This is a genomic window from Parabacteroides johnsonii DSM 18315, assembly GCF_025151045.1.
Classification (GTDB): domain Bacteria; phylum Bacteroidota; class Bacteroidia; order Bacteroidales; family Tannerellaceae; genus Parabacteroides; species Parabacteroides johnsonii.
Genome location: NZ_CP102285.1, coordinates 865,072 through 922,742, shown reverse-complemented (window position 1 = coordinate 922,742; position 57,671 = coordinate 865,072). Strand labels below are relative to the sequence as shown.

Genomic DNA, 57,671 nt, shown 5'->3' with positions numbered 1-57,671 from the left:
GCATACACTGGTGGCGAACCACTCGAATACTTCGGCGATGCCACCTTCATGACAACGACTATGGATGGAGATAATCAAGAGGTTACGCTCTACGACAAAGAGAGTAAGAGCTATCTGTTTGGAAAGCCGGTCTTCCACAAAGCAAGCTACATCTTCCGTGTTTCCAGCCACGAGGATTACTATTATAATAAGAAAAGCATTGGCGATAACATCGTGGTAGATCAAGTGCCGACACAAGGTGGCGACCTGAAGATCACAAACGAGATGAACCAGGAAACGGCAGGCAGTGCCACCCTCGATGATACCGGAGTGGCCGAAGTGAAAATCGAGGTGAACAGCCCAGACATTAGCGGAGCCAATGGTGGCTTGAAGAAACTGGACTTCGCAGTTGGCAGCACTACTGCAGAGCAGTTGGTAGCCTACGTTCTCGGTTCACGTTCGCGCGGTAGCAGTTTCGTCTCGGCTGGTCCGATCCGCTTGATGAACATCCTTCGCGATCCTCCCGGAAGCCACAGTTATTCCTATTGTGAAAAGGGGCAGACCTATACCTACCACTCTTCGTACGCGACCGGCAAGGCACATAAAGGAAGCGAACGGGTCAACAGCTATTTTGGCGGTGAGTTTGAGACTGGTGTCGGCTTCATCACCAAGAACGAAGCGATCAACACAGTCGGTATCGTAGCAGAACAGGAGGCCTCTAGCAGCAATGCCAATGGAGAAACTTTCTCCGTCACGACCACCAACCGCTACCAGACAAGCGATGACCCGTTGTATGTCGGTGCCGACGGCGACCTGTTCCTCGGCACAACCAGCAATATCGTCTATGGCCCAGCTGATAACATCACAGTCATGACCAAAACGGAGTACAAACGTTTGGAGGAGGCCGGAAGCGATAGTGGTATCTATGGTGAAGAGCACCAGATATTGGCAACAGCCGGCGATTTTGTTCTGGCAAAACGTATTGCATTAAGCCTTGGTTTATATCACGATACCTTCTTTGCCTACCCGCAAATTTACATCAAGAACACGCTGTTGAATAATATCCGTGCCCTGCGTAACAGCATGTTCGCACCTTTCGGCACAACGGAGTCACAAGCCAAAGCGATGGCAAATGCCCAGAATCAACCGGTCTACATTACCTACCGGAAAGCCGATGAAAAAGGGTATGGTGAAGACAACAAAATCAATAAGAATGAAAACAACGTCGAACTGGATGAGGGTGGATATGCTTCCAATGGTGATAGCTATATGGTTGTATGGCCCGACGGTGCTTACTCCGGAACTTCCGATACCATCTATGTCCTGAACCAAAGTATCCGACAGTGGGAAAACTTGTTGGCACAAAACGAAAGGGAAAAAGCCGAGGCAACAGACTTAGTTAAAAACTATTCATTCCACGCCGGTGGTATGCTTGAAGAGGCTGAACAACTATCTCACGTGACGGAACATACCTATACCTACAACCTGATTGCCGGCGGAGGTGCCACAGGTGATGTAGGCTTCCGCGTAGCCGGTGTTGGTTTAATTGCCTCCATCGAAGAGTTGGGCTACAGCACGAAAGACACAGAAGAGAGCAGTTCGTCCGAAGAATCTCGCACAGCAGGCTTCGTTCTGGCTGACGAGGGCGATGACGACTATCTGAGCGTGGATGTATTCCGTGTGAAAGCCCCAGAAGAAAACGACGATTTTAATAACAAATGGAACGGCGATTTGGGAGAATATGTCAAAGGAAAGCAGTATGGCAGCTTCGTGTTCCGCACAACAGCTGGCGCCACCAGTTGTCCGTATGAAGGCGAACTGAGAACGGAATACTACAATCCGGGTACCCTACTCAACACAGCAACCTTGAAAATCGAGAACCCGAAGATCTCGGCTGAAAAACCGGTAGTTAGCAACGTTCCGTCCGATCAGGCAGCCAAGTTCGTGCTAAACCTCTACAACGAGTCAGAAGCAGCCGAAGGTTGCTATTTCAACCTCTCGATCGTGGATGCTGCCAACCAGAAAGGTGCCAAATTTTCGATTGACGGTGTACCATTGGCAGACAAGCGTGGTATCCTGGTCAATTATGGCGAAGTATTGCAAAAGACATTGGAAATCCGTCGAGGTACAGAGTATGACTACGAAGACCTGGCCATTGTGCTCAGTTCGCAGTGTCAGGCAGACCCGACCGGCTTCCAGGAAATCATCGCCGACACGGTTTACATCTCCGCCCACTTCATCCCGTCGTCTTCGGACATCAACATCAAAAGCCCGACAGACAAGTGGACGCTGAATACCAACTCGTCGAAAGATTCGACTGGCAAGTACTATATGCCGTTGACCATCGACGGGTTCGACGTGAACTTCCAGGGATTCCACCACATCGAAGTGCAGTATAAGGCCTCTTCGGAAGCCGACACGCGCTGGACGAACATCTGTAGCTTCTTCACCGACACAGCCTACTACAAAGAGGCATCCGGCACGAAAGCGTTTATCGAAGGTCCGACCATCACCACCCGCTTCTTCGGAGCCGAGGACCAGAACTACGACATCCGCGCCGTGACCTTCTCAAAGGTAGGTAACGAGTTCGTGACGAAGGAATCACCCGTTATCACCGGAGTGAAGGATACGAAACGGCCTGTCGTCTTCGGCAATATCGAACCGGCAGACGGTGTGTTGGGAGTAGAGGACGAAATCCGCCTGACCTTCAACGAGACCATCGCCGAAGGGTATATGACAGAAGTAAAGAACTTCCGCGTGACCGGAACCCGCAATGGCTCGAACGGTGACCACTCGACGGCACTGACATTCGACGGACGCAACTCGTACCTCGAAACGCAGGTGACACGCAACCTCGAAGCCAAAGACGTGACCGTAGAAATGTGGATCAACCCATCTGCCTCCGGACAAGATATGACCCTCTTCAGTCATGGTGACGCGACCAACGCACTGGAACTGACTTTGGCAAAAGACAACACGCTGAAAGTCCGTATCGGCGAACTGGAATACTCATCCAGAGGATTAAACGTAAAACTGGACGAATGGCAACACATAGCCATGACCTACCAAGCTGCCAACCAGCAGTTATCCGTCTACTTCAGTGGACAGGAGGTAGTGACAGGCGTACAGACCGTCCCCTACAGCGGTATCGGCCCGATGAGATTCGGACGGAGCCTCAAGGGCGGAAACTACTTCGCCGGACAGATGCACGAAGCACGCGTCTGGACCAAAGTAGTCGAAATGACAGACCTGATCGCCAACTCGTTGCGTATCTACACCGGACGCGAAGCCGGATTACTGGCCTACTACCGGATGAACGAAGGCAAGGGTGACATGGCGATGGATAAATCGCAAGGTGCGACAGCCTATATGTACGGTGCAACCTGGAGTACGCAGGACGGCAAATCGCTTTCTTTCAACGGTAAGGATGCAATCGCAGTGGTCAATTCTTCACGTGTGGCAATTACCGGATCAAGTGATTACACGCTGGAATTCTGGTTCAAGGCAGCGGCCGATCAGAAAGAAGATGCCGCCTTGGTGGCCAACGGAAAGGGCGTCGGCGAAGAAAGTAACGGAAATACAAACAAGGTATTCGTCGGTTTCGTAGATAACGAACTCTTATTCCGCAATAACGGGTATGAACAAAAGGTTGCAGGTAACTTCCGTGACGGCGCATGGCACCATTTCGTACTGGCCGTGAACCGGACGGCAGGTAATGCCCAAATCTTCATGGACGGTGTGTTGAACAGCTATTTCGACGCTTCTAATGTCGGTGGTTTCAGTGCAACACAACTCTATGCCGGTGCACGCCGCTGGACGGAAGCAGAGCAGATAGTCAACCATACGGATATGCATTTGGACGGAGCGATCGACGAATTGCGCATCTGGAACATGGCCCTGCCGGCTTCGACAGTTTCCAACAACTACAATATATCACCGGAAGGAACAGAGATGGGATTGATGATGTACCTGCCGTTCAGCAAGTATATCACGAACAGTGCCAATATACAGGAACTGGTTTACAGCGGAGACGACCTGGTAACCGACTCGACTTTGGTTACGCTGGAGAAAGCAGTGGCGACCAGCGAAGTACCTCCTGTTTGCAAGAAAGCCCCCGAAACATCCATTCCGTTTACATTCGTCGTAAACAAGGATGCGTTGGTGATCAATCTGATGGACACACCCGAAGCGATCGAAAAGACAACTGTCAATTTCACGGTGAAGGATGTGAGCGACTTGAACGGCAACTTGATGGAAAGCCCGGTTACATGGAGCGCATACATCGACCGTAACCAGCTGAAGTGGAGCGAAAAGTCCGTGACGAAAGAGAAAAAGCTAAACGCGACCATGACATTCGCCGTGGATGTGGAGAACCACGGAGGAACGGTGAAGAACTTCACGATCGAAGGCTTACCCGCCTGGTTGGATGCCATGCCTGAATCCGGCTCTATTGATCCGCAGGGACGGGAGACAATCCTCTTTACCGTGGACGAAGGGACGAATGTAGGCCGATATGACGAAGTGATCTATGTCAAAGGTGACAACAATGTGGCCGAATCCCTGCCTGTAACATTGAAAGTGTTTGATGAACAACCAGACTGGACAGTCAATCCGGGAGATTTCGCCTATAACATGAACGTGTACGGACGGATCCGTTTCAACAAACTGTTTTCTGCAGATGCTGAAGACATGTTGGCGGCCTTCGATGCAGGCGGACGTTGCATAGGTGTAGCGAACAGCCAATATCTGAAGGATAATGATATGTGGTACGTCTTCCTGACAGTCTACAGCAACACGAACCGCTTGGCGGCAAACCAGATCGAGTTCCGTTCATGGGATGCCAGCACAGGACTTGTCTATACGGCTTATCCTTCGGAAGAGATTTCATTCGAAAGTGATAAGGTTTGGGGTACGGCCTCCGCTCCGATCATCTTCGACGGAGAAGAACGTGTGGTACAGAATATAGACCTGATCAAGGGCTGGAACTGGATATCCTACAACGTAGCAAGCGAGCTGTTCTCCGACCCGGCAAGCGTCTTGAGCAAAGCGATCTTTGCAGGCGACGAACAGGTGAAAGACGAGACAAACGGTATCTACATGACGTATGACGGCGTACGGAAGCAATGGGTCAACAACGATCCGGCCCAAGCATTGAAATTCGACAACCGCCATATGTTCCTGCTTCAGTCTCCGATGGTACAGAAATTAAGCGTTTCAGGTTTGGCGATCCACGAAAAGGAAAACCTGAAGTTGGATATCCTCCCGAACTGGAACTACATCAGTTATCTGAGCACCGTCAACCTACCGATCTCAGAGGCTTTGGCCGGATTCGAGGCCATGGAAGGCGATATCATCAAATCGCAAGACCGCTTCTCGATGTATGGAGAAACAACCGGTTGGTTAGGCAGTCTGACATATCTGGAACCGGGCAAAGGATATATGTTGTTCAGCAAGAACAAAACGACATTGACCTACCCGGATGTAACGGCAGGAACCACTACACGCAGTACGATCAGTACCCGTTCAGCCGGTATGCCGGTCGAAACCATGGCCGAACAGGCCGGACAGTATGCAGCCAATATGTCTGTAGTCGCAACAGTCGCCGACAATATGCCACTTTATTCCGGAGACCGCTTGCTGGCTTATGCTAATGGAGAGCTAAGAGCAGAAGCGATGGTGACAGAACGTCCGTCCGATGGCGAATCGCTCTTCTTCCTCAGTGTAGGAGGTGATCGTAACGAAGGCATTTCGTTTGCTCTCGAGCGTGGCGGGGAAATCATCGCAGAGACATCTCCGATGTTGGACTATGCAGCCAATACCGTAAGAGGTGACATCGAACAGCCGATGATCATCGACTTTATCAACGACCTCGAAATATCGGTTTATCCGAATCCGTTCGAACACGAGCTGAACTTCATGCTCAATGCCAAGTCGGGCGATAAAGTGGAAATCATGCTTTACACGATGGCTGGACAAATGTTCCACCGCTACCAGACTACGGCAGCTGCCGACGGCTACATACATCACCGCTACCATGCAGCAGCCGATATGTCGAAAGGTATCTACATGGCGACAGTCATCATAAACGGTGAAAGACATGTCTATAAAATCAGTAAAAGGTAATACAAAAACAAGATGAAACAATACATTTATCAAATGATGATCTTGGCAGTCTCCACATGTTTGTGGAGCTGTCAGGACGATGATCCTAAACCGACGGTCGTTGAAGAACCGGATTGGAAATTGGAGTTGGTGGAAAACGATCCCGAACCGGAATGGGAAATGCCGGAAAGCGGAATCTATCAGTTCAGTATGACCGGCATAATGAAACTGTCCGATTTCCTCGAAGGATATGCAGACGAGACAGACGAAGTCTCTGCATTTATCGGCAATGAATGCCGGGGTGTAGTCAAAGCACAAGAATATAACGGGGAAAAGTTATTTTTCCTCTATATCCGGGGAAACTCGGCTGAGACACAAAAAGTGACTCTCAAATATTACAGTGCCAAGAACAAAAAATTATATGTCTGCAACGAGCTGTTCGACTTCGTACAAAACGGCACATATGGCAAGATTTCCGACCCGGCCATTCCTCCATTCGAAGAATCCGGAAAGTACCCGGAAGTGATGAGTGCCACTGTGGCTTTAGCCGAGTCACAGCCTTTCGAACGACGGGACAAAGATATTCTGGCAGCCTTCGTAGGAGAAGAATGCCGGGGTGTAGGGACGTTGACCGAAACAGATGGGCGTAAAGTGTACCAGTTTGAAATACGAGGTAAAAAAGGAGAAAACGCACCTGTCTACTTCATGTATTACAGCCTGCAGACCAGTGGTATCTATAAGGCTTCCGAATCTTTCCCCTTCGCCGACGAAGGGGTGAAAGGCTCCGAAGAAGAACCGTTCACGATATCTTTACAACCGGTTGTAAATTGACATTAAACTCCAACAAAAAGGCGGTCTCCTCACGAGGCCGCCTTTTCCAAACGCAACGAATAAATTATTAATTACTTACACACTTATTATTTCTTACAGTCGCAAGAAGAGTAAGCCACTAACATCCAAACCAATTTTTCCTGTTCCTTCAGGTAATCGCTCATCAATGCTACTGTCGCCTCGTCTCCGGATTCGGAAGCCAGAGAAAGCAATTTACGTTCTTCTGCAATAAACTGCCCGTAAGTGTTCAGAACGTTTTCCAACGCTTCGTCTGCACAAGATACGCCCGATACTTCCTTTACTTTGGCAACTTTCAGATATTCACTGAATTTATTAACAGGAATACCACCCAACATCAGGATACGCTCAGCCAGTTCGTCCACCTTTTCGGCGGCATCATTATACATATCTTCGAATTTGCTGTGAAGAACAAAGAAACCGTGTCCCTTGATATTCCAGTGAAAACCACGAAGGTTGGTATAGAATATCTGATAATCGGCTAATAACTGTTGTAATGCTTCAACTACTTTGCCTGTTGCAACTGCGTCCAAATGGATATAATCTAATGTCTTCATACTACTTTACTTTTTAATTGTTATACTTTTTGTTTTTCTTGTATTGCAAAGATACATCAGATATAAGTACTTGTCAAACAGATAATTTTTATACCGGAATAGACATACTCTATCGTATTTCGATAAAACAGATTACCGGTCCGATGCCGGAGACACAGCATTCACCTCCTGAGGCAGCCAAACGGCCATCTCTCCTTTACCACGGTGCGCCCAGGCATAGTAAGGGATCAAGGTCAACGTCACATCTTCGGCAGAAAGACGCCCGTCCCGGCCATAGCTCAAAGCCTGCGCCGCCACCTTGATCTCATCGATACCATACAATAAATCAGATTTGCGTTCGACCGTAAATGCAGGTTTCCGGTTCATTAATACATTCATGACACCAAAGCTATTATCAGGCCATTCGGCACAGTAAACGACAGGGCCACGCTCTACGGCTACACGCCCGCGATCGGCCTCCACCTTCACGTTGGCTTTGACCGTGCGAGGCTCCATATCGAAATGGACCTCCACCACATCCCCTTTCTTCCACTGGCGGGTAATCGAGAAATAGCCTTTATCCAGATTACTTTCCACCGGTTCACCGTTTACCTTGACAGAATAGCCCAATTGTTTACCATCAGAAAACATATACAGGTCGCTCGGAACCACTTCGCCCCTTACCCAACCCGGGACACGTATTTTCAACGTAAAATCTTGCTTACCCTTAGGAGCCACATCCAAACGGACATCGCCATCCCAGGGGTATCCGGTACTTTGAGTCAGCTTTAAGCTCTTGCCACCAACTTTCAGATCGGAAGAATTACTCATAAAGAGATTGACATATACATTTTTGTCATGAACTGCATATATATACCCCGGCAGCGAAGGAATAAAGCGGCAAATATTAGACGGACAACAAGCGCAACCGAACCAAGGTTTACGCTGATGCTGACCGGTCGATGCCAAAGGGTTCGGGTAAAAAAATCCATTGCCTTCAAGGGAAACACCCGAAATCAGGCCGTTATATAAGGTACGTTCCAGCACATCATAATATTTGGATTCGCCATGAAGCAGGAACAAACGATAGTTCCAATATACATTCCCGATTGCGGCACAGGTTTCACAATAGGCCGATAGGTTCGGTAGTTCGTAGTTCTTACCAAAGGCCTCTCCATTATTAGTAGCGCCTATACCGCCTGTAATATACAATTTCTTTGTCACCACATTCTCCCATATACGGTCGATCGCATGGACATATCCCGTATCGCCCGTCAAAGCAGCCACATCTGCCATACCGGAATACATATAAGCGGCCCGGACAGCATGCCCGACTGCCTCATCCTGCTCCAACACAGGTTTATGCGCCTGGCTATAGGCATCCTTACGTTCCGTATATCCCCGTTTGTCAAGGAAGAATTTGGCAAGGTCGAGATATTTCTTCTGTCCCGTCACCAAATAAAGTTTACAGAGTGCCATCTCGGCAATCTGGTGACCCGGTACACGGACGAGTTGCCCGGGCTTGTCGCCTATCGCTTTCTCGACACAATCGGCATATTTGATCGCCACATCCAAAAATGTCCTTTTACCGGTTGCCTGATAATGTGCGACAGCTCCTTCGACCATATGGCCCAGATTATAAAACTCATGACTCAGGTCTTCCACTTTTTCCCATCGTTTACTACCCGCCCATTCATGCGGATGTTGCGGGTTCATGGTACGGGCAGTATACAGATAACCGTCCGGTTCCTGTGCAGCCGCCACTACCATCAATACGCTATCGATATACTTGTCCAGCTTCTTATCAGGGTAAGTCTGCATCGAATAGCTTGCCCCCTCGATTGTTTTATACACATCCGTGTCATCAAACGAGAAACCTTCAACCTTATAATCGTTACTGGGATGAGCCGCTTTTGCAAAGTTTTCATATCGCCCGGTCTCTTCGCATTTGCTGAACGCAAGCGGTATAGTCACCTCACGGCTGGCTTTCAGTCTTTGCCCCCAAAAGCTATCGGTCACTTTTACAGATGTGAAAGGTACAGGCGTAATCGGATATCCGCCATCATGTGTCTGCGCACCGCCAGCCAGACTGATTCCGGCAAGTGCAAGTAATAAGATTCGTTTCATATTCAATATCAATTTACTTTCCATTCGATCACACCGCCCGACTCACCTTCCTGCAACTGGACAACCAGCTTCAATCCGGTAGTTTTCACAGGAGTAAAATCGACAGAATTATAGCAATCCTTCCTGCAACCATATTCACCTTTAGCCTCGACATCCTTCCAGCCGCTTCCTGCCTTATACTGTACTTTCCAGCTTGCCGGAACACGGTAATTTCCATCGTAATGATCGAAATCGAGCCAGTAGACCTGAACATTCCGGACCATCTCTGGACGGTCGAACACATACTCGATCGATTCCTGTGTCCCTTCTTTCAACCAAAAATACCAGTAAGGTTTCGACATATCATCCGAACTCTTCGGGTCCCATTGATCATTCACTCCGTAACACCACTCACGGCGTTCACAAGCAATGCCGTCTTTTTGGATCGGCGCACTGACAATCGTGTAAGACTTCGCACGGGAAGCGATGTCGGGCTCCGGCGTCGGTTTAGCATAACCGGCTGAAGCCGGAATCCAGACAGCCATTTCAGCATTACCGCGATTATTCCAGGTTGAATAAGGAATCAGTTTCACCGGGACCTCCGTTTCCGAGACCATACCGTTTTCTTTATTACGATCTAATTCCTTTACCGTAGTACTTAGCTCCACGATACCATTCAACTTCTCTTTTTCATATTGACAGGTAAAATCGGCATCTTCCGGAAGATATTTATTGAACACATGACGATCAGGCATATCCACCCCCTCCAGGCAATACACGACTGGCCCGCGTTCAACGGCCAGCAAACCTTGATCTGCCCGTACCTTCTCATGCGCTTTTACCCGCCGGACATCCATTGGCATACGAAGTTCGATGACATCGCCCGGCTCCCACTCCCGTTCGATCACGACATATCCATGATGCGCTTTCTCTTTCAAGGGTGTTCCATTTACAAAAACAGCACAAGGTTCCCTGTCTCTCTTTATATATGTATATAGATCGCTTCCGGGAACCGGTTCATTACCTGTCCAAGAAGGAATACGAAGTTTCAAACTGAAAGAAGAAGCCTTTCGCGGTGAAACAGTCAATTTGACCAGTCCATCCCAGGGATATTCCGTATCCTGAACCAATGTGACCGTATCGTTCGCCAAAGCAACCCGGCTCTCACTACCTACATATAAATTCACATAGAGACTATTTCCCTGTGTCGCATACATATATTTGGGAACAGAGGCCATAAAACGGGTTACATTACCTGGACAGCAGGCACAGCCGAACCAGGGAGCCCTTTCGTGCTGTCCCATCGATTCAAGAGGATTGTCATAGAAGAACTTGTCCCCGCTTAATGATACGCCCGAAATCACGCCATTATACAAAGCACGTTCCAGCACATCTATATATTTGGCATCTCCCGTTGCCAGAAACATACGTTGATTCCAATATACATTGGCAATGGAGGCACAAGTCTCGCAGTAGGCGCTATGATTGTGCAATTCATATTCCGGACCGAAACCTTCTCCTTGCGCACGCGATCCGATACCTCCCGTTATGTATAGTTTTTTTGTCGCCATATTATCCCATATCCGGCAGATCGCATGGAAATAGGCAGTGTCTTTCGTCAACGCCGCGACATCGGCCACACCGGAATACAGGTAACCGGCACGGACAGCATGCCCCACAATCTCCTCCTGCTGCAAAATCGGCATATGATCTTGGCTGTAGGCATTCAGGCGATGCCCATCCGTACCCCGCCCGGTTTCTTCAACGAAATATTTTGCCATATCCAGATATTTCCGGTCTCCGGTCACTTTATACAGTTTGGCAAGTCCCATTTCGATAATCGGATGGCCGGAGGGTACATGTTTCTGCATTTTGTCCAGACCGAAATCCTTACAGACCAAATCTGCATTTTTGATGGCGACATCAAGCAGGCTACGTTTGCCTGTCGCCTGATAATGGGCCACGGCAGCCTCATAAAGATGCCCGCTGTTATAGAGCTCATGGCTGTTCAGTTTTTCCCAACGGCGTGTCCCCCACCAGCGATTCAGCCGTTCGCATTTATTCGTCACACAGGTAGTCAGGTAGCCGTCCGGTTCTTGTGCAGCTCCGATCAACGTAATGACACTGTCCAGGTAAGCATCCAAATTCGGATCATATTTAATGGCAAGTGAATAGGACGCTCCTTCGATGATTTTATAAGGATCGGTATCGTCGAACGGAAAATCTCCCTTATGCTCCCCTTTGATCAGACCGCCAGCCAAAGCAAAGTTATCGAAACGTCCGTTTGCTTCACACTGCCTGAAAGCGGAAGGGATAGAGACAGTCCGGTTCACCTCGATACGGGGTGCCCAGAAATGATCCGTCACATGCACCTCTGTAAAAGGTACCTCGACTATAGGTTCGTCGGAATGATACGAAGTAGAATGACAGGAGCTGAAGGCAACTACGACTCCGATGGCTAACACTAACTTTTGCAGCATAGACTTTATTTGTTGTATGGTTATATATCTCAGTTAACAAACACAAAGAAAATCTATTTCTCAGACTTATAAAAGTATTTTGGCAATAAAATGTCTTTTTTACACAAATATTTCATCTGGCCTGCTTTTGCTTTCAAAACATAGATACTTTGAATACGAAACATATATGTTTTGAAATCGAATCATATATGTTTCGCATTGTATTTCATGATTTTTTCCTATCTTCGTAAAAATTATCGATATAGAGTCCGTAACAACAAACAAAGAATATGAATATACAACAACTCGAATACATCCTGGCTGTAGACACCTATCGCCATTTTGCCAAAGCTGCAGAACATTGCCGCGTAACCCAACCAACATTAAGTATGATGATCCAGAAACTGGAAGATGAACTGGGTGTGAAACTTTTCGACCGCAATATCCAGCCGGTCTGTCCTACCCCTGCCGGTCGTAAGGTGATCGACCAGGCACGCGTCGTCCTCTACCAGACTTCTCTGATTAAAGATATCGTAAATGAAGAAGAGCAATCTTTGAAAGGTACGTTCCGCCTCGCTGTATTACCGACGATCGCTCCTTATCTGCTTCCCCGCTTTTTCCAGCAAGTATCGGAGAAGCATCCTGATCTGGATATCCGTATCCTGGAAATGCAAACGGCTCCTACAACGAAAGCCCTCCTGAACGGAGAGATAGACGCCGCCATCATCGCGAACCAACCGACGGAGATGCAGCTACAGGGAGATATCCTATACTACGAACAGTTTTATGCTTATGTAGCCCGCAACGAAAGCGTGTTCAAGAAAGAGATGGTCCGTTCTGCCGATATCAGCGACGAACGTCTTTGGTTGCTGGATGAAGGACATTGTTTCCGCGATCAACTAATGCGCTTCTGTCAAATGGAAAAAGTCAAACTCCGCCAGGCAGCTTATCGTCTGGGAAGTCTGGAGACTTTTATGCGTATGGTAGAAAGCGGCAACGGCGTCACTTTCATTCCGGAGCTGGCTACCTATCAGTTAAGCGAACAGCAGAAAGAACTGGTACGCCCGTTTGCCATCCCCAAACCGGCACGTGAAATCGTCTGGGTAACCCGCAAAGATTTTATCCGGCATTCGGTCGCCGGTATTTTGATCGAAAGTATCCGAAAATCTATTCCAAAAGAAATGCGTACGCTGCAAGCGGGGTTGCGGGTGGTTTGAAACGGGACTGTTTTTCATGGGACGGGAGCAATCAAAAACAGCTTTCGTCCTATATCTCTCCGCATCATCCAACTTACCTAAATCAATCAAGAGACTATCCGGAATAAAAAAACACAGTAAAACAACAAGAATAACAATATGATACCTCTCAAGCCGGTTTTCATCCCATTTTGTAATGTTAAAAAATATTACCCGCTATACTAATTCCAAATATATGGGGTACTAATTCATTTTTCATAGGGTAGCAGTGACATTTTGACAAATAGCCGGATATCACAGTCCCGAATATTTTTGCGACAGGCAAAAAGAAACGGAAACAATCACCGATGTACTGCGAAATAAACATATGACCAATTCATGTCTATCTGGCAAAGAAGACACCCTGACGAAATAAATTTTTCGGATACAATGAAAAAAATTATCACTTTATGCTTGTAGTTTCCAAAAAAGCGTTACTTTTGCTGCGTATTTAAAAACAAAGAGACAAAATGAATCGATTTAGCTTTACATATTACTTTTATTACTTTTACTTTAGCAGAGTGAAGGCAGGAGTTTGTATGTAAAGCGTTGATGAATGAATGTATATATCAATAACAAAATATGAAGTCCTGCCGGTTTCGGTGGGACTTTTTTTTTAATGGACAATTGAGAATTGACAATTGACAATTTGAAAGACAAAAAAACAAAGAGAAGATGAAGAAGAAAGTAGCAATCCAGGGAATAGCCGGTTCGTATCACGACATAGCCGCCCGTAATTATTTCGAAGGTGAAGAGATTGAAATTATCGGTTGCAATACATTCAGAGATGTTATTTCAACCATCAAAAAAGATCCTTCCATTCTGGGAATGATGGCGATCGAAAATACGATTGCTGGTAGCTTGTTGCAAAACCATGAACTGATACGTGAAAGCGGTTTACAAGTTATCGGCGAATACAAATTGCGTATCTCCCACTCGCTGGTTGCACTTCCGGGGACCAATATCCACGATGTCAAAGAGGTCAACTCCCACCCGATCGCCTTGATGCAATGTACCGATTTCCTCGATACGTTGCCCAACGCAAAAGTGGTCGAGAAGGAAGACACCGCCATGAGCGCCCGGTGGATTTCGGAAAACCAACTGAAAGGACACGCCGCCATCTGTGGGAAACTGGCTGCCCAGATCTACAACATGGAAGTTCTTGCCGAAGGGATCGAGACAAACAAACGAAACTTTACCCGCTTCCTGGCAATAGCCGACCGGTGGACGGCAGACGAGATGCTCAAAGGTGAAGACAAAAACAAAGCGTCAGTCGTTTTCGCCCTCCCCCACACAGCCGGCAGCCTCTCCAAAGTTCTCTCTGTCCTTTCTTTCTACGACATGAATCTTTCCAAAATACAATCCTTGCCGATCATCGGCCGCGAATGGGAGTATCTGTTCTATATCAATCTGACATTTACGGATTACCTGCGCTACAAACAGGCATTGGATGCCATCAGACCGTTGACAAAAGACTTAAAAATATTAGGCGAATATGCAGAAGGAAAACAAAGTGTGTAAAACAATTACACCCGCTAACCGCGTAGGTAGCGTACAAGAATACTACTTTTCCAGGAAACTGAAAGAAGTAGCCGAAATGAATGCCGCAGGCAAAAACGTGATCAACCTCGGTGTGGGCAGTCCCGATCTTCCTCCTTCGCAGCAGACAATCGAGACATTGTGCGAACATGCCCGTCAGCCGAACGAACATGGTTACCAGCCGTATATAGGTATTCCTGAACTGCGTAAAGGCTTCGCCGACTGGTATAAAAAATGGTATGACGTAGACCTCGATCCAAAAACGGAGATCCAGCCGCTGATCGGTTCCAAAGAGGGAATCCTGCATATCTCGCTGGCATTCCTGAATCCAGGCGACGGAGTTTTGGTTCCCAACCCCGGCTATCCGACCTATAGTTCAGTAAGCAAACTGGTTGAGGCCAATCTGATCCCTTACGAACTGAAAGAAGAATTGGGTTGGCAACCGGACTTCGAAGAGCTGGAAAAAATGGATTTGTCGAATGTCAAGTTGATGTGGACCAACTACCCGAATATGCCGACAGGAGCCAATGCCAGCATGGAACTATACGAAAAGTTGGTCGCTTTCGGAAAAAAGTATGGGATTATTATCTGTAACGACAACCCATATAGCTTCATCCTGAACGAGCATCCGTTAAGTATCCTGTCCGTACCGGGAGCCAAAGACATCTGTATCGAAATGAACTCCATGAGTAAGGCCCACAATATGCCGGGTTGGCGTATGGCGATGCTTGCCTCCAATGCTCAATTCGTACAGTGGGTCCTGAAAGTGAAAAGCAATATCGACTCCGGACAGTTCAAGCCGATGCAGCACGCAGCCGTCGAAGCATTGAGCGCCCCGAAGGAATGGTATGACAATATGAACCGGGTATACCGCAGTCGCCGCGACCTCGCCGGAAAGATCATGCGCACGTTGGGATGCAAATATGACGAAAAGCAGGTAGGTATGTTCCTCTGGGGAAAAATCCCCGTCGAAGCAAAAGGCAGCGAAGCGATAGCCGACAAAGTTCTGTACGAAGCCAATGTTTTCCTGACACCGGGATTTATATTCGGCAGCCAGGGCGAACGATACATCCGCATCTCGCTCTGTTGCAAAAACGAAACCCTAGAGGAAGCGCTTCGACGAATTGTCTCGATTAACAATTAAAGAATCAATAATTAAAGAATTAAAAAAATAAAGATATGGAATTAGAATCAATCATGTTACCCGGCATAGACCCGCAGCGCCCTGTTGTAATCGCCGGTCCGTGTAGCGCAGAGACAGAAGAGCAGGTAATGGAAACAGCCAAAGGAATCGCCGATAAAGGCATCAAGCTGTTCCGCGCAGGAATCTGGAAACCTCGTACTAAACCCGGTGGATTCGAAGGAATCGGTGCAGAAGGCTTGCAATGGTTGAAACGGGTAAAAAAGGAAACAGGCATGTACGTGGCTACCGAAGTGGCAACGAAAGACCATGTATTCGAAGCATTGAAAGCAGGGATCGACGTGTTGTGGATCGGTGCCCGTACAACGGTTAACCCATTTGCCGTACAGGAAATTGCAGATGCATTGAAAGGCGTGGATATTCCGGTTCTGATCAAGAACCCGGTTAACCCGGATTTAGAGTTGTGGATCGGCGCTTTCCAACGTCTCTATGGAGCCGGTATCCGTCGCTTGGGCGCTATCCATCGCGGTTTCAGTTCTTACGATAAGAAGATGTACCGCAACCTCCCGCTCTGGCATATTCCTATCGAGCTTCGCCGCCGTATGCCGAACCTGCCGATCTTCTGCGATCCGAGCCATATCGGAGGCAAACGCGAATTAGTCGCTCCCCTCTGCCAGCAGGCTATGGATTTGAGTTTCGACGGCTTGATCATCGAATCGCACTGTAACCCCGATTGCGCCTGGAGCGATGCTTCACAGCAGATCACCCCAGATGTATTGGATTACGTTCTGAATTTACTGGTTATCCGCGACTCCAACCAGACAACGGAAAACCTGGCCGAACTCCGCCGCCAGATCGACGGTATCGACGAACAATTATTGGAGTTGTTGGCTAAACGTATGCGCATCTCCCGCGAGATCGGTGTGTATAAGAAAGAACACAATATGCCGATCCTGCAATCACCACGCTACAGCGAGATCCTGGAAAAGCGTTCTAACATGGGTGAACAGATGGATTTGAGTACGGAATTTGTAAAAGAAATCCTGAAAGAAATCCATGAAGAATCCGTCCGTCAGCAGATGATCATCATGAATGAACAATAATAATTTGCCAATACTAATGTGCCATTGGCAAATTAGCTCATTGGCGCATTAGTACATTAAACAATTATTGATAATGAAAATACTGATATTGGGTGCAGGGAAGATGGGATCTTTCTTCACCGATTTGCTTAGTTTTGAACATGAAGTGGCCGTACTTGAAAACGATCCGAAGCGGATGCGTTTCATTTATAACGCCCTTCGCCTGCAAAAGCCGGAAGAAGTAGCCGAGTTCAAGCCAGAATTAGTCATCAACTGCGTGACGTTAAGCTATACGATCGAAGCGTTCAAAAGTGTCATGCCTTACCTGCAACCCTACTGCATCATCTCGGATATCGCATCAGTCAAGACGCACCTGAAAGAATTTTACGAGACATGTGGCTTCCCGTATGTTTCTACCCACCCGATGTTTGGTCCGACATTCGCCAACCTGGGACAACTGGAAAAAGAAAATACGATCATCATTTCCGAAGGGGATCATCTGGGAAAAATATTCTTCAAAGATATCTATTCCAGCCTGCGCCTGCATATCTGCGAATATACTTTTGAGGAACATGACAAAGTAGTGGCTTACTCGCTCGGCATTCCGTTTGCATCCACAATGGTGTTCGCTGCCACGATGAAACACCAGGATGCTCCGGGTACGACCTTCAAACGTCACATGAAGATCGCCAGAGGCCTGCTTTCCGAAGATGATTATCTATTGACGGAGATCCTTTTCAACCCGCGCACGCCTCACCAGATTGCACGCATCCAGGAGGAACTGGACATTTTACAGGGGATCATCAAAGACAAAGATTCGGAAGGAATGAAGGAATACCTGACAAAGATCAGGAAGAATATCGAATAATACAGTACATTTTGACACACCGCTTTCAAGATACAATTCGGTAACAACAAATCGTTCCATAGGTGTGAGTCATCCAGCTCACACTTGTGGAACAACTTATTTAATGACATTCATACCATAAAACAAACGATTATGAACAACATCATCCACTTTATGGCAAGACTATCATTGCTATATTACCTGTTATGGAGTACTTCCATTCATGCTTATGCGCACAACCGAGATACTGACCCAAACTCCACATACCCGACACCGAACCGTCTTTTCCACATTGCACGTAGCTTGAATCGCAACCTCGTCTGCTATGATGCCAACCAAGCCAATGGCAAGCTGGACACCAAAGAACCCGTAAAAGTTTACTGGCTGAACCGGGAAAAGGAGCCGGGGAAAACCAACGGATTAAGTTTCATACAAAAGAAGATGGCCTACGGTTACAAAGTGGTTTCAGTGGCAGAACATACTTGCACGATCACCCTCACGGCTTATCCGGAAAGGGAACTGACGATCTGCCGGGAGGGGGATCACTTCGTCTGCCGTGTCAAGATAGACAATCGGCAGGCTATACTACAATCTTTGTATGTCAAGGCCAGCCCTAATAATCCGCTGAACGTGGAATACGTGGAGCTGCAAGGCATAACAACCGATACCGGCGTCCCTGTCACGGAAAAGGTCAGCAAATAAAAAGAAACGCGGCTATTATCAACTACACAGGTCTTTGAACTTTTTGCAACTATTTTGCAACTAAAAAATGTAAAAGCCGCTTGAAAAGCGTATTTTTGCAAGACTGTTTCAAAAAAGAGTGTTTTACGGATGAAGGTATGTATAGCTGAAAAGCCCAGTGTAGCGCGCGAAATCGCAGAAGTTCTCGGGGCAACCAAAAAGATGAATGGATATATGGAAGGAAACGGGTACCAAGTAACCTGGACCTTCGGACATCTGTGCACTCTTAAAGAACCCAACGATTATTCGGACAACTGGAAACGATGGAGCTTGGCTTCCCTCCCGATGATCCCACCCCGGTTCGGGATCAAGCTGATCAGTAACCCGACATACGAACAGCAATTCAAAACCATAGAAGAGCTGATGCAAAAGGCCGAAATGGTCATCAACTGTGGGGATGCCGGCCAGGAAGGAGAACTGATCCAGCGTTGGGTGATGCAAAAGGCCGGCTGTAAATGTCCGGTCTACCGCCTGTGGATATCTTCGCTGACTGAGGAAGCGATCCGCGAAGGTTTCCAACACCTGAAAGAACAGTCCGATTTCACCAAGTTGTATGAGGCCGGTCTTTCCCGTGCCATCGGTGATTGGCTATTAGGGATGAACGCGACGCGCCTCTACACGCTTCGCTACGGACAAAACCGGCAAGTGCTCTCCATCGGACGGGTGCAAACGCCTACCCTTGCACTTATCGTAAACCGGCAGGCTGAAATAGACAATTTCAAGCCGGAACCCTATTGGGAATTGAAAACAGTCTACCGGAACACGACCTTCTCGGCCACCAAAGGCAAATTCACAAAGAAAGAAGAAGGGGAAGCCTTCTTGGAAATAGTCCGGCAAAAAGATTTCACCGTCACCGACATATCTGAAAAGAAAGGTAAGGAATATGCTCCCCGCCTCTTTGACCTGACTTCGTTGCAGGTGGAATGTAATAAGAAATTTGCTTTCACGGCAGACGATACATTAAAACTGATCCAATCACTATACGAAAAGAAAGTGACGACCTACCCGCGTGTCGATACCACTTTCCTAAGTGATGACATCTACCCGAAAGTACCCAACACCCTCAGTGGCTTAGTCGATTATGCCGACCTGACAGCTCCGCTGCTGAAGGCGAAGATACGGAAAGATAAACGCGTATTCGATAATTCAAAGGTAACGGACCACCATGCCATCATCCCGACCGGCGTACCGGCACGTAACCTGACAGACAACGAACGGAAAGTGTACGACCTGGTGGCCCGCCGTTTCATCGCGGCTTTTTATCCGGACTGCGAAATCTCAACTACTACGGTATTAGGCAAAGTCGACAAAGTGGATTTCAAGGTAACAGGTAAACAGATACTTAAACCGGGATGGCGCGTCGTGTTCGGGGCAGAGCAGAAGGACCCGGATGCCGAACCGTCAGACGAAGAAGGTGTATTGCCAGATTTCGTAAAAGGAGAAAGCGGCCCCCACAAACCGACATTAGGCGAAAAATGGACACAGCCTCCCAAACCCTATACCGAAGCGACGTTACTCCGCGCGATGGAAACCGCCGGTAAACTTGTGGACAATGACGAATTGCGAGATGCATTGAAAGAAAACGGCATAGGCCGTCCTTCCACTCGCGCCGCCATCATCGAGACTTTATTCAAACGTAACTATATCCGCAAGGAACGCAAGAACCTGTTTCCTACAGCTACAGGTGTGGAACTCATCGGCACGATACAGGAAGAGCTGTTGAAAAGCGCCGAACTGACCGGCCTCTGGGAAAAGAAACTCCGGCAGATCGAACGAGGCACCTACGAGGCCCGTACTTTTTTGGAAGAGCTTAAGGTGATGGTCCACCAAGTAGTGATCAATGTCCTCTCCGACCAAACCGGACGCACCATCACGATCGAGCAGACTGCCCCGGAAAAGCCCCAAGCCAAAAAGGAACCGAAAGAAAAAAAACCGCGCAAACCGCGTGCCAAGAAGGATAAGACAGCCAATCAACCGGAAACAGCAACCGCTCCCGCAAAACCAGTATGCCCGATCTGTAAGAAAGGCAACATCCTGCGTGGGAAAACGGCTTACGGCTGTTCCGAATATAAGAGTGGTTGTACGTTCCGCCTGGATTATGCCACTTATGGGGAAAGGCTATCGGATGAGGAATTAGTTAAAGTAATTAGTGGGATTGGGAAATAATATGGTTTAATGTGTCTGGATTCCTAATAAACGACTGTTTTGCATGATACTCAACCAATGGTTCACGCAAACGATTAGGCAGTTCATTTATTTCTTTATATTCCATATATCATATATTTATTGGTAAAGATAACCTTATTTCTCTATCTTTGTTCTCAAAATCTAAAATCAATGACAGAAGAATGGTTCCCTTTGGTCAATGAAGAGGGAGAGATAATAGGAAAAGCTACCCGTAAGGAGTGCCATGGCGGATCAAAAATGTTACATCCGGTAGTGCACCTGCATATTTTCAATGACGCGGGTGACCTCTACCTGCAAAAGCGTTCGATGAACAAAGATATCCAACCCGGTAAATGGGATACAGCCGTGGGAGGCCATATCGATTATGGTGAGACGGTCGAAGATGCCCTTCGCCGGGAAGTACGGGAAGAATTAGGGATAACAGATTTCATCCCGCAATTCATCACCCGTTATGTATTCGAATCGGCTATAGAAAAAGAATTGGTCAACACCTATCGTACCACTTACGACGGTCCGATCACCCCCGACCCTTCTGAACTGGACGGAGGACGTTTCTGGTCCTCTACCGAAATCCTTGAAAATATAGGGAAAGAAGTTTTCACCCCCAACTTCGAAAGAGAATATAAACGGTTATTCATGTAAACTGCAAAAACACTAAAGCATAAAGCAATGGCAAAAGAATTAGAACTCAAGTACGGCTGTAACCCCAACCAGAAGCCGTCGCGCATTTTCATGCAGCAAGGGGAACTGCCCATAGAAGTCCTGAACGGACGTCCCGGATACATCAACTTCCTGGATGCGTTTAACAGCTGGCAATTAGTAAAAGAACTGAAAGAAGCAACCGGACTGCCAGCCGCCGCTTCCTTCAAACACGTAAGCCCAGCAGGAGCCGCCGTGGGAATCGAGATGAGCGATACGTTGAAGAAAATCTATTTTGTGGACGATCTTCCACTCACTCCGCTTGCAACCGCTTATGCCCGCGCCCGCGGTGCCGACCGCATGTCGTCTTACGGCGACTTCATCGCACTCAGCGACACATGCGACGAAGCGACTGCACGCCTCATCAACCGCGAAGTTTCCGACGGTGTCATTGCTCCTGACTATACGCCGGAAGCTCTTGAAATCCTGAAGAATAAACGAAAAGGCACTTATAATGTCATCAAAATCGATCCGGACTACCGCCCTGCCTCCATCGAACACAAAGATGTTTTTGGCATCACATTCGAACAGGGACGTAACGAGATCAAGTTAGACGAAAGCCTGTTGACCAACATCCCGACCCAGAACAAAAACTTCCCGGACGAAGCGAAGCGTGACCTGATCATCGCCCTTATCACGCTAAAATATACACAGAGTAACTCAGTCTGCTATGTTAAGGATGGGCAGGCCATCGGTATCGGTGCCGGCCAGCAAAGCCGTATCCACTGTACCCGCCTGGCAGGTAATAAAGCGGATATCTGGTACTTGCGCCAGCATCCGAAAGTAATGAACCTGCCCTGGATCGAGAAAATCCGCCGTGCAGACCGCGACAACACGATCGACGTCTACATCAGCGACGACCACGAAGACGTTTTGGCCGACGGTATCTGGCAGCAATTCTTCACTGAAAAGCCGGAAGTCCTGACACGCGAAGAAAAACGTACCTGGTTAGACACGCTGAAAGGTGTTTCATTGGGCTCCGACGCCTTCTTCCCATTCGGCGACAATATCGAACGGGCACATAAGAGCGGCGTGGATTATATCGCGCAAGCAGGCGGTTCCGTCCGTGACGACCATGTGATCGACACGTGTGACAAATACGGCATCACAATGGCATTCACAGGCATACGGTTATTCCACCATTAACAAGAACCCCTTGTTTTTAAAACACCGGTGTTTTCTATATTAAACATCGGTGTTTTGAAATCGAAACATATATGTTTTGAAAAAGACAAAAAAAGAGGTTATGCTTGATTGCATAACCTCTTTTCTTTTTTATCTTGATGAAAGATTATTTACACATATCGCGAATGATCTGAATCAGCTCGTCACCAATCTCTTCCGCTTCCTGCATCGTGTGAGCTTCGGAATAAATACGGATAATCGGTTCCGTATTGCTCTTACGCAGATGCACCCATTTTTCAGGGAAGTCGATCTTCACACCATCGATATCGGTGATATCATACTGGGCAAATTTCTCTTTTACTTTTGCCAAGATAGCATCTACATCGATATCCGGAGTCAGTTCTACTTTCTTCTTGGAAATGAAGTACGGAGGATAGGAAGCACGCAGTTCGCTTGTCTTCATCTGCTTCTTTGCCAGATGAGTCAGGAACAAGGCGATACCCACCAAAGCATCACGACCGTAATGGCTGGCCGGATAGATCACACCTCCATTGCCTTCGCCACCGATAATAGCATTAGTCGCTTTCATCTTCGTTACGACATTCACTTCGCCCACTGCTGCCGCATTGTACTCGCAACCATGAGCACGGGTAACGTCACGCAGAGCACGGCTTGAGCTCAGGTTGCTGACCGTATTACCCGGTGTATGACTCAAAACGTAGTCGCTGACAGCCACCAATGTATATTCTTCTCCAAACATCTCCCCATCTTCGCTGATAATAGCCAGACGGTCTACGTCCGGGTCCACAACAAAACCGACATCGGCTTTGGCATGCTTCATCAGGTCGGAGATCTCCGTCAGGTTTTCAGGGATCGGTTCCGGATTATGTGCAAAGTTACCGTGAGGAGCACAATGCAACTTGAAAATTTCCTTTACCCCCAAAGCTGAAAGCAATTCAGGAATAACAACACCGCCTACCGAGTTTACACAGTCAATAGCGACACGGAAATTAGCAGCTTTGATAGCCTCGACATCCACCAAATCCAGCTTCAACACACTCTCGATGTGCTTTTGATTGTAAGTATTATTGACATAGACTTTTCCTAAATTGTCGACATCGGCAAATACGAAACTTTCTTCAGCAGCAATCTTCAGCACCTCGGCACCTTCGGCAGCATTCAAGAATTCCCCCCGTTCGTTCAATAACTTCAGGGCATTCCATTGTTTCGGATTGTGGCTGGCAGTCAAAATGATACCGCCACAAGCTTCTTCCCAGGCAACAGCCAACTCGGTAGTCGGAGTAGTAGCCAGATCGATATCTACCACGTCAAAGCCCATTCCCGTAAGCGTACCGAGAACGACTTGTTTAACCATCGGACCGGAGATACGTGCATCACGACCTACCACGATCTTGTTTGTTGTCACCTTCGTGTTTTTCTTAATGAATGTAGCATAAGCAGCCACAAACTTAACAATAGCCAACGGATTGAGCCCGTCTTCCGGGTTCCCGCCTATTGTCCCACGGATACCAGAAATAGATTTAATCAGTGTCATTTAGTTAGATTTATTTTATAAAAGTATACTTCACTTTCTCAAAAAACACAGGTGTCCCTGAGCTTTGAAAATCACTGCTCATCAGTTTAAACGGAACGATTAGTTTGACAACCGCGCTGTCTCCCACGTAAGGAAGTCCGGCACCTAAACCTTCACAAATAAACATATCCCATGTATAAGAGTAATCAGGATTCAAAGAAGTATAATAACCATATCTGAACTCTACCGGATGTGTACCGTTTGAATTAGGACCGAGCAGGTCGACGGTACCGGTTCCCATGCTACTGTTTTCCATAAACATCCGGGCGATGAAACGAGAACGGATCGCCGTTTGCCCCAGCACCGCACGTTCACTGTTTCCTTTATTGACGATATTCAGATAAACACCATTATCCAACTCAACAAATTCATTTTCCTTAAAAATACTGTCAGTCGGAAATTCTTCCAGAAAAACCAATCCGCTATCCGCACGCAAACGATCAATAGCTTTCTCCTGGGCCTTCAACATATCAGTGTATGACTTTGTCTTGTCACACGACACCACCATTATGGCGGCGCACATAATCAACAGGATATAAAAACCTCTCTTCATCTGTTACCTATTTATTGTAAATGAATGGCAAATGTATACAATCTCCGCCATATCTCAGTCATGTTTATCTAAATCTTCTGTTTTATTAGGATTAAATTCCTCCAGGCCTTTTTCAAATACGGCAACAGCATCGGCCAATGAGCCATAAAATTCTCCACCCGAAGCATTTTTATGTCCGCCGCCATTGAAATAGCGGCTTGCAAACTGGTTGCAGGGGAAATCACCGACAGACCGAAGCGAAATCTTCACATAATCCTTATCTTCGCGAATAAAGACACTGAAAGCCACATTTTCGATGCTCAACGGCAGATTGACAAATCCCTCCGTATCACCTGTCACATAATGGAAACGGTTCATCTCTTCCAGCGAAAGCGTGATCAGAGCGGCATGTTGCTCGGGATAAACTTTCATTTTTTCATACAGAACGTATCCCATCATCCGTAAACGGCTTTCCGAATATACCTGGTTCACTTTCCGGTAGATCAAATCCTTATCGATACCTTTCTTGATCAGTTCGCTTATGATCGTATAAATTTCCGGCTTATTCGAATTGTAGGTAAACGAACCGGTATCCGTCATCATACCCGTATAAATACAAGCGGCACAATCTTTATTGATCAGGTCGAACATCCCCATACGACAGATGAAACGGAAAACCATTTCGCTCGTAGACGACATTTCAGGATATGACATCGTAACCCGGCAAAAATCGGCCGGATTCAGATGATGGTCGATCATCACTCTACGCCCCTCTGCCGCCACAACAGCCGGAGCCAATTTTTCGATACGCTTGGGTTCGTTGAAATCGAGGCAGAATATGACATCCGCATCCCGGATCAGCTGTTCGGCAAAATCAGGATATTTCTCATGAATGACGATTTCTTTATGTCCCGGCATCCATTTATAGAACTGGGGAAAATCGTTAGGGACCACTACCGTCACGTTATCTTTTCCATAGGCTGTCAGAAAATGGTACAGTCCCAATGCGGAACCTATAGCATCCCCGTCAGGGGTAACATGTGTCACTATTACAAAACTTTCGCCTTTCTCGACGTACTTCTTGGCTTTCTGAATTTTCTCTTCGTGAATGATTTTCGTAATCATATATTCTCTTATTTTCAATGACAAAGGTACTACTTTTTTTAGATTCCACACAGCTTTAAATTCTCAATCACCCGGACAAGAAGTATAATTAACAACAAAAACAGAATGACGAGCAAATAACGCGAACGTCCGGTATGACCATACAACAGGATAGACAAAAGCATTCCATACGCCACCAGCATCGCAGGAAAATCGAACCGGAAGGAGAAAACCGCCCCCGGTACCCGGCTAAAAGCATCGACAACCCAAAGCAGGCCGTGTGCCAACCATTCCACCCCAACCTGCAACCAGCCATACTCAGGAATCCATTCAGGCAAAAACATATAGACCAAACTTGCCGGTATCAACAAAGTCGCTAGAAACGTAAGCGGCAAGTTCGTCAACAAAAAGACAGTCGAAAACTGCCCGAAATAATACAGACATAAAAAAGTCGTGCCCGCCTGTGCCGACAGGGTGACCGTGACCCACCCCCACGGTGTCCTCAAAAACGGATTATGCACCTTTATCAACGCCTGCAATCGGGGCTGGAAATAAAGGATGGACAGCACGGCCAGATAACTCAGCTGGAAACCTATGTCGAATAAGTACAAGGGTTCATAAACCAACATGCAAAAAGCGGAAGCCGCCAATATATTATAACGCTCCGCCCTCCTATCCAACACTCTGCCCGTCAGATACATTGTAAGCATCAACGCTGCCCTCACAGAAGAGGCCGCCAAGCCCGTTATCGCAGCAAATCCCCACAATAGCACAAGCAGCGAGATGTAGCGAATCCACCGGCAACATCCATTCCTGGGGAGAAAAGAAAAAAGAAAAGATAAAAAGCCACAGACGATTGCCACATGAAAGCCGCTTACGGCCAGGATATGTGCTACCCCCGTAGCCGAAAAACGGTTCCGCACCTCCCGACTCATAGCTTGCCGGTAACCGACAGTAATAGTGGCCAGTACAGATTTTTCTTCATCGGTCAGATTTAGTTTTGCGATCGGCTCCAATAATCGTTGCTGTTCTTCCCGCGCCCAACGGGAAAGAAGGGAAGCCGGATGTTCCGACAAGGCTTCAAACTGCGAACAAGCAGTCTTTTGTATCGAAAGGAAAAGTAACAGAGACAAGAAAACCACTCCCCACAGCCAACGGGTTTCATAACAAAAATGCTCCTGCCCTCTCAAGGCAAGACCGGCTGTGGTAAGGATAATAACAGGGAGCAATAGTAATACCCAGGAATAAGTACAACACGAAAAAACGGTCTGTAGCATAATCCCCGCAATCCAGACAAGCAGCGGACGGGCAAAGGGACGGATCTGTAATTCTTTTATCATAATGTAAGGTTTTGAAATGGTTGGTTTAAGGCTTGATCGGTATTGCACAAAGGACGTCATTCCGTAGGGGCAGTGCTCTGCTCTGCTCATTGCATCCAATAAAGGTACGATTTCTGATTGGGCGGAGTAGAACCCCGCCCCTACGAGTCGACATTATAATTCTTTCAGTTCCCGGATCGTCTTCAACGGATCAGGGGAACGGAAAACAAAACTACCGGCAACCAGCACGTCCGCCCCCACCTCAAGCAAAGGTTTCGCCGTCTGCATATTGACACCGCCATCAACTTCGATCAAGGTATTCAACCCTTTTGCCAGGATCATATCTTTCAGACGAGCTGTTTTATCTATCGAATGTTCAATAAACTTTTGCCCTCCATAACCCGGATTTACCGACATGAGCAATACCATATCCAAATCCTGCAAGATATCTTCCAACAAGGAAATCGGCGTATGCGGATTCAATGTAACAGCCGCCTTCATTCCCGCCTCTTTGATCGCCGCCACTGTACGGTGCAGATGTGTACAAGCCTCATAATGCACATTCATCATATAAGCGCCCGTAGCCGCCACTTCCGGAATGAACTTTTGCGGTTCCACGATCATCAGATGTACATCCATCGGTTTCTTGCAGATTGGCTTCAACGCTTCCAGAACCGGAAAACCAAACGATATGTTAGGAACGAACACACCGTCCATTATGTCCAGATGCAACCAATCAGCATCACTCTCGTTGATCATTTCCACTTCCCGCTGCAGGTTCAGAAAATCAGCAGCTAACAGAGAAGGTGCTATTTTATGTTTCATACTCTTTTTGCTTTTCTGCAAGACGACGTCAGTTCATTACTAAACCACAGAGTTCCGTGCGTAAAGCGGGTTCTGAATGATAAACCCTCGCAAATTGGGTAAGGAAATCAAGTGTTTGCCGACGCGGCATTGTTTTCCTTTCTTTTCGGTTTCTGTTTGTTTTATTTTCTATTTCATTCATACATTGAGTAGAAAGTCTCTTCATAGGCAACTCGTTTTTTTATCTTGTTTGATAATAAAACGGGCAGGCTATCTCCTTATTGTATGACAAGAAAATAAATTTTCAACTTTTATTATCAAGCCATCGACAGCTCGATACTGTTTTCTTCCGCCATACGACGCATATTCAAGATCGCATAACGCATACGTCCCAAAGCCGTATTGATGCTCACGCCTGTAATATCGGCAATTTCCTTAAAACTGAGATCTTGATAATAACGCATTTCCAATACTTCGCGTTGGCTGTCGGGAAGGTGCTTCACCAGCTTTTTCACATCAGACAATACCTGACGGCGTACGATGTTATCTTCGATCGTGCCGTCGCAAAGTTTGATATTATTGAAAAGATCCACTTCCACTTCATCATTTGAAACCGTATTTTCACTGCGTTCCTGACGGAAGTTATCGATAATCAGGTTATGAGCAATGCGGGTAATCCATGCTTTAAACTTACCGTTTTCTGTATAACGGCCTTGTTTAATAGTCATAATCACCTTGACAAAAGTCTCCTGAAAGATATCTTCTGTGAGATCTTTGTTATGGACTATAAAGTAAATGTAGGAGTGTATGCTACTTTTGTAACGATTCAACAATACATCGAAAGCAGCATTATTACCTTCTGCATAAAGAACGACCAGCTCTTCGTCAGTCATCATTCTTAAAGTCTTCATTACTTCTATATTTTTAGTTTTTTCTTGAGTAATGTTTATGCTATAGGCAACGATATTTAAAATTGTTAGACAATAATATTATTTATATTTACAAAGGCAAAAGAACAAAAAGTATTTTAAATAGGCAAACATTTCCTTTATTTTTACATAAAAAAGCCCCCTGACCGTACGTTTTATGTACGAACAGGGGGCTTTTAAAAACAAAGTATGATTTTTAGAACTTATAGCCTAATGTAAGGACCACTTTTGTCGTGTTTGTCTTCAGTGTTGCAGGAATGGATTCTACCAGAACAGTCGGTTCATTATCAACCTCGCCTATAAGATGGGGAAATGGGTAAACATCTTCTTTCTGCATCCGATAGACACAAGCCATGTCAACATAAAAATTAGGAGTAAAACGATATCCTAAACCAACGGTATAATAATTTATATGATGATCAACCGTATAAGCTGTACGCGTTCCTGCAGGAAACACTTCTACAACACTACCAGTTTCACTATATTTCATATGATCTTGACTTGGACTATTTTGCCATGCTCCTCCTACACGAATAGCAAATTGTGGTGTAACTTTATATTCCGCACCAACTTTTAACATACCACTAGTACGAAAATCGCGTTTAATTAGACTATTATCTCCTTCTTGATCATATCCGTCTCTATCCTGCAAATGCATAGATTTATAATTTGTTAATTCATAATCAACACTAATAAGAGCATTTTGCCCTAAAATAGCTGCAGCACTAAAAATCCATTTATCCGGCGTTCGAAGCTTATATTCCGTATAAAAATCCGTGGGGGTTTTAGCTTCCCAATCCATATCTGGATTATTCGGAGCGACTGGATTCTGCCTTTCTTTAAAATAATCAAAAACAAAAGCACCGGCTTCAGCACTATAATAATTCGTTATTTTATACCATGTCGGAGAATTGTAAGCTACCCCTAAACGCAAAAAATCGGTTGGACGAGCAATCACACCTAAATTAAAAGAATATCCCGTCCCATTCATTGAAGAATAGTTATCCCAATAAAGATGATCCCTAAATCCTACATTCTCCGCCTCTGCATTAAAATAACCGAAATCTTCATCATAAATAGAACTTGTGCTATAATCAATATCCGCTACAGAAACCGTAGCTCCTATAAAGAAACGATTAGAAATATTTGTAGCAAATGAAAAGTCATACTTGTCTATCGCACCTTTTTCTGACACTAACATATCGGCTGCTTGTACCTCCAAAGGTTGCCATTGATGTTCATCATCGAAATAACCAAAAGTAGAAAAGAAATTCCCCGCCTGGCTTCTATTATCCGAATCAATCAAACCTGAATTAAAGGCTAATGTAGGCAACCAGTCCTGTGAAATATAGGGATTATAAGTATCCGTTGACCAAAGATCATTCCCTGTCAACTTATTACCTGTTGTTAAGTCTATTCCCAGATTTGCATAGCCAGCCAAATAATCTGTGATAGAATTCCCCCCGGCTCCTCGTCCCATTCTGTACTGACGATTAAAATTCTTCACACGATTATAAGAAAACCCGACATTCCACCCAATCACACCTTCATCATTTCCAGTAGGGAAATAGCCGACATAAGCTATATTGTCAAAATTAAATCGGGTCTTTTTATCATCCATTTCAATGCCCAACCAATCTGTTTTTGTTTTGATAGAAGATAAACTCACTGTCGTTACGATCTCAGAACTTCTATATATAGCTAAACCTGCAGGATTAGTTCTCATGGCTGAGATATCACCACCTAATGCTCCAAAAGCCCCTCCCATAGACAAATAACGAGCAGTTCCGTTCAAATCATATTGTGAGAACTTATAAGCATCCATTTCACCTTGTGCAAACATTGAACCACTACCTAAAAGTAATGCTGATGCACATAAACAAATCACCTTCTTCATTGTCTCTCTTATTTCTAAATATCTTAATAAAGCAAGGACACGACTTGCGTGTCCTTAATATATGACTCTCTCAAAAATTATTTCTATCTGCTGCGTCCACCACCACTGGAACGGCTTCCTCCGCCACCATAGCTACCTCCTGATGAACGGGAGCCTCCTGACGAAGATGTTCCAAATGAACTCCGGCTACCGCTACTACTTCTTGAAGGAGAAAAAGAGCTACTACTGCGTTGAGAATTCCCACTATAATTATTATAAGAACGGGAAGAACTACTACTTCTTGCCGGTGCCGTATATTGGCGATTCGAAGAACGAGAAGCACCCGAACTAACTGCACTTTCACGAGATATCCGCGTGCGTCCTCCTGTTACTGCAGAAGAACGTGTCGAAGAAGACATACGTGCAGAAGTCCCTACACTTGTTCGATTTCTTACACCTGTACTCGTACGTCCATTTACTCCCGTACTTGTACGACTTCGTGCAGCACTACTACTTCTCAAAGATGTTGCACTCCTGCTTCCTGCAGATGTTCTACTTCCAACCGAAGTACGTGATCTCCCACTTGCACTTGCATAAGAAGATCTCTGTCCGGCAGATGTACGTGATCCTATATAATTATGTCTATACGGTGAAACATAATGATGGTGATGATGTCCCCAGTAGCCACCACCCCAATAACCAGGTCCCCAATAACTCGGACCCCAGCCCCAAGACGGGCCCCAGTAGCCGGCATAGAAACCACCCCAACCCCAGCCGAAACCGAAGGATGGACCGTAGCCCCAATAGCGGGCCGGGCTGTAAATCCAGGGATCATACCAACCGCCGTACCAGCCACCATACCATCCGCTGTACCACGGATCATAGTAACCGCCCCAGCCATTGCCGATGTTCACATTGACACTTACGTTGGTACTGCCGTTGGAATAATCCGTATCGTAGCCATAAGCATAATATCCGTCACTCAGATACAGATCGACTTGGTCTGCTCCGGCAATCGTAATCTTGCTCGGCGAATGGTAACGGATGATACGCTCGGTATATTCCGTATCCGAACGACGTTCCTTTTTAGAATCGGAAGCGACTGTTTTTTCATTATCCATATCGTCGTTATATTCGGCCAAGACTTCACCGTCTGAATCTTCATCATACGGCTCCTCCACGTCAATCGAAGTATAGCGACGGTTATATTCATCTACATCGCGTTCTTCATCAGACACAGCACTTTTTCTTTTGCTGGTGCTGTATGTAGACGTCATCGTAGTACGTTCAGCATCCTCTTTAGGCTGTATGACCTTCTCTTCTGTTTTTTCTTTTTTATCTTTTTTGCTGGAAGAGAAATACACATCATCAAAGAACTCCTCCTGGGCTGCGGCACTGAAGCCTACCAGAAGCATCACCATCAAAGATGTTAATTTCATGGGTTTCATATTCGTTTCTCCTCTACTTTATAATATTTCTACTCTTTAGACTAAATACAAGGGGGTAGGTTTAATACCCTTTCTGCCTCACTAATAAAACTGTCCATTTTATTCACAAATATAGCTGTTTCCAAATAGTTTCCAAGCATTTATATATACTTTAACCATCCGGACAGCTTCATTGTCCGATAATCCCCATTTATAAATAAGATGCTTGGGGAGAAAGAAACGCTGCACAGGATACAGAAAGGAATGGGTTCACCCGATAATTCATGGGGATAAGGTCTGTTTCTTTGCGATCCCGCGTCAAGCGCGGGAACAGGATAGTCCGCCCCAGCCAAAAGGCGAATCAGGCTTTTTGAAATGTTAAATTATACAATAACCTCCTTCAAAAGAGCGATATTCATATTTATCTATCATCCAACATTTTATACTATTGCGGGTTTCTTAAAAAATATTACCCGCAATAGTAATTTGAAATAAATGGGGTAGAAAATCAAATTTTATGCACTACTGTTTCGATTTAGACCAACGGGGATTTTGGAAAACCATACAATAACTACAAGAACTTCGGTCTGGATAGATGTAAACGGAGGAGTTATTTGTTATTCGTATATTTCACCAACAACAGGTTCCGGAGTTCCCGGTATGTCTGCATGATCTTGTCGGCACATTCTTGTGCATAGTTGTTCAATAAAGCGGTCGCCTTTTGGGGGTTCTTCTTCTGTAAAGCCATATATTCCTGTTCGATCGCGGCATTGCGTGAGAAAAACGACTCTTCCATCGGGGCACGGGCAGCCAGCAAATCCTTCTTTCCGTCCTGCCAGTTCAGATAAAGCATGTTATCGACAAAGTCGACGGCCCAACGTGCAGACTGATCACTGTAAGCATTCGGATCATAAGTACGATAGACTTCCGGAATAGCGGTCGTGCCGGTAAAGAGCGGGAAATAAGGAGATGTATAAGCATTATCGACAAACACCCAATAGAGGCCCCCTATCTCACGCGGAAGCCAACTTCGCAGCTGGGCTACCATTCCATATTCGCCATCCATACGGGCAACCGCGCGGCGACGGGTTGTCTTCATCTGCTTCTGCATCTCACGGGTCGGGAACGGAGTCGCCAATTTACTCTTCACCGCTTTTCCGTCAGGACCGACATAGTACCAGGCGGCATCATTTTCTTTATCATAGATCGTTCCTTCGAACGTGGAACGCTGGAAAGTCATGATATCCTGCACCGCCAACTTTTTTGCCGGGACGACGGAGAACGGATAGGAGCCGAGCGGTTCCACATACTGCGTGTATTGATCGAGGTTCTTGAACGGATCGTTCGTATGACGGGGAATACTGGTCGTTCCGGGGGCAAATGTCTCATAAAACAACCAAAAACGGTTCGTCGACCACTCACGCGGCGTCGGGGCATATACTTCCTGCCATACAAACGGATGTTTGCCGGAAGGATCATACCAACCCCGGTCGACTGCTTCCTGCATATAGTTGGACGAAGCCCTGAACTGGTCCGGTTTACTAAGATCGATTTCCTTTATAATACTCCAATTCGGGATAATCGCCACCTGATCGTCCGGTAACCGTTGTGCAGCCCAGATAACACCCGGCTTACCACTTTCGGGCGTCCAGTCCTTTCCCACACTGAAAAGTTCGAGAACCCACACTTTATCCGGATCGGCAAGCGTCAGACATTCCGATTCGGGACCGCAAGATGGCAGAAAACCGTATTTTTCCATCAAGGAGGTAATCAGACTCAACGCCTCTTCTGCCGTTTTACAACGCTGAAGGGCAAAAACAGCCGCCTGTTCCACCGTCATGATCTGTTTGCCTTCTCCCTTGCCGACCTGCAATTCGGGGCGCTGGCTCATAGTGCTTTCCCCAATGCAAAGCTGATATTCGTTAATATGGGAATAAGCAGAATGAAAATAGGTATAGGTTTCCTCCACCTGCGGAATATACCCCAGAATCTCCCCTTCTCCCATTTCCGGACGGTTACGCGTCAAGATGCCATAATAGACAGGCGCCATCGTCCCTTTGGGATATTTTTGTCCGGGGACTACCTGTATACGGCAATCGGGACCGCAATCGGTATGCGAGTTCAACACACTGCCGTCGACTGTCGCTTTCTTACCGGCAATGACGACCGTACAGGCATCGCCGGTCTGCACAAGTGCGGCTACGGCAAGCATCACGGTAATTAATTTGAGTTTGTTCATGATATGGTAATTTATAAGATAAATCAGACTCCTATTTCACAGAGGCACGTATCCGGCTAAGCGACTGCGGGGTAATTTGCAGGAATGAAGCAATATGCTTCAACGGGACCCGTTGGAAAAGGTCCGGGCGCGTACGCAGCAAGGTCTCGTATTGCTCACGGGCATCACTCCAACTGTCATTGATAAAGTAATTCTCATATTCACGGAGGTAATAATCCGACAACTTACGCATCCAGTTCGCCAGATCGAGCGTCTGTTCACAAAGCTCTTCAAGACGCCGCGCCGGAATACGCAGCAAAACGGTATCTTCCACCATTTCCAGATTATAAGCTGCGGTTTCACGGTAAGACATATTCACGATTTCGCCGGACGACACGAACCATAAGGTGACGTCGCGCATATCCCGCTCTACAAACGAACGGGCCAATCCTTCTTTGACGAACCAGACATACGGATCACGATCTCCTTCATACACCGGAAAACTGCCTTTCGGAGCAAACACTTCTTCCATCCCTTCCGTCAATTTGAGTACCGATTCATCCGACAACGGATAGAGAAGACGCTGCTGCGCGATGAATTTATCCATATCTTTCATGTCATTACCTTTTCAATCAAATACAAAGATATTCAATTTTCGGTTCCGCTTATATAACGCGACAACATATCCCGCATCCGCCCGATCGCTTTCTGTAACTGTACATCGACCGTATTGACACTTATGCCCAAGTCTTTCGCGACCTCGGCATAAGACTGCTTTTCTTCACGTACACGGATAAATATTTCACGACATCGCTCCGGCAGACGATCGAGGGCCTTGACATAGTGGGCGAAAAGTTCCTCACTGACCAAGATGTCTTCCGGCGATTCACCGGAGATGGACACACCGTCAAAAGCATCCGCCGTCATGTCTTTCCGGCGTTGTTCCTTTTCGAGATAGTTCAGAGAGGCATTTTTTATCGTGATAAAGAAATAATCTTCCAAATTGGCTATATGGTGCAAAGACTCGCGGCGTTCCCATATTTTCAGGAATACATCGAGGACGACCTCCTGTGCCCACTCTTCCGTATGCAGATAGTAGTAGGCTATACGAAAGAAACGGTCGAAGCAAAGATTATAAAAGCTACGCAGAGCAGTCTGGGAATTCTCTTCTTCGATCCGCCTTAAATATTTCCTTATCTCCTGCTCTGTCATCGTCTCATCTTAGTATAACCTGCGCAAAAATAGTCAAATTTTCAAACTATGTCCATCATAATAAAAAAATCCGGAGACGAAGCATAGGGTATTTGCCGGCTGAACCATCTTAGTAATACAAGCACGAGTATTTACTTATTAAACTATATGAGATATGAAAGCGATGCATAAACAACTATGGGGATACTTGCTCATTACACTGTCGCTGGCGGGATTCACGCCTTTACAGGCACAAACGGATTCGGCTGACGAAGGGGGGTACATCACGGTCAGTGGTATCGTAAAAGATAAAAAGAGCAAAAAGAGCCTGGAATATGTCAATATTTCTATTCCGGGCAGTACGACCGGCACAGTCACGAACGCCGACGGTGAGTTTTCTTTCAAGGTAAAGGATTCCATCCATGCCAAAGAAGTAGAGATTTCGCACCTCGGATATTTCAACAGTAAAATAGAACTCAACGGCAAGGATGTGGAAGAACAGACCGTGTGGCTGACCCCCTACACGAATATGCTCGACGAAGTTATCATCCATGCCCGCGATCCTCGTTACTTGGTGGAAGAAGCAATCAAAAAGATTCCGGCCAACTACAGTTCGAAGCATAGCCTCCTAACCGGATTCTATCGTGAAACGGCCCAGAAAGGGCGCCGGTATATCAACATCTCGGAAGCGGTGATCGATATCTACAAGACTCCTTATGACGAGGGAGTAGACCGCGATCGCGTACAGATATTCAAAGGGCGCAAGCTGCTCAGCCAGAAAGCGAGCGACACATTGGCCGTCAAACTGCTGGGAGGCCCGAACCTGTCCGTCTATGTGGATGTGGTGAAGAATCCGGATGTACTGCTCGACCTGGAAAGCCTGCCTTACTATAAATTCCGGATGGAAGAATCGACAACGATCAACGACCGGCCACAATACGTTATCAATTTCGAGCCGCAAGCCATATTACCGTATGCGCTTTATTATGGAAAACTATACATCGACAAGGAACGGCTCTCTTTCACGCGGGCCGAATTCTTTCTCGACATGAACGACCGCAACAAGGCCACGCAGGCGATCCTCCGGAAAAAACCGTTCGGGTTACGGTTCAAACCGGTCGAAGTCTCGTTCCTGGTCAACTACAAGGAACGCAATGGGCTGACTTATCTGAGCTACATCCGTAACGGCGTCCGCTTCAAATGCGACTGGAAACGCAAATTGTTCTCAACCAATTACACCATCCTTTCGGAGATGGTCGTAACAGATGGCAAGGAAAGCGGCATAAACACTATTCCCTACAAGATGGCATTCAGATCCAGCCAGTCCTTATCGGACAAGGTTTCCAATTTTGCCGATGAAGGTTTCTGGGGTTCCTACAATATCATCGAGCCGACAGAATCATTGGAACACGCTGTCAACAAACTGAAGAAGCAACATAGGTAATGTGCCAATTTGCCAATGAGCAGATTAATGTATAAATTAGCAACATTTCTCAATTGGCACATTGAATAATTATTAAACATGAAAGACCTGCTTACACTTACAAAGATCAAAAATGGAGACGTCAAGGCTTTTGAACAAGTATTCCGTCTGTATTATATGCCTCTTTGTATGTTTGCAGCCAGCATAACCGGTAGAATGGATATTGCGGAAGAGATCGTACAAGAATTATTCTATGTGTTTTGGAAGGAAAGGGAACGGTTACAATTGTTTCATACGATAAAAAGCTATTTGTATGGGGCCGTGCGTAACCAATCCCTCCAGTACTGGGAACACCAGGATGTACGCAACCGTTATCGGGATGCCATCCTCTCCCACCCGGATAAAGACGACACACCGGACGACCCACAGGAGCAGATCGAATACAAGGAACTGGAAGCTCTGGTAAACCGGACACTCGAAAAGCTTCCCGAACGTCGTCTCCGCATATTCCGGATGCATCGTTTCGAAGGAAAGAAATATGCGGAAATCGCTTCCAGCCTCTCCCTTTCAGTCAAAACAGTCGAGGCCGAAATGACGAAAGCACTCCGAACACTACGAGACGAATTAGAGATTTACATGAAATATGATTGAAACAGAAAGAAATAAAAGAAAAACAGACCGGGCCTGGAATACGTTGTACCAACGCCTGGATGAAGAAGGTTTGCTTTCGGGCAGACCGGCTTCGCCATTCAGAAGCCTTGCATGGAAAAGAGGAGTAGCCGCTGCTGCCGTCGCCCTTCTTTGTCTGCTTGTCTCTGTCACCTACCTGAACAGGTCCGGGCAGGATACCGATCCGAACCTGCTCACCCGTCGGAACAGTGAGACGGCAACGACATTGGTAACCACCCTTGAGGATGGTTCCGTGGTCTACCTGGCAGGAAATACTTCATTGAAGTTTCCCGAACATTTCTCTTCCGACCGGCGGGAAGTGAGCTTGCAGGGGAATGCCTTGTTTGAGGTAGCCGGTAACCGTAAGCGGCCGTTCGTGATTGAAACCGAAGATACACGTATCGAAGTGTTAGGGACGGCCTTCAATGTGAAAAGTAACGATAGCTCTCCTTTCGAACTGTCTGTACAGCGAGGGGAAGTAAAAGTGACGTTGAAGAAGGACGGACAGGACATCCATGTAAAAGCCGGGGAAACCGTCACGCTTCTCTCCCGGAGACTGCAATTGAGCATGACTCCCGATCCGGCACTATTCGACCGCTATACCAAACGAATCAGGTTCAAAGACGAAAAATTAGGCAATATCCTGCGGGTGATCAATCTGCAAAATCCGGATATCCGGTTGGAAACGACACCGGAGCTATGGAACCGGACGCTTACCGTCACCTTCTCCAATGATACACCCGAAGCGATGGCTGAACTGATCTGCCTTGCCCTCGATTTGAAAAAAACACGACAGGACAACATGATCCTTTTATTCAATTGACAATTAAATGTTATTTATATAGTGAAGCTAATGATTCAGATTTTTCGCCTTCTCTGTCTGTGCTTTTGGATGCTTTTGCTTCCGACAGGCCTGTTATGCGCAGAGGAAGGCGATGATGTTCTGGCCCGCATGATTCACTTATCCAAAGAAAAAAATACCGTCTACCGCCTGCTTGACAAAGTATCGGAACAAACCGGCTTTCTCTTTATCTATGACAGCAAGCTGATCGATAATGAAAAAACGGTACGCATCCCGAAAGGAGACTACACCATCCGGCAGGCAATTTACCTGATCACAGGAAACAAAGAACTGAGCTTGCGTGTGATAGGCAATCACATCCTGATCTCCGGACCGCAACCTGCTAGGCAAACAGCCATTCCCGAGACCATTCCTCCGAAAGAGGCAGACAACCATTTTATTGTCAAAGGAATCCTACAAGACCAACAGACGAATGAACCGATCGAGGCGGGCACTATAGGAGTCCTTGCTACTTCAATCGGCAGCATCACCAATGCAAACGGGGAGTTCCGGCTCACGCTGCCCGACTCGCTTCGCCGGTCTACGCTCTACTTCTCCCACTTAGGCTACGAACCCCGCAAGATAGAGGCCTCTCTTCTCGCCGGACAACACACGGTGATCACGCTCGATGCCAAAATAATCCCGATCCAAGAAGTCGTAGTGCGCATCGTCAACCCACTCCGCCTGCTTCGAGACATGAAAGAAAACATCCGGAAAAACTACCCGCAATCACCCGCTTACCTGACTACTTTCTACCGGGAAGGAATCGAACGAAAAAATAAATTCGTAGGATTGACGGAAGCTGTATTCAAAATTTACAAACCGGCCTACAAGCCCAATCCGGCACCGGACCAGGTCAAACTGCTCAAAATGCGCCGGATCATCAGCCAGCAGGAAAAAGACACGATCATCGCCCGGATGAAGTCGGGAATCAACGCCAGCCTGAGCCTGGACTTGATAAAGGAATTGCCTGACTTCCTTCTGACAGATGAAAAGATAGAGTCTTATATGTATGCATCTTCCGATATCGCCGTGATCGACAACCGGTTAGCCCATGTGATCTATTTCGAACAAAAAAGAGACATCAACTCCGCCCTTTACCGGGGAGAACTGTATATCGACACGGAAAACAACGCATTGCTCCGCGCCCACTTCGAAATCAACCCCAAATACATCAAACAGGCTACCGGGATGCTGGTGGAGAAAAAGAGTCGCAACCTAAAGATCACTCCCCAAAAAGTGATCTATACCGTAACATACAAACCTTACAATGGCCAATATTACATCAACCATGTCCGAGGCGACCTCTTTTTCAGGATAAAGAAAAGGAAACAACTGTTCGGAACTTTTCCGCTGCATACCTGGTTCGAGATGGTTACCTGCAAAATAGACACGAACCGAGTAAGCCGCTTTGCCCGTAGCGAAGCATTACCGACACGGACAATCTTTGCGGAAACCCGATTTACTTACGATGAAAAGTTCTGGGGCAACTTCAACATGATCCCACCTGAAGAAAAACTCAATGATGCGATTGGGAAAATATCGTCAAAAATAGAAGAAACGGAAGAGTAACCCTCTAAAAATCATAAAGAGGACCTTTTCTCAAAGGTCCTCTTTATAGGTTTTAATAGGTATTAGTCTTTAAGGCAAAAAGATTGTTTAGGTTATCTGCTTGCAAAGATGAGGCATTTTAAATTACTGAACAAATAAAAAAAGATATTATAAAACACATTTTTAAGATTATCGAAACTTATTTGCAGCTTCTTCTATTTTTTAACAATATAGGACTGCTGCCGAAATACTGGTTCAGAGACATTAAAACCACCTCATATCTTTGATTATGAAGCAAATTAATACATAATATTTTTATTTCACAACAAAAAAGTTCATTTTTACGATAGATCCTCCCCTGATCTTTGTTTTAAATACATACAAACAGTTACAGATATTTTTAATATTTCAATACATTAAGTACCGCTTCGGAACCCGATTTTTTCAGTAAATTTGCACCTTGTACCGAGGTGACATTAGGTGCAGGCATAATATTCTAAAACAGTTTTATCGTATGTATACCGTTATCAAACGTATGGAGATTTCGGCAGCTCACAGTCTGTCGCTTTCCTATCCGAGCAAATGCGAATATCTGCATGGTCACAACTGGATTATCACTGTGCATTGCCGTTCCAAAGAATTAAACACAGATGGCATGGTGATCGATTTCACCCATATCAAGCAGGTCGTAAAAGATCAACTCGATCACCGGAACCTCAACGAGGTGCTCCCCTTTAACCCGACAGCCGAGAATATCGCCCGGTGGATATGCGACCAGCTTCCCACCTGCTACAAAGTAGAAGTTCAGGAATCAGAAGGAAACACGGCAATCTATGAGAAAGATTAACGAGATATTCTACAGTCTCCAAGGAGAAGGTTTCCATACGGGTACGCCTGCCGTTTTCGTCCGCTTCTCCGGATGCAACCTGAAATGCAGTTTTTGTGATACCCGACACGAGGAAGGGATCTTGATGTCTGATGAAGATATTTTACAAGCTATTTCAGCCTTTCCTTCAAATGTCGTTATCTTGACAGGGGGCGAACCTTCGCTCTGGATCGACCAGACTTTTATCGATCTGCTACACATGGCAGGGAAATATATTTGCATCGAGACTAACGGGACAAACCCGTTGCCGGAAGGCATCGACTGGGTGACCTGTTCCCCGAAAGGGTTTCCCTTGAGGCTGGCACATATAGATGAGGTCAAAGTGGTCTATACAGGACAGGACCTGACGGAATACGCCGGCTTGGAAGCAACCTGGCATTTCCTCCAACCCTGTTCCTGCCTGAATACAAAAGAGGTGGTAGAGTACATCCTCCACCACCCCCAATGGCGCCTCAGCTTGCAAACGCACAAACTTATTGATATCAGTTGAAAGGTGAAAGGTAAAAGTTGAAAGTTATAAAGAGACGTAAAATTAACTTTCACCTTTCACTTTTCAACTATACCGAGCTTCCATCCCGCGAACCTCATCATTCACCCGTCCATTGTCATAGGCCAGTTGCCCGTTGACGAATGTTTTCCAGACGGCATGATGGAATGTATAGCCTTCGAAAGGAGACCAGCCGCATTTATACAGTATATTTTCTTTTGCCACTGTCCAGGTTTCTTTCGGGTCGACCAAGACAAGGTCGGCATAATAACCTGGACGGATATAGCCACGGCGATCCACGCGGAAAAGTTCTGAAGGCATATGAGCCATCTTTTCCACCACTTTTTCGTAAGTGAAACGGCCTTCCATCGCCAATTCCAGCATAACAATGAGCGAATGCTGGATCAGCGGACCTCCGGAAGCGGCTTTCAGGCAACTTCCCTCCTTTTCGGAAAGGAGATGCGGGGCATGGTCGGTCGCCACAATATCGATCGTGTTGTTATTAACGGCTTCACGCAGTGCTGTACGGTCTGCCAGCGTCTTAATCGACGGGTTCCATTTGATACGGTTTCCGAACTGTTCATAATCGCCATCGTGGAACCAAAGATGATGCACACATACTTCACCTGTGATCTTCTTTTCACTAAGCGGAAGCTTATTGCTCAACAAAGAAAGTTCTTTTGCTGTCGAAAGATGCAGAATATGCAGACGGGAACCGAGACGGGTAGCCAGTTCGACTGCCTCGGACGAGGAAGCATAGCAGGCTTCCTCGCTACGGATCTTACTATGGAAGGAGATATCCAGGTCGTCACCGTGCAAGCCCGTATAATGAGCGATGTTCCGTTTGATGACCTCCTCCTTTTCGGCATGGATAGCGATAAGCATTCCGGCTTCGCCGAAAATACGTTCCAGGCTATCCTTCTTATCGACCAACATATTACCGGTGGAAGAACCGAGAAAGAGTTTCAGACCCGGCACACGGCTACGATCCAGTATACGGATTTCATCCATATTGTCGTTCGTCCCGCCGAAGAAGAAGGAATAGTTAGCAACCGACGTTTCAGCTCCCCGTTGCAATTTCCATTCCAGATCGGCAAGAGTTGTCGTCTGAGGCTTCGTATTCGGCATATCCATGAAGGTAGTCACCCCACCGGCTACGGCAGCACGGCTTTCGCTGGCGATATCGCCTTTATGCGTCAATCCTGGTTCACGGAAATGCACCTGATCGTCGATAGCACCCGGAAGCAGGTATTTACCTGTAGCATCTATCACGGTCGCATCACCGGACTCAGCCGGAATTATCCCTTCATATACTGCGGCAATCTTATCATCTTCGATCAGTACCGAACCGGTGAAGGTGCGGCCTTCGTTAATGATAGTGGCGTTTTTTATCAGCGTTCTATTCATATTTCTTTTATTTTAGTCGTGACAAAGGTACGAAATTCTCCAGTTTTAATATTCCCAAAGAAGACGGGATATGGAAATCCGGTTCGGCAGCATCAGGGACGATCCAGGACGACCAGATCACGCGCTCCCCGGCATCGTCGAAATAATCGGCCCGGTAAACACCCATGCGGATTTCACCTTCCGGAGAAATCAACCCTAATTTTCTTAGCGTCTTCAACGAAATGCTCCCTTCCACACGGTAAGAATCTTTGCCGACGGAAGTTACCAACTTCAAATCCTTGAAGTTCCAGTTAAAATCAAACTTACGATAGTTATGCGCTTCATAATCCATCACTTTCCCCTTCGGATCGATCTCCGCACAATAATACGTCTTCATCTCCGGATCCTTGCTCATAAAAAACTCGATCCGGTCTCCATTACCGACAGAAGCCTCCGTCTTCTCGTCATTATAAACCAAAGTAGTATCAGACACCTCATACAGGAAATACAGGTTCTTTTGATCATGACAGGCATAAAAAGCGGTTTTGTCTTTTTCCGCCCCGTCCCAGGGAGCGATCAGGCCAGTTACAGCCGGGACGTTTTTCCAGTCGTCTTGTTTACCATCCACTTTGATTCCTTTGGAAAAAGGAGCACTGATAAACGGTTGGGCAGAAATGCTTTTTCCCGGTTCATGGCAGGGAGGGAAGACGATCTTCACATCCTTCCCATTCATTTTGAGCGACAGGGAATGTTGCTTGTGTGTCGGATCGGCAGCTTCGATCAACCAATTTCCATTATGCAGACGGAACATATAAATACCCGGAGTCTGTAAATCGACCTGCAAGTCTTTTTGCAAGTTTACTACCTGCGGCTCATACGCCGTCACATAAAAACAGTTGCCGGCAGCAACAGCCTGAATGGATGTGTCATTCCGGATCACCCGGATATCCTGTACTGCAAAAGCTGCGGTTTTTTCGGCGGTAGAAGCTGGAAGGACCAAATATTGGTAATCGGCGTTATCCTCTCTTCCATGATCGATATAGAGACCAACAATCTCTCCTTCTACCGTTTTAGGAGCATATGATCCCATAAAATCACACCAGCGCCCGGATCGCTTTTCCGAAATGACCACACATGCGGAAGGTTGTAACAGAATATACCCTGTGTTATCATGGAAGAAACGTTGTTCCTCCGGAGAAGAAACATACTTTCCCTGTACCGGCAACCAATTACCATCGGCATATCGGAGCAAATCGCCCCGTTTCACCCGCTGGTCTACAGATGTCGTAACCGCCAAAATGCTGTCCGAACGAATCCCAGCACCTAAGCAAAGGACATAATCGCGGGTAAAGATCCAGGACTTGTGCGCCTGCAAACCATCCCGGTCCAAGACCATTGCCGTCATTCCGGTTTCACCATCCGTCACACCTCCGACAAAGGCAGTCTTATTCCTCACATGCGCCCCATAATTGAAAAAAGCAGGAACGGGAGCCTCGCTCTCATAAGCGGTAATGCCTGGAATCTTCCGCCAGTCCCAGAAAGGAAAAATATTCAGATACTCGTCACCACGACAGTACGTATAAAGAGCACCGTCGCCCATATAAAAGCCTTTCAAATTATCTTCGTTCACCAACTCCGTGCCAATCACCCGGTCAGAGGCCATCTTGACCGAAGCCATCCAGGTGGAGGAACGATGAACGGTCTGATCAGAATCCCAGAAATGTTTATGCCCGATGAAAGCGCTACCTTTTCTTTCGGGAGCATAGTTATCTTTCAAGAACTCATTCATCTGCCGGATATCTTCGGCGGAACTGCCACGCATCAGGGCATTCGTGGCAAAAGCCAGACTGAATGCCTTATGTATCTGCCCGCTATGAAACAATTGCCGATCCAGTGCATTGACATCCATATACCCTTTCCAGACAATCCAACGATAGCCGTTCAGAAGGAAAGAATTCAAAATTCCCTGTTGCTCCTTGTTCAGGGCAAAAACGGTTCCCGCAAACAGGCCGGAATAAGAACTCATCTCCGTCAGGAAAGCCAATCCGTAGTTTCCGAATTGTTGCTGCGGTCCGTGCTGATGAAAGCTCCAGTCGCTTTTGATCCCTTCCTGCATACCAGTCGTAATCTCGGATACAATAGTATCACGGGCAGCCTTTACCAATTCGAAATCATCCTGCAACAGTCCACGCATCAACACATTCCCGGCAAGCCAGACTTTATTCTGTCCTGTCATGCCGAACTTGGCATTTTCCATCACCTCGATGGCGGCTTCCTTTTCCTCCGGGTTCAATTGTTCTTTCATCAGGAGGAAAGCTGGTCCCAATGTCTTGGGAACACCGATCTGGTTATACCACCAGTTCTTACAGACCGGTTTCTCCCGAAACCAGTAGCCCAATGCCAAGTGAATGACCGATTCGAGCTTCGGTCCCCAATGACAATCACCCTCTTCAGCCCTGTACAGCTTGGCTAGTTCCAGCACCCGGTCGGCATGTTCCTTGACAGACCAGCCCGATCGTTTCTGGTCGTTATAGTTAATATCCGGCCAGGAACCGTCTTCCCGGATCGTTTCCATATATCCCGTTATTTTCTCCACGTTGAAAGGATAACGCTGGTGGAGTTCAACAACAACCTGATCGGATATTTCCGTTTCAGGCTGTATGCCTGACAAGAGTTCCACCAATGAAGCCGTCCGGTCGTCATTCGATATAAAAGACTGGATATAGTTTTGTTGAAGCCGTTCCAATTCCTGTTGCGGTGTCTGTGCAAACAATGGAACCGCCACAAAAGAAAACAAAAGAAAAGAGACTTTATTTCGTAAATTCATGGTATATAATTATAGAATATAATACAACATAGCAGCTACGGCTGCCCCGGCTATCGGTCCTAAGACCGGAATCCAGGCATATCCCCACTGGCTTCCGCCTTTTCCCTTTATCGGCAAAAAAGCATGCATGCAACGGGGAGCCAGGTCACGTGCCGGATTAATCGCATAGCCGGTCGGACCACCCAGGGACAGTCCGATCACCCAAACCGTAAACGCCACTGGCAACGCCCCTACGGAACCCAACCCGATCGGTAACGTGCTATTACTATCTTTCAAAGAAAGTTCACCACCGGTGATATAGAACACGACAAACATCAGGGCAAACGTCCCAACCGCTTCCGTCAAGAAATTAATCGCCGGATTCTTTATCGCCGGACTGGTACAAAACACACCCAACATGGTGTCCGGATCGTCCGTCGCCTCAAAATGGTCTTTATAAACAAGCCAGACCAAAAGCGCTCCTAAGGCCGCACCTAACATTTGAGCAATGATATATTGAAAGACGTCGCACCAGGGAAAAGTCCCCCCGATAGCCAACCCGATGGAAACCGCCGGATTCAGATGTGCCCCACTATAAGGACCCGCCACCACCACTCCTATGAACACGCCCAAAGCCCAAGCTGTCGTAATCGCCATCCAGCCGGCACCGTGTCCTTTCGTTTTGCTCAGGCACACGTTTGCCACAACGCCTCCTCCCATCAGGATCAGAAGCATGGTTCCCAAAAATTCCGCTACGAATGGAGTCATGATATTAGATTTATGATTTTTAATTTATGATTTATTTGTCAACCGCCCAGTTCAAGCTCCTACCGACCGCTTTATGCCATTCGGTAAGCAAAGCCTCGGCCGTTTCTTCATGCATTTCAGCACTAAAGATATTATCCAAGGACCACTGTTCTTTCAGTTCATCCACATCTTTCCAGTAACCGATCGCCAACCCTGCCAGATAGGCGGCACCCAAAGCTGTTGTTTCGAGAACACGAGGACGGACTACCGGACAACGGCAGATATCTGCCTGGAATTGCATCAGAAAATTATTGGCAATCGCTCCACCATCCACACGGATCTCTTTCGGCTTGGCATGTATATCGTTTTCCATAGCCATCAGGACATCGTAGACCTGATAGCAAATACCTTCCAGGGCAGCACGGGTCAGATGGGCGGCACTCGTTCCGCGCGTGATTCCGATAATGGCACCACGGGCATACTGGTCCCAGTAAGGGGCTCCCAATCCGGTCAGCGCCGGAACAAAGTAGACCCCGCCGTTATCCGGCACGGAATTAGCCAACTGTTCCGTGATAGCGGCGCTCTGTATCAGTCCTAACTCGTCACGCAACCATTGAACGACCGCTCCACCGACAAAAACACTTCCTTCCAATGCATATGTCACTTTTCCATTCAATTTCCAAGCAATCGTCGTCAACAGATTATTTTGAGATAAAACGGGCTTGCTTCCGGTATTCAGGATCATAAAGCATCCTGTCCCGTAGGTCGTTTTGATCATGCCGATATCCGTACACAACTGTCCGAACAGGGCAGCTTGCTGGTCACCTGCCATCCCCGAAACAGGAATACCAGTCTTAAAGACAGGAGTAGAAGTCTCGCAATACACCTCGCTGCTGCTTTTTACTTCCGGCATCATGGATGCCGGAATTTGGAAAAGGTCGAGCAATTCCTTATCCCATTCCTGCGTATGGATATTGAACAGCATCGTACGGGAAGCATTCGTGATATCCGTAATGAATTCAGTTCCGCGAGTCAGTTTCCAGACCAGCCAGGAATCGACCGTACCGAAACAAAGTTCTCCACGCTCGGCACGTTCCCGGCCCCCCTTCACATGATCCAGAATCCAACGTATCTTCGTGGCGGAGAAATAAGCATCGATCACCAATCCGGTCTTCTGCTGGATCAGAGAAGCATATCCCTTTGCCTTCAATTCTTCGCAATAGTCTGCCGTACGTCTGTCCTGCCAGACGATGGCGTTATAGACCGGAAAACCGGTCTCCCGGTCCCATATTATCGTCGTTTCACGCTGGTTGGCAATACCGATACAAGCAATATGCGCATCCGTCACATCCGCTTTAGCCATAGCCTCCTTTATAGCAGACGATTGTGTGTACCAAATCTCGTTCGGATCATGTTCCACCCAACCGGGCTTAGGAAAATACTGCTGGAATGTTTTCTGCGCCAGCGTGATGATATTGCCCTGATGGCTGAAAAGGATGGCTCTCGAAGAGGTCGTCCCCTGGTCGATAGCCAGTACGTATTTATTTCTGAAATTCATATCTTTCGTCTCATTAGATTATTCATTCAATATATAATGGGAGGCTACCCGGTTAAAGTCTTTTAACTGGGCATTCCGCCATGTATGGTCCTTTCCCCGTTCCTCTGCTAAAATAGCAGCCACGGCGGGAGCCATTTGCATCGCGGCACGTGCATCCATAAAGAGTATACGCAACCGGCGTGCCAAAACATCCTCCAGTGTCCGTGCCATTTCGTTCCGGACGACCCAGGTGACCTCTCCTCTAGTAAAAGCATATTGAGGATGCAGTCTCTCGGCCATCTCCGGCGAGGAATCCGTCAAAGCCCGTATCTCATCCGCATCTGTCCCATACACATACAACGGATCGGAAAAGTCCGGATTCGGACGGGAACCATGAACAGGATAATGCTCCGTCACACACTCCCGTGTCGGGATATGCATATAACGGATCGCATAGTCCAACGTGTCCTGCGCCATCTTCCTGTAAGTTGTCCATTTTCCACCGATAATCGTTATCAAACCGGATTTTTCCCGGATCAGTTTATGGCTCCGGGATATCTCCTTTGTCTTCTTACCTTCATTACGGGGAGCCGCAAGCGGACGGAGACCGGCAAATACGGAGAGGACATCGCTTCGACGGGGAACCCGTGTCAGGTACTTCCCTGCAGTGTCGAGTATAAATTGTATTTCCTGTTCGAGTGCGACCGGTTCTGTTTCGGTATGCTCCATCAAAGTGTCGGTCGTACCTACCACCACTTTGTTATGCCAGGGAACGGCAAAGAGTACACGTCCGTCGGATGTCTTCGGGATCATCACGGCACAATCGCTCTCCAGGAAAGATGCATCCAAAATCAAGTGTACTCCCTGACTCGGACGCACGGTCGGACGATTTTCCGGCTTGTCCATCTGCAGGATATCATCAGCAAAGACACCTGTCGCATTGATAACGGAACGGGCTTTTACGGAATAGATCGCCCCCGTTTCTTCGTCACGTACCTGCACACCGGATACTTTACCTGCTTCTTTCAGGAGAGAGATTACATTCATATAATTCAAGACACATGCACCGGCATCGACCGCCGTACGGACGAGATTAATGGCCAGGCGCGAATCGTCAAACTGTCCGTCATGATAAAGCACCCCCGCCATCATCCCCTCACGACGGAGCATCGGAACTGTCCGGGCCACCCGTTTAGGGCCGATACAGACAGACCTTCCGAGGCTGAGACCACGCGCCATCAGATCATAAAGAACCAGTCCGATCGTATAAAAAGGTCCCTCCCACCAACGGTAGCAAGGGATCAGGAAGAGTTGGTCTTTCACCAAATGCGGAGCATTATGCCGGAGCAAGCCCCGTTCACGAAGCGCTTCACGAACCAAAGCAATATCGCCCTGCGCCAGATAACGGACACCTCCATGTACCAGTTTCGTACTCCGGCTGGAAGTTCCCTTCGTAAAGTCCGAACGTTCAAACAAAGCCACGCTGTATCCGCGGGTCACGGCATCGAGCGCCACACCCAGACCGGTAGCCCCCCCGCCAATCACGACAAAATCAAATATCCTGTCTTTGTCATACAATTGAGAAATGATAGATTCCCGTTCCATATCCCGCGTCATTAAAAGTTAACACTTACAAATCTAACAAATAAATTCCGATTATGGTTCCGCCATCATAAAAAAGAAACATACGGGCATAAAAAAGAAATGCATGGGCATGGAACGACAATTCCACAACCATGCATTTTATTACATTCAAAGGCAAACCTGTCTTCTACTCAAACATCTTATCGATACCCCCCACATCTGTCGGCGTCTGCTTCCGTTCCTCTTCGGTGGTCATCTTGCACGGATCCTGATATTGTTCGGGAATATCGAAATCTTCTTCCTGCGAATAACCCAACGTTTTGTCGGCATAGACTTTCTGCATATAAAGCCCATAGATCGGCAGAGCCATACTGGCTCCCTGTCCTTCCGACATCCGGTCGAAATGAATAGAGCGGTCTTCACCTCCGACCCAGACACCGGACACCAAGCTCGGCGTAAAGCCCATAAACCAGCCATCGGAGTTATTCTGCGTCGTACCGGTCTTTCCTCCCATCGGCGCTGTAATGCCATAACGGGCACGGATACGGCCGCCTGTACCACCGTCTATCACATTTTTCAACATGTGAAGCATCTTATAAGAAGCATCTTCCGTCAAGACCTCACTCATCTGCGAATTGAAATTCGCAATCGTGTTGCCGTAAGCATCCTCTATGCGGGTTACATACAAAGGTTCGACCCGTATGCCCTTGTTAGCAAAAGTCGTATAACCACTTACCATTTCACCGACCGATACATCCGGCGTCCCCAAGCAAATCGAAACCACTGGGTCCATTTCGTTCTTCAATCCGAACGAATGCAGCAGACGGACAAACGTATAGGGAGATAACTGGCTCATCAACCAAGCCGTCACCCAGTTATCGGAATTCTGCAACCCCCACTGAACAGAGACCATCTCACCGATCCGTTTCTTATTCGAGTTACGGGGTTCCCAAAGCCGTCCGTTCTCATCGGTCAGACGCTGTTGTACGTGCAGCATCTCGTCACATGGACTGATTCCTTCGATCATGGCAAGGGAATAGAGGTAAGGTTTAATGGTCGAACCTATCTGGCGACGGCCTCCATTTACCATATCATATTGGAAATCATTATAATCAATACCACCCACATAAGCTTTCACATGGCCGGTGCGCGGGTCCATCGACATGAAACCGGTACGCAGGAAACTCTTATGATAACGAATCGAATCCAATGGCGACATCGTCGTATCTATAGCTCCCCCCCAACTGAACACACGCATCTCGACCGGTTCGTTGAAGGCAGCCTTTATCTCTTTCTCACTCGCTCCCGCCTTCTTCATGGCACGATAGCGGTCCGTCTGGTGCATAGCGTGCATAAAGATCGTATCCACCTCACCTTGACGTAAGTCACGGGAGAACGGTGCATAACTTTTTCCTCTCTTCTCTTTGAAAAATGCAGGCTGAAGATAACCTCCGATATGCTCACGGACGGCATCCTCGGCATATTTCTGCATACGGGAATCGATGGTCGTATATATTTTCAAACCATCCGTATACAAATTATAAAATTCGCCATCGGCTTTTTTGTTCTTGTTACACCAACCATATGCCGGATTTGTTTCCCAAGCAACCGAATCTTCCCTGAATTGTTGCATCTGCCATCCCCGGTAGTTTTTACGTTCGGGCTTCTTCGCCGTCAAAAACAGGCGCAGATATTCGCGGAAATAAGGAGCCAATCCTTCCTTGTGGTCCATACGGCTAAAATGGAGCGTGAGTGGCAAAGCTTTCAGCGAGTCACATTCCGCCTGCGTTATATAGCCGGCTTTCTGCATTTGCTCCAAAACCGTATTGCGCCGTCCGCGTGTCCGCTCGTTATGGCGTCTGGGATTAAAATAAGAGGGGTTCTTACACATTCCGACAAGTGTCGCCGCTTCCTCGATCTTCAACGTCTTGGGTGTCTTTCCGAAATAAACACGGGCAGCAGACTGGATTCCCACAGCATTATATAGGAAGTCGAACTTGTTCAGATACATATTGATGATCTCTTCTTTCGTATAATAACGTTCAAGCTGGACGGCAATCACCCATTCGATCGGTTTCTGGAACAGACGTTCCATCATATTGTCAACGCTTGGAGAAAACAACTGTTTTGCCAATTGCTGCGTAATGGTACTGCCGCCGCCACCACTTTTCTGCATCAAAATGCCTCGCTTGACAACTGCACGAAACAGTCCCTGCGCGTCGATACCGCTATGTTCGGCAAAGCGAACATCTTCCGTCGCGATCAACGCCTTCACCAAATCGGGCGAGAGATCGTTGTAATTGACCATGATGCGGTTATCTTGGCTATGTGCATAGATACCGAGTGTTTTCCCATCGGCAGACACAACTTGCGAAGCATATTTATCAATCGGATTTTCAAGCTGTTCGACCGGCGGCATATAGCCTATCGAGCCTTTAGCTATTGCTGAAAACAATACAACTACAGCACCTACCGCTATGGCAAACAACACCCAGAACGAAATTATAATACCTTTTGTTATCTTTGAAGCCACTTTTCTCTATCTTTCTTGTTTTGGGCACAAAGGTAATAATTTATAAGACACTCCTTCACCACAGTATCAAGCAATTTATGTTAAACCAAATACTTCGCCAATAAATAGCCGCCGCCTAACAACCAGATATACAATACTGCCGCCAAAATAAAAGGTTTCGCTCCGGCTTTCTTAAACTTCTCGATGCTGGTTTCCGTACCCAATGCCGTCATAGCCATCGTCAACATAAATGTATCTATATGATTGATCCCATCCACAACCGTATGAGGCAACAGGTCAAAGGAATTAAAACCGATCACGGCCAGGAAACCGAAAGCGAACCAAGGAATCGTGATCTTGCCCCGTTTTGCGGTAGCGGCTGCCGTTCCCTTTACGCCATCGGATACAACTTTCACGGCGGTACGTGCCAAAGCAAAACTCATTATCACCAAGACAGGAGCCAACATCATGACACGAATCATTTTCACGATAATGGCTGTATCCGAAATTTCCTTTCCCATCGCATTCCCCGCTCCCACGACGTGCGCCACCTCGTGCAAAGTCGATCCGGTATAAAGTCCCATCTGTTCAGGCGTCAGGTCCAATATGCCTGCACGGTATAGGGCCGGATAGATAAACATTGACAAAGTTCCGAAAATAACGACCGTCGAGACAGCCACCGCTGTTTTATGCGGCTCACTTTTCACGACCGGCTCAGCTCCCAATACAGCAGCAGCTCCACAGATCGCACTACCGGTGGATGTCAGCAAAGCGAGATCCCTATCCATCTTCAGCAAACGCCCGACAAACAAACCTATAAAGATGGTAGCCGTCACTATAATCGCATCGATCAGTATGGCCGGAAGCCCGATCTCGACCACGCTTTGAAATGTCAGCCTGAAACCATACAACACGATACCGGCACGCAGTACCTGCTTCGTACAAAACAAAATACCGGGCACCCATGTCTCAGGCAGATGGTTGCGTAAACTGTTCGCATATACCATCCCCAACAGGATACCGACAATCAGAGGGCTGAAGGATAGATTTTTGACAAAGGGAAACTCTGCAATGTAAAAAGCAGAACAAGAGAAAAGGGCGATCAACAGAATGCCATGAAGTACGTTACTCCTTTTTTCGCTAAACATATTCAATCAAGTTTAAAATCCATTACTTTTTAAAACCGTGACAAAAGTAAGCCTTTTTTCCTCTATCCTTTCCTAATATGTTTTTATAGGGTATAACACCAGGTTATCGCCAGTTTTGGCAGGCATATCGGATAAAGCTCTCTTCCACTCCCCCGTTCTGTCCCTGCGGCTCGGCAAAGGTAAACATCCGTTCGGCATGGAACCCGTCCACTTCGATCACCTTCAGCCTGCCGGACATCAATTCGCGGGTTACGGCACGAATAGAAACAATTCCCAACGCCTCGGAGTTTTCCAAAAACAGCTTTATACTTTCCGTACTCCCCATTTGCAACAATACATTCAGTTGCGAAAGTTTAATCTGATGTTCCGCCAGAGCAGCTTCCACCACATCGAGCGTCCCCGAACCGTTTTCTCGCAGGACAAGAGGTAGCGTACGGAGTTGTTCGAGCGAAATCTCGTCATAGGCCGCCAGCGAGCAGCCCGTATGCGCCACGACGACCAGTTCGTCTTTCATAAAAGGCGTATAGTGAAGCGTACTCTGATGTGCCGTTCCTTCGACCAGACCGAGGGTGATCTTTCCTTCCCGCAACGCCTGTTCGATATCACGGCTGTTCCCGTTCAGCAAAGAGACTTTTATCTCCGGAAACTTCTTGATAAAAGAGGCAAGAACAGGCGGCAGCACATATTGGGATATCGTCGTACTTGCCCCCAACCGCAGTTCCCCTGCAAAATTATCCGTCAACAGATTCATCTCGAAGTCCATCTGCCGGTATGCAGCCAACAGCTGTTTCGTATGCGACAGCAGCAATTCTCCGGCATGGGTCAACCCGATACGACTTCCCACACGATCAAACAACGGTGTTTTATATTGCACCTCCAATTCATGAATATGTTTACTGATAGCCGGCTGGCTGATAAACAGTTCTTTCGACGCTTTCGTAAAGCTCAAATTCGTAGCTACGCTATGAAATACTTTCAGACGGAAATCCATACATATATTACTTTCTACTTTATCAAACTCATTAACGTATCATAACTGTCAATCCCTCTTTTTTCCATGAAATCCAATTGTGCAAAGATAATCAAATTGTCACTCCCCTACCGAGTAAATCGGATTAATATGCCGGGTAAAATAAAATACCCAAGCGGGTAATATATTTTAACATAACAATCCGATTGCAAAACACATAAATAATGAACATTTTGACAAACCTAAAACCGTGTATTCTTGGTATCAAGGATGATAGTTCCTAATTCAACTATCATGCAACTATCATTGCACTATCATAGTTAGCCTGTCACCTTTGGATTTTTCCAAAAGAAACAGACAAATTTGACAAAAGCAGGCGGATCTTTTCGCGACATCCCTCGTTTTAGCAGAGTTATGACCCCCTTCTGCATGGCCCTGAGACCCGGATGTCCAAGGTATCGAGGCCCGGATGTCAGGAGAAACAGATAGGCAGTTGCCTGAAAATAAGCTATATGATTTCTGTAAAAATGTACTTGTTTTTATGATAGTATGATAGTGGAAAATACAACCGTCATGCCATCTATCATTCCATATATCCATTGATTTTTAACAGATTGAAAACAAAGCATGATAGTATGACAGTTATTTTAGCGATAAAGCCTATATTATCGACACATCTCCTTGTCCCCGCGCTTGACGCGGGGCCGCAAAAGAGCAGACCTTATCAATCAGATGTTTATATGGCCTGTTCTATTGTGGTCCCGCGTCAAGCGCGGGAACAGGATAGTTTTGGCACATTTACATTTGCAGTATTAAATATCACAATAAAATATAAGTGTATATTTGAAAAGAAGAGTTGCAGTGAACTAACTTTGACACTAGTCTTAAATGACTATAGGCTGAATCAGACTGCAACTCTCTTAATGGGAGAACCTAGCCAGTTAGAATTGTAGGCTCACGACCTAATAAATGTATTAGCTGTTTCTCCTTCATGTTTAATACTGGGATAACAAAATTATGAATTATTCTCATTTTGTAGGTCTTGATGTAGGGAAAAAAACTTTCGATGCATCATTAATGTCTGCAGACGAAAAAGAGTTGTCTCACAAGTCTTTTGATAACACATCAGAAGGGATCCAATCTTTATTGGATTGGATAGCAGGTTATCATCTCTCTTTATCCCAACTCTTGTTCTGTGCTGAAAACATGGGAAGCTATGTCACAGAGTTATCTGTTTCCAGTGTCTCCATGGGATTTTCCCAGGCTTTGGTTTGCCCGTTGACCATCAAGAAGTCCATAGGCTTGCAACGAGGCAAAAATGACCGCATTGACACCAAAAGGATAGCGAACTATGCGGTATTACATTATCGAAAATTAGAGTTATACAAATTACCTAACAAAGACTTGGTGAGACTGCGGGGATGGATTATTATACGTGACAATTTGGTCAAGCAAAAAGTATCAAGCATAAAGTTATTGGAAACATTCTCCCAGATGGCTAAGTTGGCTGATGTGACAGAATCCATTTTTTTTGGAAGAGCAGCTCAAGTCGATAAAAGAAAAGATCCTGGAAGTGGAAGAAGATATGGAGCAACTAATAGCCGCCAGTACATCGCTTTACACAAACTACTTGCTATTAAGAAGTATAAAAGGAATAGGAATTATCAATGCCATTGTATTACTGTGTGTTACTGACAATTTTCAAAGATTTGACAACCCGAGGAAATTTGCCTGCTATTGTGGGGTTGCCCCATTTGAACATACTTCAGGTATTTCCATACGGGGAAAAACGCAGACTTCTTCATTGGCTAACAAAGAAGTAAAAGTATACCTTACCCGAGCAGCTATTACTGCCATATCTTGGGATCCGCAGATGAAAGCATATTATAAAAGGAAAATAGCGGAGGGAAAACATAAAGCATCTGTAATCAATGCTGTAAGAGCCAAAATCATAGCAAGATCTTTTGCTGTGATACGAAGGCAGACTCCATTTGTAACATTAGCCGTATAATAAAAAAGGTCCTTAACTTCGAAAACATCTTAGGTTTAGGAAGTAGCTATACACTTCTGAAGAGTTGTTATGTCTATATACGAACTTACCCAAGGATACGTTAATGTTCGTAAACTTGGGTAAGATTTGAGAGATATTGTTTGGAGAGGACTTAGAATTCATCTCCTTTTGTCTCTCTTGCGAGAGAAAGATCAGCGTACTATCACCTTTTCGACCTTGACTGCGCCGTCCTTGCCTTCGGCATGGACAACATAGACACCGGCCGGCAGGTTGAAGGTGTACTGGGTCGTATTCAAGTTCATGTAGTTTTTGACCATCGCGCCGCTGAGGGAGTAAACTTTGATGTTACGGACTTCCTGGGTGGATGAGACAATCACCTTGCCACTTTGCACCGAATAGACCGCGATCGCATTATCCCCCACACTTCCGATAGCGGAACTGCGCAGATAGTAGCGCCCATGACTTTCGCCGGAGATTTCCAGCGTATGGCTATCCCCTTCCAGCAGTGTGCTCTTGCGTGTATAAGCATCATACAGATAGAGCGGCTCAGCCAATTGGTCCATCCCTTCGATCGTCACGGTCACATCTCCCTTGCGGCTATTGTAAACCCCTACAGGGATATTGTCGATGCTCCGCAGAGCATTCACCTGTGCGGCGCGGTTGCCGGCAACGGAATAGGCTACCGGTGCATCCAGTTCGGAGTCGAGAAGGACGACGGCATCTTCCTGCGGCTGGTAGGCATTGCTGGCCTTGTCGCGCAGGGTGATTACCGAACGGCCTTTCTTCCCGTCACGGTCGGCGGTCAGTGTCAATACGGGGGAGGTGGCGGAGATGGAGCGGGTAACGGGAGATGTTGCCGTTGCCTCTGCTTTGGTTGCCATCATGCCGGTATTGAAGTTGACAACGGCAGGTTTATCAGGAGCAACTGTTGCTGGATCCACTTCCACGAAGAAAGCCTCCATAGGTGCGATAAAGCCGGAAATTGCTTTCCCACCTGCTCCATCTTCTGTTTCTGTTCCGGTCCAACCTACATCCGGCGTTCCGACAATAGCTTCAATGCCCCTCTCTCTGTCTAATTTCCAATACTTCTTTTGCAAACTTTGGTTATTAGTCCCATTAAAGAATTGATGCATATTCAGATAGGTCATATACGGATTACCCACTAAGTAGTGTGTGCCGTCACCATCGACATCGTTTTCCAGAGTAATTGCTATAGCCTCGCCATTTGCCAATCTTCCACTACTGTCTCTCTCTGTCGGTTGGGGAGAAAGTTCCGGACCAGCAGCGCGAGTAGCCGGAGCCGATTCATACTTGTAGTCCAAATCCGCCTTCGGCAAACGAACTGTTGCACCCTTTCCTGCTACCCGGGCATAGAAACCTTTACCGAGGGTATAGGGAACCCAGACATCGTTATACTCGATGCTCCAGTTGGATTTGACGGCAGCCACACGGCCTGTATCTTTAACAGCTGTTCCATCCTCAGTATTCGATA

42 protein-coding genes (2 of these 42 only partly in view) are annotated in these 57,671 nt (G+C 46.7%); 19 read left to right on the top strand and 23 right to left on the bottom strand.

Annotated elements, in window-relative coordinates; genetic code table 11:
- Together NQ564_RS03920 and NQ564_RS03915 are read left to right on the top strand one after the other, a co-directional pair.
- Positions 1-6,102: the 3' portion of a LamG-like jellyroll fold domain-containing protein gene (locus tag NQ564_RS03920; RefSeq protein ID WP_129649801.1), read on the top strand. 3,468 nt of this gene lie to the left of the window's left edge; 6,102 of the gene's 9,570 nt are visible here — the last part of the coding sequence; the start codon falls outside the window, past its left edge; its stop codon occupies positions 6,100-6,102.
- Between the two features lie 12 nt (positions 6,103-6,114).
- Complete coding sequence (locus NQ564_RS03915) at positions 6,115-6,912, top strand: hypothetical protein (RefSeq protein ID WP_008147603.1); 798 nt, start codon at positions 6,115-6,117, stop codon at positions 6,910-6,912.
- 86 nt (positions 6,913-6,998) lie between these two features.
- Here the strand turns inward: NQ564_RS03915 and NQ564_RS03910 are convergent, their stop codons facing one another.
- The 3 genes from NQ564_RS03910 to NQ564_RS03900 all read right to left on the bottom strand — a co-directional run bounded on the left by NQ564_RS03910 (position 6,999) and on the right by NQ564_RS03900 (position 12,052).
- Entirely contained in the window at positions 6,999-7,487 is a 489-nt protein-coding gene (locus NQ564_RS03910) for a Dps family protein (protein WP_008147602.1), read from the bottom strand.
- A gap of 132 nt (positions 7,488-7,619) precedes the next feature.
- Positions 7,620-9,593 (bottom strand): glycoside hydrolase family 127 protein, encoded by a 1,974-nt coding sequence (locus NQ564_RS03905; RefSeq protein ID WP_039848083.1) that lies wholly within the window; start codon positions 9,591-9,593, stop codon positions 7,620-7,622.
- 8 nt (positions 9,594-9,601) lie between these two features.
- Complete coding sequence (locus NQ564_RS03900) at positions 9,602-12,052, bottom strand: glycoside hydrolase family 127 protein (protein WP_008147600.1); 2,451 nt, start codon at positions 12,050-12,052, stop codon at positions 9,602-9,604.
- 269 nt (positions 12,053-12,321) lie between these two features.
- Between NQ564_RS03900 and NQ564_RS03895 the strand changes: the two genes are divergently transcribed.
- The 9 genes from NQ564_RS03895 to NQ564_RS03855 all read left to right on the top strand — a co-directional run bounded on the left by NQ564_RS03895 (position 12,322) and on the right by NQ564_RS03855 (position 22,648).
- Positions 12,322-13,248 carry a hydrogen peroxide-inducible genes activator gene (locus NQ564_RS03895; protein ID WP_008147599.1) on the top strand — a complete coding sequence of 309 codons (927 nt, stop codon included), beginning with the start codon at positions 12,322-12,324 and terminating at the stop codon, positions 13,246-13,248.
- A 693-nt stretch (positions 13,249-13,941) separates the two neighbouring features.
- Complete coding sequence (locus NQ564_RS03890; protein WP_005638685.1) at positions 13,942-14,787, top strand: prephenate dehydratase; 846 nt, start codon at positions 13,942-13,944, stop codon at positions 14,785-14,787.
- The gene (locus tag NQ564_RS03885; RefSeq protein WP_008147595.1) at positions 14,762-15,949 is read left to right on the top strand and encodes a pyridoxal phosphate-dependent aminotransferase; all 1,188 of its coding nucleotides are present in this window, start codon (positions 14,762-14,764) and stop codon (positions 15,947-15,949) included. The genes NQ564_RS03890 and NQ564_RS03885 overlap by 26 nt, the downstream gene beginning before the upstream one ends.
- Positions 15,950-15,984: 35 nt before the next feature.
- The gene (locus NQ564_RS03880; RefSeq protein ID WP_008147594.1) at positions 15,985-17,049 is read left to right on the top strand and encodes a bifunctional 3-deoxy-7-phosphoheptulonate synthase/chorismate mutase type II; all 1,065 of its coding nucleotides are present in this window, start codon (positions 15,985-15,987) and stop codon (positions 17,047-17,049) included.
- 73 nt (positions 17,050-17,122) lie between these two features.
- A complete protein-coding gene (locus NQ564_RS03875; RefSeq protein ID WP_008147592.1) occupies positions 17,123-17,896 on the top strand; it encodes a prephenate dehydrogenase in 774 nt (257 codons plus the stop codon).
- Positions 17,897-18,028: 132 nt separating this feature from the next.
- The gene (locus tag NQ564_RS03870) at positions 18,029-18,577 is read left to right on the top strand and encodes a DUF4833 domain-containing protein (RefSeq protein ID WP_008147590.1); all 549 of its coding nucleotides are present in this window, start codon (positions 18,029-18,031) and stop codon (positions 18,575-18,577) included.
- Positions 18,578-18,706: 129 nt separating this feature from the next.
- Positions 18,707-20,782, top strand: coding sequence for a DNA topoisomerase 3 (locus NQ564_RS03865; protein ID WP_008147589.1), 2,076 nt, complete (start codon positions 18,707-18,709; stop codon positions 20,780-20,782).
- A gap of 171 nt (positions 20,783-20,953) precedes the next feature.
- Positions 20,954-21,445 (top strand): NUDIX hydrolase, encoded by a 492-nt coding sequence (locus tag NQ564_RS03860; protein ID WP_008147585.1) that lies wholly within the window; start codon positions 20,954-20,956, stop codon positions 21,443-21,445.
- A gap of 27 nt (positions 21,446-21,472) precedes the next feature.
- Positions 21,473-22,648 carry a phosphoribosylaminoimidazolecarboxamide formyltransferase gene (locus tag NQ564_RS03855; protein ID WP_008147582.1) on the top strand — a complete coding sequence of 392 codons (1,176 nt, stop codon included), beginning with the start codon at positions 21,473-21,475 and terminating at the stop codon, positions 22,646-22,648.
- A 145-nt stretch (positions 22,649-22,793) separates the two neighbouring features.
- Here the strand turns inward: NQ564_RS03855 and glmM are convergent, their stop codons facing one another.
- The 11 genes from glmM to NQ564_RS03800 form a co-directional block, all read right to left on the bottom strand.
- The gene (glmM, locus tag NQ564_RS03850; RefSeq protein WP_087375502.1) at positions 22,794-24,182 is read right to left on the bottom strand and encodes a phosphoglucosamine mutase; all 1,389 of its coding nucleotides are present in this window, start codon (positions 24,180-24,182) and stop codon (positions 22,794-22,796) included.
- 10 nt (positions 24,183-24,192) lie between these two features.
- A complete protein-coding gene (locus NQ564_RS03845; RefSeq protein WP_008147576.1) occupies positions 24,193-24,774 on the bottom strand; it encodes a DUF4827 family protein in 582 nt (193 codons plus the stop codon).
- 54 nt (positions 24,775-24,828) lie between these two features.
- Positions 24,829-25,878: a DHH family phosphoesterase gene (locus NQ564_RS03840; RefSeq protein ID WP_021861961.1), complete on the bottom strand. Its 1,050-nt coding sequence runs from the start codon at positions 25,876-25,878 to the stop codon at positions 24,829-24,831.
- A 38-nt stretch (positions 25,879-25,916) separates the two neighbouring features.
- Positions 25,917-27,197 (bottom strand): ComEC/Rec2 family competence protein, encoded by a 1,281-nt coding sequence (locus NQ564_RS03835; RefSeq protein WP_008147572.1) that lies wholly within the window; start codon positions 27,195-27,197, stop codon positions 25,917-25,919.
- A 153-nt stretch (positions 27,198-27,350) separates the two neighbouring features.
- Positions 27,351-28,001, bottom strand: a complete 651-nt coding sequence (gene rpe, locus NQ564_RS03830; RefSeq protein ID WP_021861959.1) for a ribulose-phosphate 3-epimerase — start codon at positions 27,999-28,001, stop codon at positions 27,351-27,353.
- 296 nt (positions 28,002-28,297) lie between these two features.
- Positions 28,298-28,891 (bottom strand): RNA polymerase sigma factor, encoded by a 594-nt coding sequence (locus NQ564_RS03825; protein ID WP_005635085.1) that lies wholly within the window; start codon positions 28,889-28,891, stop codon positions 28,298-28,300.
- Positions 28,892-29,105: 214 nt separating this feature from the next.
- Complete coding sequence (locus tag NQ564_RS03820; RefSeq protein ID WP_008158444.1) at positions 29,106-30,806, bottom strand: OmpP1/FadL family transporter; 1,701 nt, start codon at positions 30,804-30,806, stop codon at positions 29,106-29,108.
- 83 nt (positions 30,807-30,889) lie between these two features.
- Positions 30,890-32,224 carry a hypothetical protein gene (locus tag NQ564_RS03815; protein ID WP_008147564.1) on the bottom strand — a complete coding sequence of 445 codons (1,335 nt, stop codon included), beginning with the start codon at positions 32,222-32,224 and terminating at the stop codon, positions 30,890-30,892.
- Between the two features lie 598 nt (positions 32,225-32,822).
- Positions 32,823-34,451 carry a dipeptidase gene (locus NQ564_RS03810; RefSeq protein WP_129649791.1) on the bottom strand — a complete coding sequence of 543 codons (1,629 nt, stop codon included), beginning with the start codon at positions 34,449-34,451 and terminating at the stop codon, positions 32,823-32,825.
- 31 nt (positions 34,452-34,482) lie between these two features.
- Positions 34,483-35,037 carry a Crp/Fnr family transcriptional regulator gene (locus NQ564_RS03805; protein ID WP_008158450.1) on the bottom strand — a complete coding sequence of 185 codons (555 nt, stop codon included), beginning with the start codon at positions 35,035-35,037 and terminating at the stop codon, positions 34,483-34,485.
- A 41-nt stretch (positions 35,038-35,078) separates the two neighbouring features.
- Positions 35,079-35,642: an RNA polymerase sigma-70 factor gene (locus tag NQ564_RS03800; RefSeq protein ID WP_005635091.1), complete on the bottom strand. Its 564-nt coding sequence runs from the start codon at positions 35,640-35,642 to the stop codon at positions 35,079-35,081.
- Positions 35,643-35,796: 154 nt separating this feature from the next.
- On the opposite strand from NQ564_RS03800, the gene NQ564_RS03795 reads away from it, so the two are divergent.
- The 6 genes from NQ564_RS03795 to NQ564_RS03770 all read left to right on the top strand — a co-directional run bounded on the left by NQ564_RS03795 (position 35,797) and on the right by NQ564_RS03770 (position 41,481).
- The gene (locus NQ564_RS03795) at positions 35,797-37,065 is read left to right on the top strand and encodes a carboxypeptidase-like regulatory domain-containing protein (protein WP_008147554.1); all 1,269 of its coding nucleotides are present in this window, start codon (positions 35,797-35,799) and stop codon (positions 37,063-37,065) included.
- 78 nt (positions 37,066-37,143) lie between these two features.
- Positions 37,144-37,695, top strand: coding sequence for an RNA polymerase sigma-70 factor (locus tag NQ564_RS03790; protein WP_008158452.1), 552 nt, complete (start codon positions 37,144-37,146; stop codon positions 37,693-37,695).
- Positions 37,688-38,536, top strand: coding sequence for a FecR family protein (locus NQ564_RS03785; protein ID WP_008147550.1), 849 nt, complete (start codon positions 37,688-37,690; stop codon positions 38,534-38,536). Before NQ564_RS03790 ends, NQ564_RS03785 begins: the two co-directional genes overlap by 8 nt.
- A 30-nt stretch (positions 38,537-38,566) precedes the next feature.
- Positions 38,567-40,126, top strand: coding sequence for an STN and carboxypeptidase regulatory-like domain-containing protein (locus NQ564_RS03780; protein WP_227963219.1), 1,560 nt, complete (start codon positions 38,567-38,569; stop codon positions 40,124-40,126).
- 493 nt (positions 40,127-40,619) lie between these two features.
- Positions 40,620-40,952 carry a 6-carboxytetrahydropterin synthase QueD gene (gene queD / locus NQ564_RS03775; RefSeq protein WP_005635104.1) on the top strand — a complete coding sequence of 111 codons (333 nt, stop codon included), beginning with the start codon at positions 40,620-40,622 and terminating at the stop codon, positions 40,950-40,952.
- Positions 40,939-41,481 carry a 7-carboxy-7-deazaguanine synthase QueE gene (locus NQ564_RS03770; RefSeq protein WP_008147545.1) on the top strand — a complete coding sequence of 181 codons (543 nt, stop codon included), beginning with the start codon at positions 40,939-40,941 and terminating at the stop codon, positions 41,479-41,481. The genes queD and NQ564_RS03770 overlap by 14 nt, the downstream gene beginning before the upstream one ends.
- 63 nt (positions 41,482-41,544) lie before the next feature.
- Here the strand turns inward: NQ564_RS03770 and NQ564_RS03765 are convergent, their stop codons facing one another.
- From NQ564_RS03765 to NQ564_RS03730, 8 genes are all read right to left on the bottom strand, one after another.
- Positions 41,545-42,885 carry a dihydroorotase gene (locus NQ564_RS03765; RefSeq protein ID WP_008147543.1) on the bottom strand — a complete coding sequence of 447 codons (1,341 nt, stop codon included), beginning with the start codon at positions 42,883-42,885 and terminating at the stop codon, positions 41,545-41,547.
- A 7-nt stretch (positions 42,886-42,892) separates the two neighbouring features.
- Positions 42,893-45,691, bottom strand: coding sequence for a polysaccharide lyase family 8 super-sandwich domain-containing protein (locus NQ564_RS03760; protein WP_129649787.1), 2,799 nt, complete (start codon positions 45,689-45,691; stop codon positions 42,893-42,895).
- Positions 45,692-45,700: 9 nt separating this feature from the next.
- The gene (locus NQ564_RS03755; protein WP_008147538.1) at positions 45,701-46,438 is read right to left on the bottom strand and encodes an MIP/aquaporin family protein; all 738 of its coding nucleotides are present in this window, start codon (positions 46,436-46,438) and stop codon (positions 45,701-45,703) included.
- Positions 46,439-46,469: 31 nt separating this feature from the next.
- Positions 46,470-47,975 carry a glycerol kinase GlpK gene (gene glpK / locus NQ564_RS03750; protein ID WP_008147536.1) on the bottom strand — a complete coding sequence of 502 codons (1,506 nt, stop codon included), beginning with the start codon at positions 47,973-47,975 and terminating at the stop codon, positions 46,470-46,472.
- A gap of 18 nt (positions 47,976-47,993) precedes the next feature.
- Positions 47,994-49,559: a glycerol-3-phosphate dehydrogenase/oxidase gene (locus NQ564_RS03745; RefSeq protein WP_039848059.1), complete on the bottom strand. Its 1,566-nt coding sequence runs from the start codon at positions 49,557-49,559 to the stop codon at positions 47,994-47,996.
- Positions 49,560-49,725: 166 nt separating this feature from the next.
- Positions 49,726-52,071, bottom strand: coding sequence for a transglycosylase domain-containing protein (locus tag NQ564_RS03740; RefSeq protein ID WP_036608675.1), 2,346 nt, complete (start codon positions 52,069-52,071; stop codon positions 49,726-49,728).
- A gap of 80 nt (positions 52,072-52,151) precedes the next feature.
- A complete protein-coding gene (locus NQ564_RS03735) occupies positions 52,152-53,198 on the bottom strand; it encodes a YeiH family protein (protein WP_008158469.1) in 1,047 nt (348 codons plus the stop codon).
- Positions 53,199-53,301: 103 nt separating this feature from the next.
- Positions 53,302-54,189 carry a LysR family transcriptional regulator gene (locus NQ564_RS03730; RefSeq protein ID WP_129649785.1) on the bottom strand — a complete coding sequence of 296 codons (888 nt, stop codon included), beginning with the start codon at positions 54,187-54,189 and terminating at the stop codon, positions 53,302-53,304.
- Positions 54,190-55,185: 996 nt separating this feature from the next.
- Here NQ564_RS03730 and NQ564_RS03725 point away from each other — a divergent pair.
- Positions 55,186-55,863 carry an IS110 family transposase gene (locus tag NQ564_RS03725; RefSeq protein ID WP_227963218.1) on the top strand — a complete coding sequence of 226 codons (678 nt, stop codon included), beginning with the start codon at positions 55,186-55,188 and terminating at the stop codon, positions 55,861-55,863.
- The gene (locus NQ564_RS03720) at positions 55,754-56,179 is read left to right on the top strand and encodes a transposase (RefSeq protein WP_011107673.1); all 426 of its coding nucleotides are present in this window, start codon (positions 55,754-55,756) and stop codon (positions 56,177-56,179) included. Before NQ564_RS03725 ends, NQ564_RS03720 begins: the two co-directional genes overlap by 110 nt.
- A 191-nt stretch (positions 56,180-56,370) precedes the next feature.
- Here NQ564_RS03720 and NQ564_RS03715 read toward each other — a convergent pair whose 3' ends face one another.
- Positions 56,371-57,671, bottom strand: partial view of a T9SS type A sorting domain-containing protein gene (locus tag NQ564_RS03715; RefSeq protein WP_008147520.1) — the end only. The gene runs 4,378 nt beyond the window's last position; 1,301 of the gene's 5,679 nt are visible here — the last part of the coding sequence; the start codon falls outside the window, past its right edge; its stop codon occupies positions 56,371-56,373.

Coding starts and splice junctions, on each gene's coding strand:
- NQ564_RS03770 (WP_008147545.1), top strand. CDS start 40,939: ATGAGAAAGATTAACGAGATATTCTACAGTCTCCAAGGAGAAGGTTTC.
- NQ564_RS03805 (WP_008158450.1), bottom strand. CDS start 35,037: ATGGATAAATTCATCGCGCAGCAGCGTCTTCTCTATCCGTTGTCGGAT.
- NQ564_RS03730 (WP_129649785.1), bottom strand. CDS start 54,189: ATGGATTTCCGTCTGAAAGTATTTCATAGCGTAGCTACGAATTTGAGC.
- NQ564_RS03815 (WP_008147564.1), bottom strand. CDS start 32,224: ATGAAATTAACATCTTTGATGGTGATGCTTCTGGTAGGCTTCAGTGCC.
- NQ564_RS03765 (WP_008147543.1), bottom strand. CDS start 42,885: ATGAATAGAACGCTGATAAAAAACGCCACTATCATTAACGAAGGCCGC.
- NQ564_RS03795 (WP_008147554.1), top strand. CDS start 35,797: ATGAAAGCGATGCATAAACAACTATGGGGATACTTGCTCATTACACTG.
- NQ564_RS03905 (WP_039848083.1), bottom strand. CDS start 9,593: ATGAAACGAATCTTATTACTTGCACTTGCCGGAATCAGTCTGGCTGGC.
- NQ564_RS03780 (WP_227963219.1), top strand. CDS start 38,567: ATGATTCAGATTTTTCGCCTTCTCTGTCTGTGCTTTTGGATGCTTTTG.
- NQ564_RS03835 (WP_008147572.1), bottom strand. CDS start 27,197: ATGATAAAAGAATTACAGATCCGTCCCTTTGCCCGTCCGCTGCTTGTC.
- NQ564_RS03870 (WP_008147590.1), top strand. CDS start 18,029: ATGAACAACATCATCCACTTTATGGCAAGACTATCATTGCTATATTAC.
- NQ564_RS03880 (WP_008147594.1), top strand. CDS start 15,985: ATGGAATTAGAATCAATCATGTTACCCGGCATAGACCCGCAGCGCCCT.
- queD (WP_005635104.1), top strand. CDS start 40,620: ATGTATACCGTTATCAAACGTATGGAGATTTCGGCAGCTCACAGTCTG.
- NQ564_RS03725 (WP_227963218.1), top strand. CDS start 55,186: ATGAATTATTCTCATTTTGTAGGTCTTGATGTAGGGAAAAAAACTTTC.
- NQ564_RS03845 (WP_008147576.1), bottom strand. CDS start 24,774: ATGAAGAGAGGTTTTTATATCCTGTTGATTATGTGCGCCGCCATAATG.
- NQ564_RS03855 (WP_008147582.1), top strand. CDS start 21,473: ATGGCAAAAGAATTAGAACTCAAGTACGGCTGTAACCCCAACCAGAAG.
- NQ564_RS03915 (WP_008147603.1), top strand. CDS start 6,115: ATGAAACAATACATTTATCAAATGATGATCTTGGCAGTCTCCACATGT.
- NQ564_RS03900 (WP_008147600.1), bottom strand. CDS start 12,052: ATGCTGCAAAAGTTAGTGTTAGCCATCGGAGTCGTAGTTGCCTTCAGC.
- glmM (WP_087375502.1), bottom strand. CDS start 24,182: ATGACACTGATTAAATCTATTTCTGGTATCCGTGGGACAATAGGCGGG.
- NQ564_RS03875 (WP_008147592.1), top strand. CDS start 17,123: ATGAAAATACTGATATTGGGTGCAGGGAAGATGGGATCTTTCTTCACC.
- NQ564_RS03800 (WP_005635091.1), bottom strand. CDS start 35,642: ATGACAGAGCAGGAGATAAGGAAATATTTAAGGCGGATCGAAGAAGAG.
- NQ564_RS03825 (WP_005635085.1), bottom strand. CDS start 28,891: ATGAAGACTTTAAGAATGATGACTGACGAAGAGCTGGTCGTTCTTTAT.
- NQ564_RS03760 (WP_129649787.1), bottom strand. CDS start 45,691: ATGAATTTACGAAATAAAGTCTCTTTTCTTTTGTTTTCTTTTGTGGCG.
- NQ564_RS03910 (WP_008147602.1), bottom strand. CDS start 7,487: ATGAAGACATTAGATTATATCCATTTGGACGCAGTTGCAACAGGCAAA.
- NQ564_RS03785 (WP_008147550.1), top strand. CDS start 37,688: ATGATTGAAACAGAAAGAAATAAAAGAAAAACAGACCGGGCCTGGAAT.
- NQ564_RS03745 (WP_039848059.1), bottom strand. CDS start 49,559: ATGGAACGGGAATCTATCATTTCTCAATTGTATGACAAAGACAGGATA.
- NQ564_RS03895 (WP_008147599.1), top strand. CDS start 12,322: ATGAATATACAACAACTCGAATACATCCTGGCTGTAGACACCTATCGC.
- NQ564_RS03820 (WP_008158444.1), bottom strand. CDS start 30,806: ATGAAGAAGGTGATTTGTTTATGTGCATCAGCATTACTTTTAGGTAGT.
- NQ564_RS03790 (WP_008158452.1), top strand. CDS start 37,144: ATGAAAGACCTGCTTACACTTACAAAGATCAAAAATGGAGACGTCAAG.
- glpK (WP_008147536.1), bottom strand. CDS start 47,975: ATGAATTTCAGAAATAAATACGTACTGGCTATCGACCAGGGGACGACC.
- NQ564_RS03735 (WP_008158469.1), bottom strand. CDS start 53,198: ATGTTTAGCGAAAAAAGGAGTAACGTACTTCATGGCATTCTGTTGATC.
- NQ564_RS03860 (WP_008147585.1), top strand. CDS start 20,954: ATGACAGAAGAATGGTTCCCTTTGGTCAATGAAGAGGGAGAGATAATA.
- NQ564_RS03755 (WP_008147538.1), bottom strand. CDS start 46,438: ATGACTCCATTCGTAGCGGAATTTTTGGGAACCATGCTTCTGATCCTG.
- NQ564_RS03840 (WP_021861961.1), bottom strand. CDS start 25,878: ATGATTACGAAAATCATTCACGAAGAGAAAATTCAGAAAGCCAAGAAG.
- NQ564_RS03890 (WP_005638685.1), top strand. CDS start 13,942: ATGAAGAAGAAAGTAGCAATCCAGGGAATAGCCGGTTCGTATCACGAC.
- NQ564_RS03885 (WP_008147595.1), top strand. CDS start 14,762: ATGCAGAAGGAAAACAAAGTGTGTAAAACAATTACACCCGCTAACCGC.
- NQ564_RS03720 (WP_011107673.1), top strand. CDS start 55,754: ATGGAGCAACTAATAGCCGCCAGTACATCGCTTTACACAAACTACTTG.
- rpe (WP_021861959.1), bottom strand. CDS start 28,001: ATGAAACATAAAATAGCACCTTCTCTGTTAGCTGCTGATTTTCTGAAC.
- NQ564_RS03810 (WP_129649791.1), bottom strand. CDS start 34,451: ATGAACAAACTCAAATTAATTACCGTGATGCTTGCCGTAGCCGCACTT.
- NQ564_RS03865 (WP_008147589.1), top strand. CDS start 18,707: ATGAAGGTATGTATAGCTGAAAAGCCCAGTGTAGCGCGCGAAATCGCA.